The following is a 57671-nucleotide window of genomic DNA, read 5'->3' on the forward strand; positions in this document are numbered from 1 at the left end:
CTACACTATTAAAATTAATATTAAAAGCTTTAAATTCACAAGAGGGCAGTGAAGATTATGTATTAGATAGAGGAACTTTACAAATTGGTGCCTCTTTAGAAGTAGGATATCTACCTCAAAGTGTGGTGTTTAGGAACGAAGAATTCTCAATAGTAGAATGTTTTAGAGAGGATATAGAGTTATCTGAAGGGAAAGCTAGAGAGTACCTTGCAAAGTTCTTGTTTTATGGTGAAAATGTATTTAAAAAAGTTAAGAATCTTTCAGGTGGAGAGAGAAGTCGCCTTTTACTTTCAAAACTTATGTTTAAAGAAGTTAATACACTGATTTTAGATGAGCCAACTAATCATTTAGATATTACATCCAGAGAGGCTCTTGAAGATACATTGAAAGAATTTAAAGGTAATATTTTGTTTGTTTCCCACGATAGATATTTCATCAACGAAATATGCAGCAGAATTGTTGAACTTAATGAAGGGGTATTGACTTCATACGAAGGAAACTATGAATATTACAAGTTAAAAAGTAATACTGTATCAGAAAATAAAAAGTTAATTGTAAAAAAGTCTGAAGATAAGCCAATATATAATAAAAGAATAGGGAACAATGAAAAAATTAATGAAAAAAGAGCTGTTGTTATTGAAAGGAGAATTCAGGAGCTGGAAAGTAAAATTAATTTAATCGAAGAAGAAATGGAAAGTTGTAATGAATATTCTAGACTTAATGAACTTTATACCTTAAAAGAAGTTCTTAATTTAGAAATTGAAGATCTAATGAAACAGTGGCTGCAAATTTTATAAAAACTAAGAAATTAATTAGTTCAATACAATCAACATATCAATTAGAATTGGTATGTTGATTGTTGAAATCTAATAAAAAGTTATTTTTATCCTTAAAATTAAAATCTTATAACGAAATTAGCACTTTCTTAATAAATCTTAAGATTTATTTATACGGATATTTAAGAATTCACCTTTACAATAGTAATTAGAAATTACATGTGAGGTGAGTTTGATATGAAAAAAGTTAACAAATTTTTAGTAATAGCAGTTTGGACAACATTGATATATATTTTTCATAAATTAAATCTACTAAATGGGGATATGGATAACTTAAACAAATTTCTCGATGGTTTTGGTAACTATAAAATAATACTATTTATTACACTGTCAACTCTAAGGGTAGCAGCTTTAATTCCTAGTGTAGCATTTATGATTTTAGGTGGCATAATGTTTAATCCATTAGAAGCTTTTGTTCTAACGTTAACTTCAGTTATACTTAGTGAAAGTATCATATATGCAGTATCAAAAATTTTAATTAGCTCAAGTATTCAAAGTTATATGGTTAATAAATATCCTAAACTATATAACTTGCTGCTTAAAAATAATACGAGAGTTTTAGCAATAGGTATATTGTGTCCAGTAGCTCCGTCTGATGTAGCCTGTTTTTTAGCTAGTTCTACAGGGATAAGTTATAAAAAGTTCATTTTTACAGTGATACTGGCTAATACTCCGTTGATGCTATTGTATAGTTTTCTTGGAGATACTATTTTATCACCTAACAATAATACTATGGTAATTGGGATAGTTATTTTAGTTATTACTATATATTCAATACGCTTATGGAACAAAGAACAAAAAAATATAAATCAGTTTAGATAAAGGGCCCAAGCTTTGGGCCCTTTACGTATTATTGGTCATATTGGAAAACTTTAGAGAAAGTTAAGAATTCTTAAGGAATTTTCTAAGGGAATTTTAATATCTGTACTTTATACTAAGCCTGTAAGTCAGTTTTAGAGAGATGAGTGCTCATAAACAGAGTTCTTAGAATCAGATTGAGTTTTAACTTCACCTGATTCTTAGAAATCGTTATCCAGGGACGTAGCCGATCTTTACTCCCACTTTGAGAAAAGTAGAGAGCCCAAATCTTTGATTTGGTGCGAATCACTTTCACAGAGTGCGTGGGGGTATTAGAGCGGGTAGTCATCGGATAAATTACTAATCTTTTAAGAATACAGGAGGGGTACTATGATGTGGATAAAGTTTTTGATAGAGTATATTAAATCACCAAGGACTGTTGGAGCGGTAGCTCCTAGTTCAGAAAAACTTGCGGATAGAATGATTAATGATATAGACTTTAAAAATGCAAAATATATTGTTGAATATGGTCCAGGGACTGGAGTTTTTACGGACAAGCTTGTAAGGAGTAAAAGAAAAGATACAATATTAATATTAATTGAATATAACCAAGAGTTTTGTAAAGAACTAAAAGATAAGTATAATAAAAATGATAATGTATTAATAATAAATGATTCGGCACAAAATATAGATAAATATCTGGCAAAATATAATATTGAAAAAGTGGACTATGTAGTCTCAGGATTACCCTTTGCTAGCCTACCTAAAAAGGCTTCTAGTGAAATATTGATGAAAACGAGAAATATATTAAAGAATAGTGGACTATTTATTACATTTCAATATACCATGTTAAAGAAAGAGTATATTTCTAGTTACTTTGGAGACATAGATTGTGAAAGAGTTTTACTTAATGTGCCACCAGCATATGTCTTAAAGTGTCGAAATGTTTAATTTGAAAGGAGTATGATTATGCCTAATAAAATACTTATAGTAGATGATGATGCAGAAATAAGAAAAGTTATAAGTATATATTTGGAAAATGATGGGTTTGAGGTGTATAAAGCGGAAAATGGACAGGAAGGGCTAAAAATAATTGAAGAAAATGAAGTGGATTTAGTGCTTCTAGATATAATGATGCCTGGAATGAATGGACTTGAAGTATGCATGAAAATTAGAGAAAGTAGTGTAATACCAATAATATTTTTATCAGCCAAATCTGAAGATATGGATAAAATCCAAGGGCTGACTTCTGGTGCAGATGATTACATTACAAAACCCTTTAGTGCAATGGAACTTATAGCTAGAATTAAGTCTAATCTTAGACGGTATAAGAAATACACTGCTGCCACACAAGTGCTTAAGAATAGTATCGAAATTGGTAATTTGACTATAAATGCAGATTTTAGGCAAGTATTCATTGGAGATAAAGAAATTAGGCTTACTCCTAAAGAGTTCGATATTTTAGAACTTTTAGCGAGAAATAAGGGAGTAGTTTTTAGTATAGAAAAGATTTATGAAAGAGTATGGGGAGAGGAGTTTTATAAGTCTGATGGTACGGTTATGGTTCATATAACAAAGATAAGAGAAAAAATAGAGGAAGACCCCAAAAAGCCTATTTATATTAAAACGGTTTGGGGTGTCGGATATAAGATATGAAAAGATTAACAGTGACAAAAAGCTTAAGTATTAATCTTTTAATTAAAATAGCATTTTGTTTTTTACTCTCATTTGCTGCTGTAATTATGGTTGCTAGTTCTATTTCTAATACTTATATATATAATAACAGAAATAATTTGAATCCTTTTATGTATAATATGATAGTTCTCGGAGTTTTCATGACAGGTATTATAGTGTTTATTGTAAGTTTTCTAATAGTCACAAAGAAAGAAATAAAATATATCAAATATATTTCAGAAAATGTTGAAATAATTGCCAATAAGGAATTAGGTTCTACTCTAAAGGTTGCAGGCAATGACGATCTAGCGGAACTTAGTAGAAATATAAACTCTATGTCTAGACAATTAAAAGAGAAATTTGAACGTGAAAGAGAAATAGAAAATACTAAGACGGAATTAATAACCAATGTTTCTCACGATTTACGAACGCCTCTTACTGCTATTATAGGTTATTTAGACTTTTTGAAAAACGAAAAATTTAAAAGTGAGGAAGAGGAAAAAGAGTATTTAAACTCTGCTTATAATTTATCTGCTAAGCTAAAAAGGCTTATAGATGAACTATTTGAATATACAAAGTTATCAAGTAGTGAAGTTCAATTAGAATTTGTGAATGCAAATATATGCGCTATTTTAAATCAACTTTTAGGTGAATATGGCACTATATTAGAAAAAAAAGATTTAAGAATTATAAATAATGTGCCTGATAGTAATATAAATGTAAAAATAGATATTGAGAAGATTGTTAGGGTATTTGAAAATATATTAAATAACGCAGAAAAATATAGTTATAAGCCTTCAGATATTGTGGTAAATGTAGAGAAGGAAGAAAGATATGTTATAATATCTTTTTCTAATAGAGGTGAGCATATTCCCAAGGAGAAGATAGATAGAATGTTTGAAAGATTTTATAGAATTGACCCTTCACGATCAAATAACATGCCTGGATCTGGATTAGGATTAGCTATCTGTAAAAAAATAGTTGAATTGCATAGTGGACAGATATGGGCTGTGAGTAATGAAAATATAATTACCTTTAAAATTAAATTAGAACTAAGCAAATAATCTAATGGAAGATAACAATCTATACAAAATATAGTTTATTTACTTTAAAGGGATGTTATAATAAATTTGTGTAATTTTTCATAAAAATCAAGAAGGTGGATTTTGTGATACCCTTTCAACATGAAATAGATGAAATAAAAAAACAATTAATAGGGAAATACAATATATCAGAAATATATTTATTTGGTTCATGCGCAAAAGGATGTGCAAGACTAGATAGTGATATAGATTTATGTATTATTATGGAGTATATGGACAAAAGAAAGATAAGAATAGACATGGAAATGGAGATACAAAGTAATAAAGAATTAGATTTTATCTTATACACACCAGAACTGTGGAAAGAAAGTATTAAGGATAGTGCAAGTTTTGCAAGTTTGATTTTGAGAACTGGGGTGAAAATACATGGTTGATACATTAAGAATTTTTAAGCATCAGGTGGAGTTAAAACTCAACCTGATGCTTAGAGATTTTTTATGTTAAAATATAAATAAATTGCATAAATCAACTAATTATGATATATTTTTAACATAAGACATTTTAGTAAGTTTTTTACAAAATCAGTTTATCAGAATGTGAAGGTGTATGTTATGGAAGATTGGCTTTATAAGAAGGATAACTACATACCTCGGAATGATAAAGATAGATTTATAGACAAAAGTATAGTGTCTATTATACACATGCTATCTTTAATAAAAAGAAATAATAAGGTTAGTACTGCTTTTATGTACAAGCTAAATCCAGTAATTAAACTTATATTCACAGTACTAAGCATAATTTTAATATCTACTTCAAGAAGCTTTACATATGTACTAGCTATGGATGTATATTTACTATTATTTATAGCTTTATTAGAGGTAGAAGATATAAAAAAGGTATTGGCTTTAAGCTTTTTAGTTCCTTTATTTACTGTTGTAATGCTTATACCCTCTATGCTTATGGGTAATATTACAAATAGTATTTTATTACTTATGAAAGTTACAGGAACTGTAGTTTCAGTAAATATATTGTCATACACTACAAAATGGCATGATATTACTAAAGCACTGAAGCTTTTTTTTATACCTGATATATTCATATTAGTATTTGATATTACGATAAAGTACATTTATATTCTAGGAGAATTTTCACTAGAGATGTTTTATGCTTTAAAGCTAAGATCAGTGGGAAAAAACAGTAATAAGTACTCCTCGCTTTCTAAGATAATGGGTAATCTTTTTCTAAAGTCAAAGGAAATGGGAGATGAAATGTATTCTGCAATGGAATGTAGAGGTTTCACAGGAGAGTATAAAGCTTACTCAAAGTTTAAATTTACTTCTAAAGATTTTATATATTGTTTAGTAAATATATTAATAATAATAATGTACTTTTACTTTAATTAGGATGTGAGTGAAATGATTCAAGTTAAAGATGTTCATTTTAGATATAAAGATACAGAGGTGCTAAGAGATATTAATGTAACTATCAAAGAAGGTGAAGCAGTAGCACTAATAGGACCTAATGGTAGTGGTAAATCTACATTTCTAAAATTAATTAATGGTATAGTTTTTCCAACTAAAGGGGAATATCATTTTAATAAAGAGGAAATAAGTAGCAAGAAATTAAATGACAATAGGTTTTCTAAACTTTTTCATAAAAAAGTTGGATTTGTATTTCAAAATTCAGATGCACAGCTTTTTTCTTCTAATGTATATGAAGAAGTTGCCTTTGGATTAAGACAAATGGATATGGATGAAAGAGAAGTAGAAAGAAGAGTTTCTGATTGTTTAAGACTTTTAGATATTGAAGATCTTAAAGATAGAGAGCCTTATAATTTAAGTGGCGGAGAAAAGAAAAGAGTAGCTATTGCAAGTGTGCTTGCCATGAATCCAGAAGTTTTAGTTTTGGACGAGCCTATGAATGGAATCGATCCAAAAGGCAAAAAATTTTTAAGAGAACTATTAATTAAGTTGAATAACAGTGGAAAAACTATAATTTGCTCTACTCATGATTTTCAATATGTAGAGGATGTTTTCCAGAGAGCATTAGTTTTTTCAGAAGAGCATAATATTATAAGAGACGATGCTTATAAAACTGTAATAAATGACGATGATTTTCTAATAAAATATAATATTAAATAAGTTGGAGATATTTAGTTTGTAAGGAACTAGTTCAATGATTTGGCTTTAAAGAGTATTGATATCCATTTACATTTACATGGAAGTCATTGACATGTTTGTATAGTTGTAATAAACTTAAATAGTAGAATTAAATAATATGTTTAGGTGCCTTTTAAGAAAAAGGTGAAAAGGGAATGTGGTGAGAGTCCACAACAGCCCCCGTTACTGTATTTGAGGACGAACCTTTATTAAGCCACTCTGCTAGGAGGAAGGCGAAGGTGAGGATGAATCATAAGTCAGGAGACCTGCCTAGATGTGTTCTGTAGACTTTCGGAGGGAAGGTACTTTTAATGTGAATGCTGACCGTTTGACCGGTTTTTATAGTAGTGTTAAAAGCAGTAAACTTTCAAAGTTTACTGCTTTTATTTCGTTTACAGGCGAGTATATGTAAGTAATTTTTGAATACTTTTAACAGCCTTTAAGAATTTAAATTTTTAATTTAAAAGTTCTATGAAGGCAATTAAATGCATCATCAGGGATACTTATATATCTTCACAAAGCCTAGTTACGAAATAAGATAGATATAAAAAATTAGGGATAATAGATAAGAACGAGGGGGATATATATGGCTAAAATAATGATTCAAGGAACGGGGTCATCTGTTGGGAAAAGTATATTAGTGACTGCACTTTGCAGAATTTTTAAACAAGATGGATATTCAGTTTGCCCTTTTAAGTCACAAAATATGTCTTTAAATTCGTACATAACATTGGATGGTAAAGAGATGGGACGTGCTCAAGTACTTCAGGCTTATGCAGCTGGTCTTCAGCCAGAGGCTTATATGAATCCTATACTTTTAAAACCAACTTCTGATAAGAAATGTCAGATTATAGTTAATGGTAAGGTATATGGAAATAGCACAGCAATGGATTATCATAATATGAAGCTTGAATTTAGAGATATGCTTAAAGAGCATTTTGAAAACATGGAAGAACAGTTTGATATAGTAGTGATGGAAGGTGCCGGAAGTCCAGCGGAGATAAACCTAAGGGATAGAGATATTGTAAACATGGGAATGGCTGAACTTGTGGACGCACCTGTGCTAATTGCAGGTGATATCGATAAAGGGGGAGTTTTCGCCTCTCTTGCAGGAACTATGCTCCTTTTCACTGAAGAAGAAAGAGAAAGAGTTAAAGGTACAATAATCAATAAATTCAGAGGAGATGTAGAAATATTAAAGCCAGGACTTAATATGCTTGAGGATATTATAAAGGTGCCATGTCTTGGAGTGGTTCCTCATTTTACTTTAGCACTTGAAGACGAAGATGGTGCAGTAGAGTTTAATACAAAGGTAACAGCACCTATAGATATAGCAGTTATAAAGCTTCCGCGTATATCTAATTTTACGGATTTAGATGCTCTAAAAAGTGAAGAAGATGTTTCAGTAAGATTTATAAACTCTGTAGAAGAGTTTGGAAACCCAGATTTACTTATAATACCTGGAAGTAAAAATACCATTGAAGACTTATTAAAACTAAAAGAATGTGGACTTGAAAGCTGTATAAAGGAATATAGCAAAACAGGCTTGGTAATGGGCATTTGTGGTGGTTATCAGATACTTGGAAAAATTATAAAAGATCCATATGGTGTAGAAACAGATGTAAAAGAAGTTGAAGCTATGGGGCTTTTAGATGTAGAAACAGTTTTTGAAGAAGAAAAGATAACTACAAGAGTAAATGCAGAAACTATAGAAAACTTTGATGTTTATAAAAATGAAAGTACTATGGAGAATAGAAAGTTAAAGGCTTATGGATATGAAATCCACATGGGAATAGGTACTTATGGAGAATGTGCAAAACCTTTATTTAGGATTGTGGATAAAAGTGGAGAAAAGGTTGAACTTCTTGACGGAGCAATAAATTCAGAGGGTAACATATTAGGAACTTACATACATGGAGTTTTTGATGGAGTAGATTTTAGAGAGTTTATACTAAATAAGATTAGAGTAAAAAAGGAAATGAAAACAATACAATCAAAGACTTATGAAAGTCTTCGTGAAGCAGAATTAGATAAGCTTGCAGATATTGTTAGAGAGAGTTTAGATATGAATAAGATATATGAGATTATGGGAATTAAAAAATAGGCTGAAAAAAGATTGGGGGAAACGTTTTGATTACATCTTTTCTAATAAGTAACGTTATAGCAATAGTCATTGCAGTTATTCTTGATTGGATAATTGGAGACCCATACTGGTTCCCTCATCCTGTTATATATATAGGAAAGCTCATATCTTTCTTAGAAAAAAAGGGAAGAAAATTATGCAAGACTGATAGAGGCATTAAGGCTTTTGGAGGGCTTATAGTAATTATAGTAGCATTTGTAAGTTTTATTGTTCCGTTTATAATATTGAAGTTAACTGAGTTTAACTTTTGGATATATACTATTTTAAATGTAATAATAATGTGGACAACTATAGCAGCTAAATGTTTAGGTGGAGAAGCTAAGAAAGTTTATTATGCTTTAAAGGGTGAAGATTTAGAAGATGCAAGAGTTAAGCTTTCATATATAGTTGGAAGGGATACAAAAGAACTTAATGATAAAGAGATAATAAGAGCAGATGTAGAAACTGTAGCTGAAAATACTGCTGATGGAGTTATAGCGCCTCTTCTTTATGGGATTATTGGAGGTACACCACTAGCTATGATGTACAAGGGAATAAATACTATGGATTCAATGCTTGGATATATGAATGAGAAGTATAGGTATATAGGATTTTTTCCAGCAAAGGTAGATGATGTGTTTAATTTTATACCTGCAAGAATTACTGGTTTTCTTATATGCATAGTTGCCTTCGTAGTAAAGGGAAGTCCAATTGAGAGTTTTAAAATAATGATTAGAGATAGAAAAAATCACAAGAGCCCAAATTGCGCATACCCAGAAGGAGCAGCAGCTGGAGCGATGAGAGTGCAGCTAGGCGGTACCAATGTGTATTTTGGAGAAGTAGTTTATAAGCCTACGATTGGAGATAAGATACGAGAGCTTAACTTTGAGCACATAAATGATAGTATAAAGCTTATGTATGCAGCGGAAGTTCTTTTGATAGCTATATATTCAGCTGTAGCCTTAGTGATTAATAACTTGCAAACTAGCTGTTGTTAGAACATAAAATCAAGAATAATATTACAGGAAGTGATGACATTGAAGCATGGTGGAGATGTGTATACAGAAGGGCTTTTAAAAGGGAGAGAACTTCTAGATTTTAGTTCAAACATTAACCCCTTAGGTGTACCAGATAGTTTTAAAAATAATATAAATGAAGCAATAGATAATATGGTGAGATATCCTGATGCTAAGTATAGAGAACTTAAGAATTATTTAAAAGATTATATTGGATTCAGTGTGAGATATTTTATGACTCAAGATCAATCATCTATAGAACATAAAGGAATAGACTTTGCCAGCACTGCTATAAATGAAGGTAACATCGTACTTGGAAATGGTGCAGCTGAGATTATAGATTTAGTATTAAGTTGTTTTAAAAGAGTGTGTATTCCAGTTCCATCCTTTGTAGAGTATGAGGAGAATGCATCCAAGTGGAACTGTGAGATTGAATACTCCTACCTAAAAGAAGATATGACTTATGACTATGAAGATATAGTTTTAAAGATGAAAGAAGTAGATGCATTAATTATAGGAAATCCCAATAATCCCAATGGTATGGTAATAGATAAGAAAAAGTTTAAATCTATATTAGATTATTGCCAGGAAAATAATAAGGTAATTATTATTGATGAAGCGTTTATTGAGTTTACTGGTAAAAAAGGATTTTCATTATTAAGTGAGTTAGAAAATTACAGTTGTCTATTTATAATAAAAGCTTTAACTAAATTTTATGCTATGCCAGGAATAAGAATGGGTTACGGCATAAGCAAAAATAAGATTCTAATAGAAAAAATAGAAGGCAAACAAAATCCTTGGAATATAAATTGTTTTGCAGAAATTGCAGTAAAGTATGTTTTAAAGGATGAGGATTATATTGAAAAATCCGTAAAGTGGATTGATAAGGAACGAGAGTTTATGGTATCAGAACTTAAAAGAATAACCATTATTGAAGAGGTCTATGAAACCTATAGTAACTTTGTACTTTGTAAACTTAGAGATATGAACTGTGATGAAATTTATAGGATATGTTTAGAAAAAGGGATTGTCATGAGAAAGTGTGATAACTTTAAAGGATTAGATGAAAAGTACATAAGACTAGCAATTAAGGATAGAGACAGTAATGAAAGAGTTATAAAAGCCTTAAGTTTAATATAAAATTTTGCTTATGTAGAGTAGTGAAATTTAATCATAATGTTGTATATTGATAAAATATAAGGGTTTGTCAAATATTTATAATAAAATAAAAATGTTGACGGGGGAATAAAAATGAAGAAAAAATACAATCTGCTCATGGTACTTGCATTAGTATTGACTATCTCACCTAGTGTTTATGCAATGCATATTTCAGAGGGTTTTCTACCACCGTTATGGTGTGGTGTATATTTAGTGTTATCAGCACCTTTTGTGATAATAGGATTAAAGCACATAAAGGAGAAAACCCATAAAAATAAAGATTTAAAAATGTTATTAGGTCTTGTAGCTGCATATGTATTTGTACTATCTGCTACTAAGTTACCATCAGTTACGGGAAGTTCATCACATCCAACTGGTACTGGTTTCGGTGCAATATTATTTGGGCCTTTTGTTATGGCTGTTATATCCGTAGTTGTATTGTTATTTCAAGCTTTATTTTTAGCACATGGTGGTATAACAACATTAGGAGCAAATGTATTTTCTATGGGGATAGTTGGACCTATAGTATCTTACCTAACTTTCAAGCTTGTTAAGGAGAGAAATAAAAAATTAGCAATTTTTTTAGCAGCGATGCTTGGTGATTTAACCACCTACTTAGTTACAGCTGTACAATTGGCATTGTCCTTTCCGGCTAAAGATGGAGGCGTCTTGGCAGCCTTTATAAAGTTCATATCCATATTTGGAATAACACAGGTACCCCTTGCTATAATTGAAGGTGTCCTAACAGTTATAATATTTGGGTTTATTGAAAGTTACTCATCTAAGGAAATTAGAGAATTAAGTGAGGTGTAGTAGATTGAAGAGAAGAAATATGTGGCTTGGTGTTTTATGTGTATTTTTAATGATATCCTTATTTACAATAGGCTCCATAAGAAGTAAAAGTTTAGAAGGAACAGATGACCAAGCGCAGGCCGCTATAAGCCAGCTGCAGGAAGATTATAAACCATGGTTTAACAGTCTATGGGAGCCAGGATCAGACAAGGTTGAAGGTGCTATTTTTACACTTCAAGCTGGGGCTGGTATAGCATTCATAATATATTATATAGGAAGAAAAAAACATGCTAAAGCTAGTAATGGCACTGTCAAGAATTAGTAAAGTATCAAATGTGCATCCTGTTGAGAAGACAATATTAAGTATGTTTCCTATTATAGCTATAGGATTCTGCCAAAAACCTATTCCAATAATTTTAAATATAGTCCTTTTTATAGTGCTTCACTTAATATGCGGGAATAATAAAAAGGTGGTTTTAAAATTTACCTTAGGGATAACGGCCTTTGCTGCTTTTTCTTCTATAACCTTTGTATTTGATTATGGTTTAGCATATTGTGGAGTTATCTTATTAAAAAGCCTATCTGCTGGATTATGTTTATCTTTCTTTTCATTGACAACCCCAGTAGACGATGCATTGCTTATTCTTTCAAAAAATACTTGGTTAAAAGATGTGTGTGATATAGCAAAGAGTATGGAACGGTTTTTACTACTTATAGATGATGAATGTCACATTATATATAATTCAATTAAATCAAGAGGCGGGTTTGATGGATTTAAGTTGAAAATAGTAAACACCGGAAAGATGGCTGGTCTATTGTTTATAAATACTATGTATAGGTGGAAAAGTATAAAAGAAGGTTTGGATAGTAGAGGATATAGAGGCTATATGCCTTATTTAGACAAGAATTTTAATTTTTCATATGCAAGGCTTGGTAGTATATGTATTTATGTATTTTGTCTCGCTATACTTATATATATTGGAGTATAATTAGTTAGTAAAAAGCTTTATTAATAAAGTGAAACTTGAATCATATGAGATTATATCTTAATCTGATTCTTAGTTGAACGAATCCAGAGACATAGCTGATTGATAATAGAGAGTATTAGAACGTTTTATGATTGGAAAATTTAAAGCTTTAATTTGGAGTGAAATTGGGAGTTGATAATATGATACAGCTTTTAGCGCTAAAGGATGATGTAGGAGTCGAGATAAGAGAAAAATTTTCTGTAATACAAAAGCGTTGTGAAAATTCCTTGAAGAACTTGTCCGAAATATGTGAGGAAGTAGTTATAATAAGCACTTGCAATAGAACAGAAATATACTTTAACTCAACATCAGAAGATTCAAATATATTAGAAGATATATTTAATAGATTAAACTGGGATAAGAAATTAATGAACTATGTTTTTCATTATAAAGGAAAAGAGGTTTCCAAACACCTTATGAAGGTAGTTTGTGGGTTTGAGTCCTTAATACTTGGAGAAGATCAAATACTAGCACAGGTAAAAGAAGCTTATGAAACTGCAATAAAAGCAAAAACAATACATAAGGAGCTGCGAAAGCTTTTTCAGCTTGCAGTAACCTGTGGAAAGGAATTTAGAACTGAGTCTAAACTATATAAAATACCAGTATCCTCCTCTTCTATTGCAGTAAACGAAAGTAGAAAAAAAGGTATGAATAGATTTATGATTCTTGGATTTGGAGAAGTTGGAAAGTTAACTACAAAATATATAATGTCAGGAAGCTTTGAAGTATTATATATAGTAGTGAGAAATCCTAAAGTGGTGGATATAGAAGATCCTAGAGTTAGGATAATACCTTTTGAGGAAAGAGTAAAGTATTATGGGGAAGTAAATTGTATGATATCTTGTACCTCTGCACCCCATACTGTAATAAAGAAAGAAGATCTGCCTAATAATACTAATATAATTTTGTTTGATTTGGCGGTTCCAAGAGATATAGAGGAAGATGTATCAACCTTAGACAATGTTCAGGTATATGATATTGATACTGTTAGTCTTATAGATGATAACAATAGAAAATTAAGAAAGAGTATAATGAAAGAAAATAAGTTTATATTAGATAAATATATGAGAGAATTTGAAGAATGGAAGAGTTTGCAGAAAATCTCTCAGGAAATAATAAAGCTAAAGCAGTCTGGCGAAAGAGTTTATAAAGACAGGTACAATACCTTTAAAAATAAAAAGGATACAAAAGATAGTAATAAACTTGCAGAGACATTATTAAAAAGCACAGCTGATGCTTTCATAAATAGAGCCATAGAGGTATTAAAAGAGGAGCAATTGAAGGGACGTGCAGACGATTGTATAAGAATAATACAGAAGATATTTTATACAGCGGAATAGAGTACACTATGCTTTCTCTCATATCTGAAAAGATAGATATACTTGTTATAGGAGGCGGAAAAGCCTCGTTAACAAAGGTGCGTACTTTTGCAGATAGAGGCTGTAGAGTGTCCGTTGTTTCAAAAGAGTTTTTGGAAGAGTTCAACGAACTAAAAAACTATGAAAATATTAATCTTATATGTGATGAGTATAGTAGAAACTATATATATGATAAGCACGTAGTTATAATTGCTACTAATTCTGAATCGGCAAATAAGGAGATTAGGGAAGATTGTAATGAGCTGTATAAATTATTTATAGATTGCAGCAATCCAAAAGAGGGAACCTGTATTACACCATGTCAAAGAAATAGTAAAAATATGTTTTTTGGTTTACATACTAAAAGTGTAAGTCCTAAAACCTCTGTTTATATAGCTAATAAGGTGAAAAATCAATTGGAGAAATATGATGAGTTTGTAAGCTTTACATCATCAATTAGAAATGGAATTAGTGATTGGGATAGAAAGCAGGAAATAATGAATTTTATATGCTCAGATGACTTTTATTTTTTCTATGAAAAAGAAAGAGAAGTTAATATATTAAAAATGTTTTATCCAGATCATCTATTTTAATATCTATACTATTATAAATTAGGATTAATAAGGTGATATGTTGTTGGACTATTAAAATTTAATAATCAGATGAATTTGAAAGTTCATCCAAGTTAAAGTTTTAATTTATCTGATGCTCTGTTTATGAAGAATATTTTTAAACCTAAACTGAATGATTAGGATGGTGATATATTTTGACGTTAAAGATAGCAACCCGTAGAAGCAAATTAGCTCAGGTTCAAGCAGATACTGTAATAAGTATGTTAAAAGAACATCATGGCTTAGAAGCGGAAAAACTCCTTATAGAAACAACTGGAGACTTAAGATTAGATGTAACCTTAGACAAAATAGGTGGAAAAGGACTTTTTGTTAAAGAGATTGAGATGGCACTTTTTGAAGAAGAGGCTGATGCAGCTGTACATAGCATGAAGGATGTACCTTTTGAAGTTCCTGAAATGTTTGAGATAGTAGCAATTCCTGTAAGAGAAGATGTGAGAGATGCATTTGTATCTATGAACGGCCTCCAGTTTACGGAATTAAGAAAGGGAGCTAGAATTGGTACAAGTAGTAACAGGAGAGCAGATCAACTAAAATTATTAAGACCTGATTTAGAAATAGTTCCTATCAGGGGTAATGTCCAAACCCGAATTGATAAAATAGAACGAGAAAATTTAGATGGTATAATACTTGCTGCAGCTGGACTTAAGAGGCTTAACATGGAAAACATTATAACAGATTATTTTTCTGTAGATGGAATAATACCGGCAGTAGGACAAGGTGCCTTAGGAATAGAAGTTAAAAGGAATAGTTTAAACGGGGAGCTGTTTAAAAAGCTTGATTGTGAAGAAGCTAGAATATGTGTTGAGGCTGAAAGAAGCTTTATGAGGTCACTAAATGGTGATTGTCATTCAACTATAGGAGCCTATGCAGAATTAGAAGGAAACATGATGAATATTATAGGAATATTCCAGGTTGGATCTAAATTAGTGAAGAAGGATATAAGCGGGAAAAAAGAAGATTATTTAGAACTAGGCAAGAAGCTAGCTGAAAAAATATTAGGTGCATAGGGAGGGCTTGAAATGGGAAAAGTTTATCTTATTGGGGCAGGTCCTGGAGATGAAGAACTTATTACACTAAAAGCTATAAGAAAGCTTAAAGAATGTACAGCTGTAATGTATGATAGGTTATCAGGAACAGGGGTTTTAAAGTATCTAAATGAAAATTGTAAGATATACTACTGTGGTAAAGAACCGGGATGTCACTATAAAACACAAGATGAAATAAATGATATGCTTGTGGAATTAGCAAAAGAAGGGCACATAGTTGGAAGAATTAAAGGTGGCGATCCTTATATCTTTGGAAGAGGTGGGGAAGAAGCTTTAAGACTTATAGATGAAGGAATAGAGTTTGAAGTTATTCCAGGCATTACTTCGCCAATTTCAGTATTAAACTATGGTGGAATACCTGTGACTCATAGAAAAATTGCTCAGAGTTTTCATGTATTCACAGGAATGAGTGCTGAAAAGTTGAATATGAACTGGAAGGCAACAGCTACAGTAGGTGGAACACTTATATTCTTGATGGGATTTGAAAACTTAGGGTTTATATCAGGAAAATTGATTGAAAACAGTATGAGTGAAGACACTCCTTGTGCTGTAGTAATGAGGGGAACTACTGCTAAACAGAGAAAGGTAGTAGGTACTTTAAAGGATATAAAAGAAAAAGCTACAGAAGCAGGACTACATTCACCATGTATTATAGTAGTTGGCGAGGTAGTTAAGTTTAATGATAAGTTAAACTGGTTTGAGAAAAAATCACTATTCGGAAGAAACGTATGTATTACTCGTACAAAGGAACAATCAAAAGAAATAAGAGAGACGTTAATAGATTTAGGAGCACAGGTTACAGAAATAAATTCAATAGCAATAAAGAACACTTCTGAAAACCTAGATAACTTTATAGATAAACTAAATGATTATGATTACATAGTTTGTACTAGCGTAAATGGAGTAAATATCCTATTTGATTATCTAAGTGATAAGAACTATGATGTAAGAAAGATAAAGGCAACTTTCGCAGCTATAGGTCCAGCTACAAAAGATGCGATTAAGGCTAGAGGAATTATTCCAGAGATTATTGCGGAAAAGTTTGTAGCTGAAAGTTTATTCGACAGCATGAAGAAGGTTGTAAAACAAGGAGATAAGGTATTTATACCAAGAGCTAAAAATGCAAGGCCTTACTTAGTAGAGGTATTAAAGGAAGCAGGATGTATAGTTGATGAGTGTCACGCTTATGAAACTGTAACTGGCAGCTCACACAATAAGGACTCCTTTGCTGAGGTAGATACAGTTATCTTTACAAGTCCCAGTACAGTGGAAAACATGATAAAAATAGTAGGACTAGAGTCAATAAAGCGAAAAAGAGTTATATCTATAGGACCTATAACAGGTAAAGCTTTAGACCGATGTGGAGTAAACTATAAAATCTGTGAGGAATACACTACAAAGGGTGTTATAGATAAGTTACTTGAATGAAAAAAATGAATTCATTAATAGATTAAATTTTATGATAAAAAAAGAAAAGAGGTAAATTATTATGTTTAGAAGACACAGAAGACTTAGACAAAACGAAGTTGTAAGAGCTATGGTAAGGGAGACTATACTTGATCCATCAGATTTTATATATCCTTTATTTGCAGTAGAAGGAACAGATATCAAAAGAGAGATATCATCATTGCCAGGAAACTATCACCTTTCTGTAGATAGATTACAAGAAGTTGTTGAAGAACTTACAGAAGTAGGAGTTAAGAGTGTAATATTATTTGGAATTCCAGATCATAAAGATGCATGTGGTAGTGGAGCTTATGATGAAAATGGAATAATACAAAAGGCTATAAGAAAAATAAAAGAAGTAAACAAGAATATCTATGTTATTACAGACGTTTGTATGTGTGAATACACAAGTCATGGACATTGTGGAATAATTCATGGTGAAGATGTAGATAACGATGAGACTTTAGAATACATAGCTAAGATATCCTTATCTCATGCTAAAGCAGGAGCAGACATGATAGCTCCATCTGATATGATGGATGGAAGAATAGATGCTATAAGAGAAATTCTAGATGAAAATGGCTATAAAAATATCCCCATTATGGCTTACAGTGCTAAGTATTGCTCAGCTTTTTATGGTCCTTTTAGAGAAGCAGCTGATTCAGCTCCTCAATTTGGAGATAGAAAAACTTATCAAATGGACCCAGCTAACGCAAGAGAAGCTATGCTTGAAATTGAAGATGATATAGATGAGGGAGCAGATATTATAATGATTAAGCCAGCTATGCCTTATCTAGATATTATAAGAGCGGCTAGAGATAGATTTGATGTGCCAATATGTGCTTATAACGTAAGTGGTGAATATGCTATGGTTAAAGCTGCAGCTAAAGCAGGACTTATAGATGAAAAGAGAGTTGCTTTGGAAATGTTGACATCAATAAAGAGAGCAGGAGCAAAGATGATTATAACTTATTATTCTATAGAAGCAGCTAGATGGATTAGAGAAAAATAATAAACTCTTGGGAGATGAAAATAATGAGAAATACAGATATATTTAATGAATCTAGTATCTACATGCCAGGAGGAGTAAACAGCCCTGTTAGGGCATATGTAGGATTAGATACAAAACCACCTGTAATAAAAAAAGGAATAGGCGCTCATATATTCGATGAAGATGAAAAAGAGTATGTAGATTTTATTGGTGCATGGGGTCCTATGATACTTGGACACTGTGATGAAGATGTAGTAAAAGCAATAAAAGATACAGCAGAAAATGCAATAGCTTTTGGAGCACCTACAGAGCTTGAATTAAGATTAGCAAAACATATCTGTACAACAATAGATAATGTAGATATGATCAGAATGGTAAACTCTGGTACAGAGGCTACTATGAGTGCTATAAAGCTTGCAAGAGGATGCACTAAAAGAGATAGAATTATAAAATTCGCAGGTTGTTACCATGGTCATTTTGATGGCTTCCTAGTAGAAGCTGGTTCAGGAGTACTTACATCAAACATACCAGGTTCACCAGGAGTACCAAAGGGTAGTATAGAAAATACACTAATTGCTCAATACAATGACATAGAAACTGTAAAAGTACTTTTTGAAAAGTATGGTGAAGATATAGCCGCAGTTATCATAGAGCCTATAGCAGGAAATATGGGTGTTATACCAGCACATAAGAAATTCTTAGAAGACCTAAGAGAAATCTGTACAAAACATGGAGCTATCTTAATATTTGATGAAGTTATGACTGGTTTTAGAGTAGCGTATAAAGGTGCACAAAGCCTTTATGGAGTAAAACCTGACTTATCAACTTTTGCTAAAATAATGGGTGGTGGACTTCCATCCGGTGCTTATGGCGGAAGAAGAGATTTAATGGAACAGTTATCTCCTATGGGACCAGTTTATCAGGCAGGAACTATGTCTGGAAACCCTCTAGTTATGGCAGCTGGATATACAACGCTTACTAAACTTCATAGTAATCCTCATTACTATGAGTACATGGATAAAATAGCAGAAAAGCTTCAAAATGGAGCAGAAGAAGTAGCTAAGGAAAAAGGTCTTCCTTTGGTTATAAACAGACGTGTAAACATGATGACAATGTTCTTCAACGAAGGTGGAGAAGTTGCTAACTACAAGCAAGCAAAAGCTTGTGACACTAAATTATACGGAAGATTCTTTGAACATATGCTAGCAGGTGGAATATTTATGTCACCAGCGCAATTTGAAGCTATGTTCGTAGGAGTAAAACATACAGAAGAAGACATAGAAAAGTTCTTAGACTTAATGAGAAAGTTTTAACTTAGAACCTGACATGCACTGGTGTTCATATGAGCACTTCTTCCATACTGTTAACAATCTTAGGTTATCTCTAAGGCTTACAACCCAAGAAAATTAATGAACCTAAATAAACTCGCTTTGCTCAGACATATTTAGATTCACTAATTTTCTAAGGTAGTTTCGCCAAGAACTAACGTAAGATTGTTAAATGTACTATCAGCGATACTCATATCAACACCTATATATCAAGTAATTAAGTTGTAGATACTGCAATTCGTAAAAGTAGAATTATATGAAGAAAAGATTATTTATATAACTTCATTTATTGAATAAAAAAGTTAGCATCTCATCATATTAATACTATAAACAATTGGAAAGGATGATAACTATGAATGAAGATACAATTAATCTTTTAAAGGAATGCAATGCGGGATGTAAATCAGGTACAAATAGTATGGAGCAGGTGCAGCCTTATATTGAAAACGAGAAGCTTAAGTCTATTATTGCTGAATACAATGATAAGCATATTAAGATTGGTGATGAATTCCATCAAATGTTAAATGTATACCATGAGGAAGAGAAGGATCCGCAAGTTAGTGCGAAGGCTTTTTCATGGATTAGTACGGAAATGAAATTGATTATGAATAATGATACCCATAAAATTGCTGACATAATGATTGATGGCTGTAACATGGGGATTAAATCAGTTAGTGAGTATATCAATAAATATAAGACTGCATCTAAAGAAAGTGTGGATTTAGCAAAGAAGCTTGTTAAGACGGAGCAGGAATTTATGAATGAGCTACTTGGGTATTTGTAAAAGTTATGAAATGGCGTTTTGAATTAGTACTTTTATATTTACTTGTAGCAATACAAGTTGAATAAACAAAAACCAGCCGCTAGGCGGAAAAGTGGTGAAGTAGTTGAAGGGATTAGTTATATCTTCAAATAGTAGTGGTGGTGGAAAGACTACTATAACTTTAGGAATTATGAAGGCTTTAATGAAAAAGGGATTTGATGTACAAGGATACAAGGTTGGACCTGATTATATAGATCCTGCCTTTCATAGTTACATAACAGGTAAAGCTTCAAGAAATTTAGATTTGTTTCTTATGGGAGAAGAAGGGGTAAAAGCTTCTTTTTCAAGAGGAAAAGGTGATTTAGGTGTTGTAGAAGGAGTTATGGGACTTTACGATGGTAAAGGTATAGACTCACAGTACTCTACGGCTCATGTAGCTAGAGTTTTAAAGCTTCCAATACTGTTAGTTATATCACCAAAGGCACAATGTGCTACATTATGTGCTGAAATTAATGGTTTAATGAATTTTGAAAATGCAAACATAGTTGGAGTAATATTTAACAACATAAGTGAAAATTATTATAAATTATTAAAAGCTGCAGTAGAAAAGAACTGCAACATTAAAGTATTTGGGTACGTGTCTAAGAATGAAAAGCTTTCTTTAAAAAGCAGACATTTAGGATTAGTACAAAGCAGCGAAGTTGATGACTTAAATGAAAAGATAGATTTATGCAGTGAGCTGATATTACAGAACGTAAATATAGAAGAACTTTTAGCTTGTTTTAAAGAAACTGAAAATTATAATGATAAATATCATTTAGAGAATAGAGAGATAAAAATAGCTATTGCTTATGACAAGGCATTTAGCTTTTACTATAAAGAAAACTTAGAATTTTTAAACGAAGTGGGTGAGGTAACTTATTTTAGCCCCTTAGAGGATGAAAAAGTGCCAGAAAATACAGACTTCTTATATATTGGCGGTGGATATCCAGAGGTATTTATAAAAGAATTAAGCAAAAATAAATCAATGCTTAAAAGTATTAAGGATAACTTAGAAAAAGGATTAAGATGTTATGCTGAATGCGGAGGCTTAATGTACCTTACTGAGTCTATTCACGATATAGAAGATAAAGAAAGCTTTGAAACAGTAGGCTTTTTTAAAGGAACTACTCGCATGACAAAGAATCTCCAAAACTTTGGATATGCTAGATTAAAAGTGGAAAAAAATAATGATATTTTACCTATGGGGATGGAAATAAATTGCCATGAGTTCCATAAATCTTATGTAGATTTAGAAGAAGAAAAGATACATCTTCTTACAAAGGAAGTATATGATGGCACAATAAAACAATGGAATTGTGGATATTTGAAAAATAATACTTTAGCAGCGTATGGACATGTTCATTTCTTTGGAAATATAGAAATGTTAAAAAGCTTATTATGTAGGTAAGATTAAATTTAAAACAGATTAGTTTAACAGTCCAGAACTCTGTTTATTTTCAATTTAAGAATATGAGAATGTTAGTGTAAGCGTTATTGGATTAATTTACATTTAACAAACAAAAAGGGGATAGATTAAATGAATTTATTAGAAAAGACATTAGAAAGCATAAAACCAGCAAATGAAGATGCAATGAAAAAAGCATGGCTTAGAATAGATAATCTTACAAAACCAATAGGAAGCTTAGGGGAAATGGAAGAAATAATTGCTAAAATGGCTGGAATTACAGGAGAAATACATAATAAGGTAGATAAGAAGAATGTAATTGTTATGTGTGCAGATAATGGAGTTTTGGAAGAAGGAGTAAGTAATTGTCCGCAGGAATTTACTGTAATTATTAGTGATAACTGTGCTAAAGGAATAACTGGAGTAGGAGTTATGTCTAGGTTTGCCAATTCAGATGTAACTGTTGTAGATATAGGGGTAAATGGAGAATTTAATAATCCTAAGATAATAAATGAAAAGGTTGCCTATGGAACAAAGAATATGGTTAAAGAGTCTGCTATGACAAGAGATGAAGCTGTAAAGGCAATTGAAGTAGGTATAGAAATAGTAGACAAGCTAGTTAAAGAGGGTTATAACCTATTTGGGACAGGTGAAGTTGGAATAGGCAATACAACAACAAGTGCAGCAGTTTTATGTGCTTTATCAGGACTAAGTGTTGAAACTGTAGTAGGAAAAGGTTCAGGACTTACTGAAGAACAGTTTCAGAATAAAAAAGAAGTAGTACAAAGAGCCTTGGATATAAACAAGCCTAATAAAGAAGATGTTTTAGATGTTTTATGTAAAGTTGGAGGTTTTGATATAGCTGGACTTTGTGGATGTTTTTTAGGTGCTGCTAAAAATAGAGTTCCTATTGTTATTGACGGATTTATATCTTCGGCAGCTGCATTATGTGCATATAAGCTTAGTAATTATGTGAGAGACTTTATGTTCCCTTCCCATTTATCAGCAGAGCCAGGTGCTGTTTATATGGCTAAAGAATTAGGGCTTAACCCAATGATTAGTTTAAGAATGAGACTAGGTGAAGGAACTGGATGTCCATTGGCATTTAATATAATAGAATCATCATTATATACAATGGACAACATGGCTACATTTGGAGAAGCGACAATAGATGAAAGCTGTCTTATAGACATAAGGGAGAACTAGATTATATAGATAAGAAAATAATATGAGGGAGAAAGAGAAATGGACTACATAAAAATTCCTATGGATATAGAAAAAAGAAGCTTTGAAATAATAGGAGAAGAGATGGGTGATCATAATTTCTCAGAAAGAGAGCTTCAAATAATAAAAAGAGTTATACATACTACAGCTGACTTTCAATTAAAGGATATAACATATATCAGAGAAGGATCAATAGAGGCGGCTTTAGAGTTATTCAAAAAAGGAGTAACTATATACACAGATACCAATATGGCGGCTTCTGGGATAAGCAAAGCAACATTAGAAAAACTAAATTGTAAAGTAGAATGTTATGTTGGAAGAAAAGATATTGCTGAAATAGCTAAGAAAAGAGGAATAACTCGTTCTATGGCTGCAGTTGAAAAAGCCGTAGAAGAGGGAGTAGAATTTTTCGTTTTTGGTAATGCACCTACAGCTTTATTTAAGCTGAAAGAGCTTACTTTAGAGGGAAAGGCAAACCCTAAATTCATAATAGGAGCACCTGTGGGATTTGTAGGGGCAGCGGAATCTAAGGAGGAAATTGAAAAGTTAGACATTCCTATGATAACTATAAGAGGAAGAAAAGGCGGGAGTAATATTGCAGCTGCAATAGTAAATGCACTGCTATATATGATAACAAGGTGATATTATGCTAGATATGTATGTGAATTGTGATGGAAAAAGACTTAGATGTGGATATACTACTGGTTCTTGTGCGGCTGCGGCAGCTAAGGCGGCAACTAGAATGCTTTATTATGGAGAAGATTTAAAAGAGATAAAAATAGATACTCCAAAGGGAATAGTACTAAACCTTCCTATAGAAAAGATAAATAAGGGTGATAACTTTGTTGAGTGTTGTGTAATAAAGGATGGCGGAGATGATCCTGATGCAACACATGGACTAGAGATATGGGCAAGAGCTGAAAAGAAAAGTGAAGGATATAGCTTGAAAGGCGGCACGGGAGTGGGTGTAGTTTGTAGTGAGGGACTTTATGTAAAAAAGGGTGAGCCTGCTATAAATCCTGTTCCTCGTAAGATGATAGAGAAGGAAGTTAAAGAAGTTCTTCCTAAGAGCAAAGGTATAGAGATAACTATATTCGTGCCTAAAGGAGAAGAAGTTGCAAAAAAAACTTTCAACCCAAGACTTAATATACTAGGTGGAATATCTATTCTTGGTACTACAGGAATAGTAATGCCAATGTCAGAAGAAGCTCTTATGCAGTCAGTTGAACTTGAGATGAATCAGAAGATAGCTCAAGGCCAGAAGGATCTTATACTTATCTTTGGTCATATGGGAGAAAGTTTTGGAGAGAAAATAGGACTAGATACTAATAAAATGGTTGTGATGTCCAATTATGTTGGTTTTGCACTAAACTGTTGTATGGGTAGGGATATCAAAAAAATACTTATGGTAGGCCACATAGGAAAGCTCTGCAAGATCGCTTCAGGATGTTTTAATACTCACAGCAGAGTTTGTGATGTTAGATTAGAAACCTTAGCACTAGAGCTTGCTTTAATGGGGGCAGATAAAGAACTTGTTCAGAAGGTTTACAGCGAAGAGACTACAGAAGGAGCAGTAAGACTTCTTGGATATGGATACGAAGAGTTATACAAGAATATAGGTTTAAAAGTGAAGAAGAGAATAGAGCAGTATACTTACGACACTATCGAAGCTGATGTCATTATGTATTCAATGGATAAAGGAATATTATATAGCAGTGTAGAATAGATAAGTATTCAAGCAACTTAAGTAAATCGGTTATTTATTACAAGAAACTTGTTTAATAGGAGTTAAGAAATGAGCAATAAGGTATACGTTGTAGGGATAGGGCCTGGACATAAAGATTATATATTACCCAAAGCAGTTGATATCTTACAAAAATCTGATTTGATTATTGGATTTGATAGGGCTATCGAGAGTTTAAACTTTACTAATGGGAACAAAGTTATTGTTAAAAAGCTTTCAGAAATAATAAGTATTATAAATTCAGAGGAATATGAAAATGTATCGATTGCAGCTTCAGGAGACCCTCTTTTTTATGGTATAACAGATTATCTTAAAAAGAATTATCTTAGAAATATAGAAGTAATCCCCGGACTGAGTTCTTTCCAATATATGATGGGGAAGATAGGAAAAAGCTGGCAAGGAGCTTTTCTTGGAAGTCTTCATGGAAGAGAGGGAGATTTTCATCAAATAGTAAAGGAAAACCTTCTTTCAATATGGCTTACAGACAGTAAACATTCTCCATCTCAACTATGTGGGGTTTTGGAAGAAAATAAGATTAATGCTAGAATTTATGTTGGAGAAAATCTATCTTATGAAGACGAAAAGATCACCGAGGGAACTGTAAGTGAAGTAAAAAACCTTGAATTTAGCAATTTGTGTGTTTTAGCAGTAGAAAACTTAGATATAAGTTAGGAGAACGGTCAAATGATTTATATAAAAGACGAAGAATTTGTACGTGGAAATTGCCCTATGACTAAAGAAGAAGTTAGGATTTTAAGCACGGCAAAATTAGAATTAAAAGAGAACTATAGAGTGCTTGATATAGGGGCTGGTACAGGATCTGTAAGTATACAAATATCTAAAATTTGTACAAATGGTGATGTAATAGCTATAGAAAAAGACGAAGAAGCACTTGAAATTATAAAGATTAATAGAGAAAAGTTTAATGCCACCAACTTAACAATAGTTGAAGGAGAAGCGCTTAGTGTAGAAGAAGATATGGACGCAATATTCGATGCTATATTTATTGGTGGAAGTGGAGGAAATATAGAAGAAATTATAAGAAGATATGATCAAAAGCTAAGGTCAGGTCACAATATGGTTTTAAATTTCATTACTATAGATAATCTTTATAAAGCTATGAATACGTTAAAAGAGTTAAATTATGAAGTTGAATGTATGCAGATTTCTATAAGCAAAACTCGAGGAAAGAGCTATATGATGACTGCTAGTAATAGCATATTTATTCTAACAGGAAGAAAGGCTTGATGTTCACCTCCATCGGTAGTTACTTATTAATATCTTCTGTATTGTTAACTATTAGATATTAATAAGCAACTACCTATGATAAGTTAATTATTGAGTCTGGTTATTAAAAATAGTGAAAAGTATGGAGGATAATATTCATGGAAAAGGATAATAAAGTATTAGGAACCCTATACGGCATAGGTGTTGGGCCAGGCGATGAAGAATTGTTAACTCTTAAAGCTGTAAATGTTTTAAAGAAGTGCCAAGTAGTAGTAGCACCTTCTGCTAAGGACGGTGGAAATAGCATAGCTCTGGATACTGCTAAAAATTTCATAAGCGAAGATAAGGAAGTTTTGATAAAACATTTTCCAATGGGTGGAGAAGAGCAAGAAGGTAAGATATATGAAGCTTTTAAAAGTATAGAGGAAAAATTGAAGGAAGGAAAAGATGTTGCTTTCTTAACTATAGGAGACCCTTTTGTATATAGTACATATATATATCTTTTAAGGTACATAAAGGAGCGAGGATATAATACAGAAACGGTTCCTGGAATTACCTCCTTTTGTGCCGCTGCAAGTATAGCAGGTGAGACAATTGTAATAGGTGATGAAAGAGTTTTAATTCTTCCTGCAACTCAAGTAGATAAAATAACGGATGAAAAGTTCGTAGTAATAATGAAGGTTTATAAGCTGGAGGAAAAGGTCTTAAATGTTCTTGAAGAGAAAGGCTTTAGATACACTTTTGTAAAGAGAGCTTATAGAGAAGGCCAAGAGGTTCTTAGGGATAGAGAAGAAATATTAAATAGCAGGGATTATATGTCACTTGTGATAGCACAGAGGGATTAGTAGATATAATTCTAGATTTAATTGATTAAAAAGGAGATATTTACGATGGAGAATACATTATATTTTATCGGAGCAGGTCCAGGGGACCCAGATTTAATAACTGTTAAGGGTAGAAAAATACTGTCAGAAGCTGATGTAATAATTTATGCTGGTTCTTTAGTTAGTAAGGAGCATTTTGAGTATTGTAAGGAAGGAGTAGAGATTCATAATTCTGCCTCTATGACTTTAAATGAAGTTATTGATGTAATAAATAACTCTTATAAAGAAAATAAAAAGATTGTAAGATTACATACTGGTGACCCTGCAATATATGGAGCTATAAAAGAGCAGATGGATGAGTTAGAAAAACTAAATATACCTTATAAGGTTATACCAGGAGTAAGCTCATTTACAGCGGCTGCATCAGCTATAAGTAAGGAATTCACACTTCCAAATGTAAGTCAGACAGTTATACTTACAAGAGTTGAAGGAAGGACCCCAGTACCAGAGAAAGAGGATTTAGAAAAATTAGCAGGCATAGGTGCATCAATGGCTCTTTTCTTATCAGTAAATATGATAGATAAAGTTGTAGAAAGATTAAGAAAAGGATACGGAAGAAATGTTCCTGTGGCGGTTATTCAAAGAGCTACTTGGGAAGATCAAAAGTGTGTTATAGGAACTTTAGATGATATTGCAGAAAAAGTTAAAGCAGAAAATATAACCAAAACAGCTCAAATACTTGTAGGAGATTTTATAAACTGTGAGTATGATAAGAGTCTTTTATATGATGAAAGCTTTACTCATATGTTTAGAACTGCTAAAGATGAAAATAGCAGTAATTAATGTAACAAAATCAGGAGAAATCATTGCAGAAAAGCTAAAAGATACCTTAGATATAAACTTATTCTCTAAAGATGCTGTAAAAGAATTTGGTATTAAAGAAGTTACTAAAACAGCTATGAAAGAACATAAAGCGGTGATATTTATTAGCTCAACAGGAATAGCTGTACGAGCAATTGCGGAGTATATTAAAGGAAAAGACGAAGACCCAGCAGTGCTAGTAATAGATAGCTGTGGTAAGTTCGTGATTAGCCTTTTAAGTGGACATTTAGGAGGGGCCAACGAACTTACATTAAAAGTGTCTGAAATACTTAATAATATTCCTGTAATTACAACCGCAACAGATAACTTAGGGGTTGTTGCTCCTGACATGATTGCTAAAGATAATGGGTTAGTAATAGATAATCTTAAAAGTGCCAAGGAAATTGCTGCTTTATTAGTGGAAAAGAAAGATGTAGGCTTTGTAGATTTAAAAGATAAAATATCTATACCAATAGGCTATACTGATGGACTGAAAAATGTAGGAGGACTTGTTTATGTCACTCATAATTTACAGGATCATATTCTAGAGAAATTACCAAATGAAATTAAAAATAATCAATGTAAACTATATAGAGATAATCTAATGAATGAATATAAGAGAATACCAGTTCTAAAACTTGTAAGAAGAGATATAGTACTCGGAATTGGATGTAGAAAAGACTTCAATCCAGAGGAAATGAAACATAATATAAAAAATCTTTTAAAAGAAAAGAATCTGGATGAACGATCTGTTAGAACTATAGCAACCGTTGAAGTTAAAATGAATGAGCAAGCAATACTAAAATTAGTAGAATACTTTAGATGTGAACTGAAAATATATTCAATAGATGAAATAAGGAAAGTACATAACAGGTATGAAGGTAGTGACTTTGTTGAAAAGACAATAGGTGTACGAGCTGTATCGGAGCCATGTGTAGAACTAACAGGGGCTAGGTTGATTACCGATAAGATTAAAATCAATGGAATGACAATATGTTTAGGAGAGCTTTATTAGTTGTTAGTGATAAACAATAGTAAAGTAGATGACTAATTTTCGAACTATACAGAAAAGGATGTGTTAAAATGGGAAAACTATACGTGGTAGGTATCGGTCCAGGAGGACTTGATCATATGACTTTAAAGTCAGTAAAAGCAATTGAAGAAAGTGAAGTTATTGTAGGATATACAAAATACATTGAAATGATAAAACCATTAATAAAGGATAAGATTGTAGTCTCTACTGGAATGCGTGGAGAAGTAGAGAGATGTAAGGAAGCTTTAGAGTTATCTAAAGATAAAATAGTTTCAATAGTAAGTACAGGAGATGCTGGGATTTATGGTATGGCAGGACTTATTTTGGAGATGAGAGTAGATGAAGTTGTCGAAGTAATCCCTGGAGTAACAGCATCCTCAGCAGCAGCATCAAGGGTTGGAGCGCCACTTATGCATGATAATTGCAACATAAGTTTAAGCGATCTTATGACGCCTTATGATTTAATAAAAAAGAGGGTTGAACTTGCTTCAGAGGGAGATTTTATTATTTCGCTATACAACCCTAAAAGTCACGGCAGACCTCTTTATTTAGGAGAATGTATTGGCATAATTAAAAAGTATAGAAAAGGAAATACACCAATAGCAGTAGTTAAAAATGCTTTAAGAGAAGGAGAAGAAATAACATTATTCACTTTGGATACCTTTGATGATAGCATAGTTGATATGTTTTCTATAGTAATTATAGGAAATAGTAAGAGTTTTACTAAAGATGGTCAGTTTATAACTCCTAGAGGATATCAAGTATAGCATAATTATTAATCGTCTGTTAATAATTTAGGTTTTAGAGTTGCAAATTCAAACAAAAACAAGAGGTGATACGAATGAGTAAAAAAGGTATATTAGTAGTAAGTTTTGGAACAAGTGTTATGGAAACATTTAGAACATGTATTGAAAGTACAGAGAATAGAATTAAGGAATGCTTTGATGGATATGATGTAAGAAGAGCCTTTACTTCATACATGATAATCAAAAAGTTAAAGGAAGAAAGCAATATTTTCATAGATAAAACAGAAGAAGCATTGGAAAAAATGAAAGCAGATGGATTCACAGAAGTTTACGTTCAACCTCTTCATATAATGCCAGGAGATGAATATGACAAGATAATTAACGCTGTTAACTTATATAAGAATTTTTTTGATAAATTAGTTTTAGGAAGACCTATACTATATAGGGAAAAGGATTACTTAATAGCAGCAGAAGCATTAAAAACTCAGCTACCAGAACTTGTTGAAAACTCTGGTGTAGTGCTTATGGGGCATGGCTCAACACATCCGGCTAATGCAAGCTATACATTACTTCAGTCTATAATACATGATAATGTATCAGATAAGATTTATGTAGGAACTGTAGAAGGATATCCTATGCTGGAGCATATTATTCCTAAGCTTAAAAAGGATAATATAAAAGAAGTAACATTAATGCCGTTTATGCTAGTAGCTGGAGACCATGCTATAAACGATATGGCAAGCGATGAAGAAGATTCTTGGAAAAGTATATTAGAGAAAGAAGAGTTTAAGGTCAATGTATTTCTTCATGGTTTGGGCGAAAATGGAGCATATCAGCAGATATATGTTCAGCATATAAAAGATTGTATAGAGGGTAATCCTCTAATGATAGGGTAAAATTATCTATAGATAGGAGTTTATCAATGATAGGATTAATTCTTGGAACTTCAGAAGGAAGAAAAATATTATCATTTTTAAATAATTATACAGAGGATATATTCGTATCTACTGCTACCGAGTATGGTGGTGAAATTCTAAAAGGTTATAAATATGCTTACCTGAATACAAGACCTTTACCATTAGAAGAGTTGATTAATACTCTTAGAGAAAAAGGCGTGAATCAATTAGTTGATGCAACACATCCTTATGCCTTAGAGGTTACTAAGAATGCTATTAAAGCATGTGAAGCTTTAAATATTGAATATATAAGATATGAAAGACCCTCTTCAATTCAAAAATTTAGTAATGAAAAGTATATTATAGAAGTTAATGATTATGATGAGCTTTATTATGAACTGAAAAATATAGATGGAACCATACTTAATACTACAGGAAGCAGAAATTTAGACAAGATGCTGTCAATGAACCTACAAAATAGAATAATTCATAGAGTACTACCTTCTATGAAAGTTATTCAAGAGTGCTTTGATAAAGGAGTAAGGCTTGATGACTTAATTGCAATAAAAGGTCCTATAGGGTATGAACTTAATTGTGCCTTTATTAACGAATATAATGCTAAGGCTATGATTCTTAAAGATAGCGGTATTGAAGGTGGTACAGAAGAAAAGCTTAGGGCTTGCATAGATACTAAAATATTTGCATTTGTTATAGGTAGGAAAGAGCTTGAATACAGGAATGTTTTTCATGATGTAGAAGGATTAGTTAAATACTTAATGAGGTTAAGAGGATAGTCATCGGAAAAATAAAGTGTAAAGGGTGTAGCTTATGGAGTTTACAGTAAATTACCCGGGGAGCTTTGGAGAGGTGTTGCAGGGAAGAATAAATAGTAAAGATTTATTGCTCTCTTGTCCTGTAGACATCTATACAAATGTTAGGGTTTTTGAATGTAATAATGCTGATAAAAAATTTAGTAATAAAAAGTCAGCTGATTTCCTTTATAATATTTTAAAACTTTGGGGATACGAGAGTTATTATAAAAATATAGATATAGAGATAAATTCTCAAATACCATATGGTAAGGGATTGGCAAGTAGCACAGCAGATTTATGCGGATTATATTATTGTCTGCTTAAAATGTTTCATAGAGAGGTTAACGAACAAGAGCTTATAGAACAGTGCATAAGAATAGAGCCAACAGATAGCATTATATTTAATGAAATGACTATATTCGATTATAAAAAAGGTATGGTTAAGGAATCTATAGGTGATTATTTTAAGTATAATATTCTAGCTTTTGAAGGTAGCAAAATAGTAGATACTGTAGAATTTAATAATAAAAACTTACCATCGTTAAGTGACGTAGATGATTTAGTGTCCACATTAAAAGAAGCTGCAAAGGAAAAGAACTTGGAAAAGCTTGCATATGTAGCTACAGAAAGTATACTAAGAAATCAGAAAAGGCTTCCTTATGATTTCTTGGAAGAAGTGATGAATATAAAGAGTAGAACTTCTGGTTTAGGCATAATAGGTGCTCATAGCGGTAGTGTTTTGGGTATCTTATATGAGGATCTTCAAGCTCTTAAATTTGCTGAAAGACTAGCTAATGGATTAGGCATTTGCAGGGTATATCCAGTAAAGACTTTAGAGAAGATAGATATATGATAGATAACTGATCAGAATTCTAAATATATATGAAAGAAGGAGATATCATGGATAATAAAGGATACATTCAAATTTATACAGGAAATGGAAAAGGAAAAACTACTGCGGCTTTAGGTTTATCACTTAGAGCAGTATGTGCTGGCAAGAAGGTTTTCTTTGGACAGTTTGTAAAGGGAATGAAGTACAGTGAGCTAAATGCAGTAAATTATTTACCAAACTTCACATTAGAACAGTTTGGAAGAAATACTTTTATATTTGGTAATCCAACGAAAGCAGATATAGAGGTAGCTAAAGAAGGATTAAAGAAAGCAGAAGAGGCTTTAACTTCAGGGCAATATGATGTTGTAGTCCTAGATGAAATAAATATAGCTATCTTCTATGAGCTTTTCAAAGTAGAGGAAGTTATAGAAATGTTAGACAAGAAAACTGAAAATGTGGAAGTAATTCTTACAGGAAGATATGCAAATGATAAGTTAATAGAGAAGGCTGATTTGGTTACAGAGATGAGAGAAATAAAACACTATTACACACAAGGCGTTCCGGCAAGAAAAGGTATAGAGGATTAATCCATAACCCCGTATTTATAGTACGGGGTTATATTATTTTATAATATAAGCTAAATAAAGGTTAACTATTTCAATAAATTAATTAAAGTTGAAAAGTTAACCTTTTTAACTTTAATTTTGAGAAGATGAAATCTTTTATTGGATTCTGCTTATTGCAATATAAATATATCAACATCTAGATTACTAAACCTCTAGGTAATTATAATTTCTATCATAAAGTAATAGTCATATTAAAAATCTATTAAGATTAAGTAACACTATAAATACCCTGTCATATTATATAGTAACGGAAGATTAATTAAAGTTTAAATGAGAATACCTCTGACTAAATTGACAAAAGAACTTACTATCACTTAAATAAATTACAAAACAATTTTTGAAGCAAAAGATCTCAAAGTATCAATATTTATAAAAAGATGTTGATATTAATGGTGATTAGTATGAAATAAGATGAGGAAAACAAATGAAGGATTTACTAGTAAAGCTAACAAGAGCTACTGTAGATATTTGCTTTAAATCAGGAGAAAAAATAGACAATGTGGTCATAGAACGTATAGTTGGAAACACAATAATCGCTAATTTTGATAGAAAAGTAACATTTGTTGATGTAGGACACATTGCCTATGTAACAGCAGAAAAAGGGATTATGGAAATTATGAAAACTGTGGTTGACAACAGAAAAGATACGGAAGAAGAAAGTAAAGAGAGTAAAAAAGAAAATTAATAATTTATATTATAGGAGGAAAAAAATGAAAGATTTGTTGGAAAAGATAACCAGAAGTACTGTGACAATTACTTTTAAATCAGGAGAAAAATTGGAGAATGTTATTATAGAAGCTGTACTTGGAAATACAGTTGTAGCTAATCATGAAGGAAAACTAACACTTATTGAAATACCACACATTGGCTATATTTCAATAGGAACAGGTATAATGGAAGTTATGGAAACTATATTAAAGAGCCAAAACCAAAATCAAAATGGTGAGCAAAAACAAGAAAATAAAGATAGTAAAAAATAATTAAATTAAAGGAGGAAAGCAAATGAAAGACTTACTGGCAAAGTTGACAAGAAGTAATGTAAGCATTTGCTTTAAATCAGGAGAAAAAATAAAAAATGTAGTTATAGAAGCTGTAATGGATAAGTCTATTATTTCCAATGTTAATGGAGAAATTACTATAATTGAAATACCACATATTGCCTATGTTTCTGCTGAAGCAGGATTGATGGAACTAATGGAAACTATATTAAAAGAGACAAGTACACAAGAAGAAAGTAATAATAGTAACAGCAGCAATAGTAACAGTAGTCAAGATAGTGAAGAAAGAAATAATGAAAAAGACAGTGAAAAGAATAATAAAGATGAGAAGAAAGATGATAGTAAAAATGAAAGAAATGATGACAGAAAAGAATACAGAAATAATGACAGGAGAAATGAAAGCAGATACGATAAAAAAGAAGACAAACGCTCATTTGGATATTAGTAGAAAAGTAATTTGATAGACTTAATTTTATCTCCAGAGCAGATAGTAAGGGGCTAGGCAAATAAATATAAGGTGTTTGTGTATTAGTCTATTTTTAGTTAAATTATATATACGATTTCAATATATATTAAGGTGATAAATCTAGAGTGTTATATTTTAGGAAAAATTCCTTTGTTTAGAATATGTGCAAAGGAATTTTTTCTTTTCATATATTAGAAAAGAAGTTATTAAAATTTCAGATAACTAGAGTTTTATTATATTAATTAATGTTTAAATTTTCTACCATATGAAGAATGAGAATTCATCAGTAATTTAGATGATAAAAGGAGAAATAGTGGTATTCCTTTATGATTACAACTAAATGGACTCATAATTGGACTGATATATGGATTAATCCATGTGTCAGTCCTTTGACTTGGATGAAAAGCTGTAATAAAATTTAATTAATGATTTAAACGAGCAAAATTGAAAACAAGCTCTTGTTTAAAATGATAGGCTGAAATTTAGGTATGTTTTAATAATATAAGGAGGCATAGCAGTAAATGTTTAGTAAGAAAGAAAATTTGTTAAGGGTCCTAATGATAATAATAGGCAGTTTAATTTATTCAGTTGGAGTTAACACCTTTATCATACCTCATAAGTTTTTAAGTGGAGGGGTTGCTGGAATAGCAATAATACTTCAATACATTATGGGTATATCTTCAGGTTATTTTGTAATACTTATCAATATTCCAATCTTTTTGATTGGTATAAAAGCTGTTGATAAGGAGTTTGGTATTTTTAGTTTTATAGGTATGATTGCTATGTCACTTTCTCTAATATTAACAAGGCAGTTGCAAAACTTTTATTATATGCCAGACCCATTACTTTCGTCTTTATGTGGTGGAATTATAATGGGACTTGGATGTGGAATAATATTTAAGAATAGAGCATCGCAAGGCGGTACAGATATTATAGCCGTAGTAGTTAAGAAAAAGTATGGGATATCAATAGGAAATATAGGATTCATGATAAATGCTGTGATTGTCGCTATCGGTATGTTTATTGGGAACTTAGAAACTGCGGTTTATACTTTAATAGCGATGTATTTGAGCTCAGCAGTGCTCGACAGAGCTATTCAAGGTTTTGATAAGGAAAAAGTGGTTCTCATTGTCACTGGAGAGTGTGATGGAGTTAAGCAAGCCATTTTACAGAAGTTAGGTAGAGGAGTAACTTACCTTTATGGAGAAGGTGCTTATACTGGTGATAAAAAGAAGATTATATACTGTATTTTAACTTCAAGAGAACTTGAACAAGCAAAAAACCTAATTGAAAATATAGATTCATCTGCTGTAGTATCTATAATGGATACAGCTGAAGTTCGTGGAAAAGGCTTCAAAGCAGCTGCTTTTTAGATGACTTAATTATGAAATTCTTCCATCTACTAAATAAACCTAATAGATGCTTTTATATAGTTAAAGCTAGTCCGATGACTAATTAAAATAAAGACCTCCTTTAGTAACAGGTACTAAAGGAGGTCTTTATTTTAATTTATTTTAGTTATATATCAGGACTATAATAAAATTATCATTTAAAGAATAAGTAAAAGGTAATTTTCTAACTATAATTAATAGTGCATTATTAGTGAATTATTTACAAAGTGTATATTTTATGACCAAAATTGTCAAAAAATGTTGACAATATATGATTGATTTTGTAAAATTTTAGATGTAAGCAAGTGATAACTAACATAGGAGTTTATTATGAGAAGAGATTATTTAAGCAGAAAAGAAAGTATCATTTTAACCACTATTGAAATAATTAATGAATTAGGTATAGAAGAATTATCAACCAGGGAAATTGCAAAAAGACAGGGAGTTACTGATGCCTCGTTATATAGACATTTCAATAGTAAACAGAGCATACTGCTAGGGGTATTAGAATATTATTCTCAATACGATACCATGATTAACAATACAATAACTAATAACAAATTAAAATCAAAAGAAAGTATAATCTTTTTTTATAAATCCTTTGCGGAATACTATGAAAACTTTCCAGCAATAACTGCTATTTCACATTTGTATACAACCTTTCTTTACGATGATGTATTAGGGCATAAAATAAGGGAGGTGTACGAAAATAGACGTAATTGCATAATTGGAATGGTGCGAGATGGACAAATAAATGGCGAAATAAGTAAAAGCTTTGCAGAGGATGAACTTGCAGATATAATTATTGGACTGTTTAGTTCTATAACCCTTAGATGGCGAATGAGTGAATATAGTTTTAAACTTAAGGATAAGGTGTTATCTAGCTTAGTTTCATTATTAAATATTTGTTAAAAACACAAAAATACAGGAGATGATTATTTTGAAAAATGTACTTATAGTTGATGATTCGTTATTTATGAGGTTATCGTTAAAAACAATGTTAGAGAGAAATGGTTATAATGTTATAGGAGAAGCTGAGAATGGCAGAATTGGTGTCGAAAAATATAAAGAACTTCATCCTGATATTGTTACAATGGATATAACTATGCCAGAAATGGATGGACTAGAGGCACTTAAGAAAATTAGAGAATTTGATGCTAATAGTAGAGTTATAATGGTATCAGCTGTTGGGCAGGAGACAAATGTACGGAACGCTATTATATATGGTGCCAAGAGTTTTATTGTTAAACCATATAAAGAAGAGCATATTTTAAAGATGCTTGAAAAACTGTAAGTATCTAAAAACAGGTTTGGAGGAGATGGGGTTGGTGAGTAATAATTCTAATAGAGAACCAATGCTGGATATGTTTATCTTTGAAACCTTCCAGTTAATAGAACAACTTGAAGTAGCAATATTAAATAGTGAAAAGATATCTGAATTTTCTAAGTCTACTATAAATGAAATCTTTAGGATTATGCATACAATCAAAGGATCATCCGCTATGATGCTATTTAATAATATTTCCGCTTTAGCACATTCAATTGAAGACTTGTTTTTTTACATCAGAGAAGAAAAAGAAATATCCGTAGGTTACTCGGAGCTCGCAGATATAGTATTAAAGTGTGTTGATTTTATCAGATGTGAAGCTGGTAAACTTGATAGTGGGCTTGAATCTGATGGAGATTCGTCTCAACTTATATCGGAAATAAGTAACTTACTTAATAATATAAAACCTTCAAAAGAAATTGAAAGGGATTTAACTGTTTCTAATTATGAGGTTAATGAGGTGGAAGAACAGCAAAAATACTATATTCCACAGGTAAAGCCACAGATAGATCCACAAAAAAATATTTACCATGCATTGATACGATTTGAGATAGGGTGTGAGATGGAAAATATAAGGGCATTTACAGTCATACACAACCTTAAGCAAATGGCAAGCTCAATAGAATACTATCCAGAAGACATAGTTGAAAATGATGACAGCGACAAGATAATTCGAGAAGAGGGATTCAACATTATATTCGAATCGAATAACAATATTAATGAGATAAGAACTTTTTTTGAAAACACGATTTTCTTAAGGGAATTGGAAGTTGAGATAATCGATGATAATGAGAAAATTGAGATGTTACGTAATAAATTAAGTTCTAAAGTACCTCAAAGCGAACAACTTGCTATAGATGCAATTGGAGTAGGCACCAGTTCAATTGATAAAGATACACCTAACAAAGATGCTATAAATATAATTGAAACAGATAAGCAGGAGGCATTTAATCACGTAAGTCAAAGTATGATTAATGTCAGTGTGGAGAAATTAGACAAACTTCTGAATCTAGTAGGTGAATTGGTAATTTCAGAAGCTATGGTAACTCAAAACCCGGAATTAAAAAATCTTCAATTAGATAACTTCTACAAGGCTGCAAGGCAATTAAACAAAATTACAAGTGAGCTTCAGGATATAGTTATGTCAATAAGAATGATACCTCTTTCTAATACATTTCAGAAGATGAATAGAATTGTAAGGGATATGACAAAGAAGCTTGGCAAACAGGTAGAACTTCAATTATTGGGGGAAGAAACGGAAGTTGATAAAAACATTATTGAACAAATATCTGATCCTTTAATGCACTTAGTAAGAAACGCCATAGACCACGGTATTGAGTCTCAAGAAGAAAGGATAGCATCAGGTAAAAGTGAAAAATCACAAATAATATTAGAAGCAAAAAATGCTGGTGGAGATGTATGGATAACCGTCAAGGATGATGGTAGAGGCCTAGACAAGTTAAAAATCTATAGTAAAGCAAAAGAACATGGTCTTGTAACTAAGTCATTAGAGGAATTGAAGGATAAAGACATCTACTCACTTATATTGCTACCTGGTTTTTCAACAAATGATTCAGTTACTGAATATTCAGGTCGTGGTGTTGGGATGGATGTGGTGGCCAAGAATATTAAAAATATTGGAGGCAGCATACTGATTGACAGTATACAAGGAAAAGGGACTACTATATCTCTTAAGATACCGTTAACTATGGCTATTATTGATGGTATTAACATATCTGTCGGCAATGCTAGATATACTGTACCTACTCCATCAATAAAGGAGTTTTTCAGAATCAAAGAAAATGAGATAATTATTAATCCTGAGAGTAATGAAATGATTATGATAAGAGGAGAATGTTATCCCATTTTAAGATTACACGAATATTTTAGGGTGCAAACGCATATAACGAAGTTGCAAGATGGGATTATAGTTATGATGGAGTCGGAGTCAGGAACTTTATGTTTATTCTGTGATTCTTTGCTAGGAGAGCAGGAAGTTGTTGTAAAACCACTGCCCAAATACATTAAAAAAGTAAAGGGAGTGGCAGGCTGTACACTGCTAGGAGATGGTAGTATTAGCCTCATACTGGATATTGCAGCATTAATCAACCCATAGTTTTGATAAGCATAAGTGGCTGCAATATGAATTATGCCACAGTGATTGGAGGGGAAAGTGTAATGGAAAAGTTGGTAGAGGAAGATTTACTAGAGCAGGAGGAGGATACCCAAAAGGGGAAGTTTCTTACTTTTTCACTTGGAAATGAGTTTTATGGAATAGAGATTAAATATGTTACAGAAATTATAGGAATCCAGCCTATAACGGAAGTTCCACAATTGCCAGAGTATGTAAAAGGAATTATTAATTTAAGAGGCAAAATTATTCCAGTAATGGATGTAAGACTTCGATTTAAAAAAGAGCAAAGAGAGTACAATGACAGAACCTGTGTAATTGTGATTGATATTAAAGATATATCTATAGGACTAATTATTGATAGTGTTTCAGAGGTGCTCTCCATACAAGAGCAAAATATAGTTCCACCACCTACAGTAAGCAAAGGTTTTCAAAACAGATATATAAAAGGGATAGGTAAAGTTGGGAGTGACGTGAAACTTATTCTTGATTGTGAAAAGCTGCTTACGGAAAATGAAATTGTAGATTTAAGCAATACATTTTAGAAAAAGTGATTAGAGGGGGAATATTAAAATGAAATGGTTTTATAATATGAAAATTGCCACAAAGCTTTTAATTGGTTTTATAACTGTTGCAATAATTGCTGGTATAGTAGGCGCTATAGGAATTATAAATGTTAGCAAAATTAATAACTTAGATACAGATATGTATGAGCGACATACTGCCACAATGCCTGATTTAGCAAATATAATCGGTGACTATCAGATGGAAAGAACAATATTGAGAGATTTATTAATATTAAAAGATCCTGGTAAAAGACAGGATAACATAAATAAATTTAAAGATTTAGATAAATCTATAGATAATAGTATAGCGCACTTTGAAAATGGAGCAAAGGATGCCCAGGTACTTAAAAATCTTAATGATTTAAAAAAATCAACTGACTCATTTAGACAATTTAGAGATAAGCAAGTAACTCTTGTGTTAGCAAATCAAGAACAGCAGGTGACAGATAGCATATATAGTGATGGAGTACCAATAGCTAATAATATGCAAACGGCTATTGACAACCTAACAAAATTAAAGACGGACTTAGCAAAAGCAGCTTCAGATAGTAATACATCAGTGGCAAAGTCAACTGAAATAATAATGCTAATTATAATCGCAATAGGTGTAGCTATTGCAATTGCTCTTGGTATTTTCATATCAAGGATTATTAGTAATCCAGTTAAAAAAATGGTCGATGTGGCAGAAAAGCTTGCCTTAGGTGATTTAAATGTAAATGTAGAGTCTAATACAAAAGATGAAATTGGGGAACTTATGGCATCCTTTAGCAAGATGACTAAGGTTTTACATGACTTGGTGGCTGAACAAGGAGAATTAATAAAGGCATCTTCCGAAGGAAATTTAAGTGTTCGTGGAAATGAAAATAGGTTTGAAGGTGGCTACCGTGAAATTCTGGCAGGAATAAACAGTATATTAGATGCTGTAACAGAACCTATAAAGGAATCAGCAGCTGTTCTTGAAAAAGTAGCAAAGGGAGATCTAAAGGTTAGCGTAAAAGGAAATTATAAAGGTGATCATGCGCAGATTAAGCATGCTGTTAATGATACTGTTACTAGTCTTGCTGGTTATGTAAGTGAAATCTCTGAAGTATTGACTGAAATGGCAGGAGGTAACCTAAATGTAAGTATAACAAAGGATTATATGGGAGACTTTGTGGAGATAAAGGATTCACTAAATCAGATAATACAGGCTTTAAATGAAGTTTTAAGTGATATTAATAATGCTGCACAGCAAGTGGCTTCAGGTGCAAATCAGGTTTCAGATTCTGCCCAATCATTATCACAAGGTTCAACAGAACAGGCAAGTTCAATCGAAGAGTTAACTGCTTCTATAGAAGAAATTGCAGCTCAAACGAAACAGAATGCAGTAAATGCAAATCAAGCAAATGAATTATCATTGAGCGCAAAAGATGATGCGGTACTTGGTAATAATCAGATGAAAGAAATGTTAAATGCCATGGATGATATTAACGAATCTGCAGGAAGTATATCAAAAATAATAAAAGTAATTGATGAAATAGCATTCCAAACTAATATTCTTGCTTTAAATGCTGCAGTTGAAGCTGCAAGGGCAGGTCAGCATGGTAAAGGCTTTGCAGTGGTAGCAGAGGAAGTAAGAAATCTTGCGGCACGTTCAGCAGATGCTGCAAAAGAAACTACAGCACTTATTGAAAGTTCTATAAAAAAAGCAGAAGGTGGTACAAAAATAGCTAATGAAACTGCAAATTCTTTAAATGGAATTGTTCAGACTGCTTCGAAGGTAGCAACATTAGTTGGTGAAATTGCATCTGCTTCTAATGAACAGGCTTCTGGAATAGCACAGATTAATCAGGGGATTACTCAAGTATCACAAGTTGTACAGGCTAATTCTGCTACTTCTGAAGAAAGTGCTGCAGCTAGTGAGGAATTATCTGGACAAGCTAAAACTTTAAAACAAATGGTTGGAAGGTTCAAGTTAAAAAGAGGTAATTCAAATATTAATAAACTTGAAGAGTTAAATCCTAATGTACTCAGAATGTTAGAAAACATGGCAGAAAGAAAAAGGAATAATACAAGGGATGTTAATGAAGCTATAGCAGAAGCTGCTGTTACCAAAACTAGAATTGCATTAAGTGATGAAGAATTCGGAAAATATTAAGATAGATATTGGAATAAGGAGAGTCTTAAAAAGGCTCTCCTTGATACTAAAAATATGCAGGTGATTTAGATGATAGATATTTCAGAGAAAGAGTATGTTCAATTAGCAGACTTTATTAAAATTCACTACGGTATCAATTTAGGAAATCATAAGAAGGCACTTGTAACGGGAAGACTTCAGAGTGTTCTTGCTCAAAAGAATTTTAATAATTTTTCGGAATACTATAATTATATGATTTCTGATAAAACTGGTGATGCTATTATAAATTTGATTGACAAAATTACAACTAATCATACCTTTTTTATGAGAGAAGTCGATCATTTTTATTTCTTTAGAGATAAGGTTTTACCATATCTTGAAAGTACCGTAAAAGATAAGGATCTCCGCATCTGGAGTGCAGGGTGTTCCACTGGTGAGGAGGCATATACCCTTACAATGATTATAGATGAGTTTTTCGGTCCTGATAAAAAGTGGTGGGACTCAAAAGTACTGGCAACTGATATTTCAAGCAAGGTTTTAAACATGGCAGTTAAGGGTGAATATAGTAATGTAGAGATTGCAACACTCCCTGTAAACTGGAGATTAAATTATTTTAAAAAATTTGATAGTGAAAATAGCATTCTTGTTGATAGGATAAGAGATGAGGTTATATATAGAAGATTTAATTTAATGGATAAAGTTTTTCCATTTAAAAAGAAATTTCATGTGATATTTTGTAGAAACGTAATGATATACTTTGATAATAAAACAAAATTAGATCTAGTGAATAAATTCTATGATTCCTTGGAGTATGGAGGATATCTCTTTATTGGACATTCGGAGTCACTTAATAGTGATAGAACAAGGTTTAAATACATTATGCCATCCGTCTACAGAAAGGAATAAAAGTTATGATTACAGGCAGAAAAATTAAGGTTTTAGTTGTAGACGACAGTCTTGTCTTTAGAGAAGTTTTGTCAAGAGGGGTGTCCACAGACCCTATAATTGAGGTTGTGGCAAAAGCTGTAGACCCATTCGATGCAAGAGACAAGATTTTAAAATATGAGCCTGATGTTATGCTATGTGATGTTGAAATGCCTAAGATGAACGGCATAGAGTTTATAAGAAGGTTATTACCGCAATATTCTCTACCGGTGGTTGTTGTAAGCACTGTAAGTGAAGCTGTATTTGATGCGATTAATGCAGGAGCTGTTGACTTTGTTGCAAAACCTGATGTACAGTCGGTAAAAAGCGTAGAGACATTTATAGATGAACTAATTCTTAAAATTAAAATTGTATCAATGGCTAATATGTCTCTTAAAAGACATGTTGGTGAAGTTCAAAGAATCGTGGGTGAAAAAAGTGATGCAATTGACAATAAGATAATCGCAATTGGGTCATCTACTGGAGGAACAGAGGCTATTTACAAGATATTGAAGTCATTTTCTGAAAATATACCAGGTATTGTAATAGTACAGCATATACCCCCTATATTCTCTCGTATGTTTGCAGAAAGACTCAATAATACTACCTCCCTTAAGGTAAAAGAAGCTCAAACAGGAGATATAGTTACTCCAGGACATGTTCTAATAGCACCTGGAGATCAACATATGAAGCTTAGAAAAATAGGGGGTATGTATCGAATTGAATGTTTTCATGGAGATAAAGTAAATGGGCACTGCCCTTCTGTTGATATGCTTTTTGAATCTGTTGCAAAGGAAGTTGGTAGTAATGCTATAGGTGTCATTTTGACAGGAATGGGATATGATGGTGCTAAAGGATTACTTTCTATGAGGAAAAAGGGTGCAAGAACAATTGGGCAGGATGAAAAATCTTCCGTCGTTTATGGTATGCCGAGAATGGCGTTTAGTATTGGTGCAGTTGAAAAACAGACATCTCTTGAAAGAATACCCCAATTAATATATTCGATGTTAAAGATAAGATGAATTTATAAATAGAAATTAAGAAGTTAAAAAAATTAATACAAATATTTGATTTAATAAGGAGGTTAGTGCATAAATGAGAAAGGTCCTAAGGGTATTATTTGTAGGTAGCCTAGATTTAACTATTAAATTAGTAACTGAATATCTTGAAAGTCTTGATTATGAACTAGCAACCGACTGGATTACAAATGAGACAGAAATGAGAAGAAAGCTTGAAGAAAGTGAATGGGATATTATAATATCAAATTATTGCTGCTATGGGTTCACGTCGTTAGCTGCGTTACAAGTTATGAATGAATACAAACTTAATCTTCCTTTTATAGTAGTGACAGATAAAGAGTTTGATGACTCAGCTGTGGAATTAATGCAAAATGGGTGTCATGATTATATTGAAATAGATAATATCGGAAAGCTAGAATTTGTTATTAAACGTGAACTTAAGGAAACAAAGATTAGATTAGAAAATAAACTAGTAAGACAGAGATTAGTGGAAGAAAATAATCAGATTGCAGTTACACTTTCAAGTATAGGAGATGGTGTAATTTCTTTAGATTTGGAAGGTAGAATCATCATCTTTAACACAGCAGCTGAAAAACTTACAGGATACACAAGTAAGGAGGTTATAGGAAAACACTTGGATAGCATATTTGTCCTCATGGGTAAGAATGGACAAATATTAGAAAGCCCATTTAATATGACATTAGACTTAGACACTTCTATTGGATTAAAAGATTACACTAGGATGATTTGTAAGGACGGTTTAAAAAAATATGTATCTGCAAGTAGTGCTCCCATTAAAAATAATAATGTTACTATTGGAGTTGTCATAGTATTTCGTGATATTACGAGAATTCGTCAACTTCAGGAAGACATAAAGAAATCTGCAAGTTTTTATACAACGCTATTTGAAAACTTTCCTACGTTTATATGGATGTTAAACGTTGATGGTAAGCTTGGTTATTTTAACAAGACATTCTTGAAATACACAGGTATTGTGTCGGTTGAGGAGATTCAGAATGTCTTTTGGAATATAATTCATCCAGAGGACAGAGACTATTGCTGGGTGACTTATTTAAAAAAATCCAATGATAGAGATCCGTTTGAATTACAATGTCGAATTAGAAGGTATAATGGAACATATCATTGGATTTTGATGAAGAGTAATCCTTACTATAATGAAGATGGTGTATTTGAAGGCTATATAGGAACAGGCTATGATGTAAATGATAAAAAAAAGGCTGAAGAAGCACTAATACTTAGCGAAGGAAAGTATAGAAATCTCTTTAATAATGCAAATGACGCAATATTTGTTTACCAGTTACTGGACGGTCATAAAGCTAATAGTGCCAAGTTTATAGAGGTAAACGATATAGCAATGGAAAGGTTTCAGTACAGTCGAGAGGAACTTTTGGGGATGTCCGTTGCTAACATTTATAATTCAAATGATATTGAGGAATTTGAAAATAATATTAAACTATTAATTGAAAAAAAGCACTTAACATTTGAAATTTCTCAGATAAGGAAGGATGGTAAGAGTATACCTGCAGAGGTTAGTGCTCATTGTTTCGTAATGGGTGGAAAAGAGGTAATATTATCTATATCAAGAGATATTACAATACGGAAAGAAGCGGAAATACGGATAGAGGAAAATGAGAAAAAATACAAATCACTATTTATGAATATGATAGATCCATTCTTATACGGCAAAATTATAGTTGACGATTATAAAAAGCCTATAGATTTTACTTTAATCAAAGTAAATAGTGCATATGAAGGCTACTCTAGAATTATGAAGGAGGCACTGATAGGGAAGAACTATTCAGAAATATGTGAAAAAGACGATGTATTATTATCCATGATTGAATTTTGTGGTAAATCAGCACTAAACGGAGAAAGTTTTAAATTTGAAAATGTATATTCCCCAAGAAAAGATAAGTGGTTTTCAATTACAATCTACAGCCCTAAGGAGGGGTATTTTGCCACTATATTAAGAGATGTAACTGAACAAAGAGAGTTTGAAGAGGAGTTAAGAAAGACTAAGCATGCAGCAGAAGTTGCAAATCAGGCTAAAAGTGAATTTCTTGCAAATATGAGTCATGAAATTCGAACTCCGCTAAACGGAATTTTAGGAATGACAAACCTAACTCTAATGACAGATTTGAATGTTGAGCAACAGGAAAACTTAAATATAGTCAAGTCATCTGCCAATTCTCTATTGAAAGTAATAAATGACATATTAGATTTTTCTAAAATAGAAGCTGGTAAAATGGAGCTATATAATAGAGAGTTTAAAATAGATGATCTCCTGGAAGAAACTGTAAAGCCTTATGCAAAACTGGCACATAAAAAAGGGCTTTCAATTTATTATAATATACTTGACGATGTTCCAAAGGTTGTGTTAGGTGATGAAGGTAAATTACAACAAATACTTAATAATTTAATCAGTAATTCGGTTAAATTCACAGAGAAAGGTAAAGTTGCTGTTCTTGTTAAGTGTAGGAAATATACTGATGAATCAGTTGAATTGGAATTTAACGTCGAGGATACTGGAATTGGTATTGATAGTGATAAGATAGGACTTCTATTCAAAAGTTTTAGTCAGGTCGATGGTTCTTATACGAGAAAGTATGGAGGAACAGGTCTAGGGCTAGCTATCAGCAAACAACTTGTGGAAATGATGGGAGGCAATATTTGGGTTGAAAGCGAGAAAGGAATAGGCAGTAGATTTTTATTTACGGTTAAGTTTAATATCAGTGATAAATTTACACAGGTGCATAATATGACATCTGAACTACAAAATGAGAATAAGACTTTACGGATATTGTTAGTTGAAGACGATGATGTGAATCAGCTTGTTATAAGTCGTATGTTGAAAAGTTTAGGATATGAATTTATTGTTGTTGGCAATGGTAAGGAAGCTGTTGACCTATATAAAAAAGAGAGATTTCATACTATACTAATGGATGTGCAGATGCCAGAAATGGATGGTATTGAAGCAACTAAATTAATACGCAAGTTTGAAGACGAATTAAATTGCCATGTGCCTATCATTATACTTTCTGCTCATGCTTTAAAAGGTGATAGAGAGAAGTTTATGGCAGTTGGTGTAGATGAATATCTTTCAAAACCTTTTGATTTGGAGAATTTGCAAGAAGCAATAGAAAAGGTTGTAGGCGACAGGATATATGAAGCAAAGATACATGAAAGTGACGACCCTAAACAGGATACCAATATATATCAATTTATAATGAATGGAGAGGAAGAGGTAGCTTTAGATGACGGGCAGTTGATAGTTAACGAATTATTCAATGATATGACACAGCTAGAGTATCTATTTAGTAACGGTAAATTGTTAAATAGTAAGGATTTTGGTGTGGTGGAACAATTAGCTCATCGTATAAAAATCTCATCTTCACAGCTTGGTCAAAAGGGAATTAAAAATACATCCTTTAAAATTGAGATGGCTACAAGAACAGTGGACATTGATAGTGTAGAAAAATTATTTAGAGAACTTCGCAAACAAATTGAAGAGTTCAAATTAAATAAAATATAAAGTTTAACGAAATTGTACAAGTAAGATAGCAGTAATAATGTAACTTAATAATGAATTTCAGAATATCGCTAGACTGAAAGATTCACTAAGTAGTAAAGGAGAAATTTTATGAGAATACTTATTGCAGAGGATGATTATGCAAGCAGAAAATACCTTCTAAAATTGCTTTCAAAGTTAGGACAATGCGATTTAACCTTAGATGGAATTGAAGCTCTAGATGCATTTTTGATGGCACTGGATGAAGATAAACCTTATGACCTTTTGTGTCTTGATATTATGATGCCAAAAGTTGATGGAATTAAGGTATTAAAAACAATAAGGGAAATAGAGAAACAAAGAAATATCAGTAAAGATAACGGAGTTAAGGTTATTATGACAACAGCTCTTAATGACGTTGAGACTGTAAAAAGATCATTTAATTTGGGATGTGAGGCATATGCAGCAAAACCTATTGATGAAGAAAAACTTATGGAAGTTATTAATAAATTGGGGTTACTTCCAAATTTATAGTAACTTTTTAAAATATATAGCGCAAGGAAGTAAAGAAATATGCAAGTACGTACCATCTTTATAAGTAATTGTGAAGATAATATAGAATTTATATACAATGAAATAAAAAAGTCTGGTAGCAATATGGTTATTCAGCATGTCAGTTCTAAAAAATTGGCTGCTGAATTACTTCTAAAATTTAATTTAGATTTAATTCTATTTGATTATGAATCTAAAAGCTTAAGTTATTCTGATATTATTGATTTAAGAGAAGAACTTTGCCCTCATATTCCTGTGATTCTTATTTATAAGAAAATTGAAATGGCTGAAGTTGTAAAGGCTTTTCGCGTTGGAGTTAATAATTTTATGTCAATTTTCAACTTACCTAATATAAATGAATCAATGAAGTTTGCCATAAGCGATCTTAGTAGTATGGTCCAGCTGAAAGAATTAGGAGGGAAAGTAAGAGAGCTAAACCTAGATAAGAAGCTTAGAAGTGCTATAAAAAATAATGAATTTACAGTATTTTATCAACCTCAGATTAGTATTGAAACAGGGAAAATAGTAAGTATGGAGGCATTAATACGATGGATGCATCCCATTGATGGGATGATATCACCGACGGAGTTTATTCCACTTGCAGAGGAAACTGGATTGATTATACCAATTGGAGAATTTGTGTTACTAACCGCCTGCAAGCAAAATAAGTTATGGCAGGAAAAGGGATATGGATGTAAACGCATTGCTGTTAATATTTCTGCAAAACAGTTGATGGATAAGGATTTTATATTTACTATTAAACGAGTACTTATGGAAGCAAGATTAGAACCAAGATGGTTAGAAATTGAGATTACCGAAAGTATCATAATGAATAACCTTGACTTGGTAGTTGACAAACTTAGAGAATTAAGGAATATGGGAATTAGAATTGCACTAGATGACTTTGGTACGGGGTATTCTTCCTTAAACTATTTAAAACGGCTGCCAATAGATACTATCAAGATAGATAAATCCTTCGTTGATGAAATTCATTTTGGAAAAAATGATCAGTCAATTACAAAAGCAATAATAGGTCTTGCACATGATATTAATCTGGATATAGTAGCTGAAGGTGTTGAAAATAATGATCAATTATTATTTCTTAGAGAACAGGCTTGTGATAGGGTACAGGGATATCTATTTAGTAAGCCTCTACCTGCCGAGGAATTTGAAATGATGCTTGGCTCTGAAAAGGAACAGATTAAAAACTAAAAAATTATATATTTTGTAAACGAAACAGGTAACCATTAATTTAATAAAAATCTCTCTTAGTAATAAAGCTGACTAAGGGAGATTTTTATTTTAATTAAAGCAAATAACTTAACTATAATATAAATAATTTGCTTAGTTAGTACAGAAAATAGACTTATTCAAAGTAAAGGATGGTGATTATAATAAAATCTTTATTAGAGAAATATATGGATAAAATAAAAGTTATGGATGAAAAAGAATATTTATTTGGAGTGATATTATATAGTATAGCGCCTACACTAGCAGGGCACAAACCATCTTCAATAATTACATTGAGTATAAATAACGGAGATTTATGTTCCTTATGGGAAAAGTATGAAGGAGCATTTTTATTGGAATGGGATATAGAATTTTATGAAGTAAAAAAAAGAGATAAGGCGATAACTTTGTTATTTTATAATAGAAAAAAACTTATAGAAGTAATTTATGAAGAAGCGAATATGGAATTTTTATATCAGTTTGGATATAGATTAGATTTTAGTTTGGAGGAAAATTTAGAAGTTCTTAGGCTAAGATTTGAAGAGGGTTTTCCACATGAAATAGGAATATTTTTAGGGATTCCGCTAGAAGAAGTTATGTGTTTTATGGAAGGGCCTGATAGAGAATGTTTACTTTGTGGCTACTGGAAAGTATATAATAATCTTGAGTATGCTAAGGAAAGTTTTTCAAAGTATGACAGTGATAAAAATAGTGTAATTAGATGTATATTAGAAGGGGTGAGACCTTCATTAGTAATGAGGCTTTAAAAGTTATACTGGTGTCACTTATATAAGAATAGATAATTACTACATTTGAACCATGGGTGACACTGGTAAGTTAGGAATATATATCATATTGAAATTAGGCATCTTAATACATTACACTTATAGTATAAGTACAAGCTTTAACTATGGAGGTACGTATTATTGAAAAGGAGAAATAAGTTTATTTCGTTTATAGCGACATTAGCACTAACTACCATGTGTTTATCATACAATACCTATGCAGCGTCATCTACACCGTCATATATAACAAGGCAAGAAGCGCAAAATAGAGGTTATAATATGGCATATGTGGTATGGAATTATGTAAAAGGTTTAAATGGAAATGTGATAAGCGGGACTGAATTGCCTGATCAACTAAAGGATAAAGAGTCTTCCGAGGAATTTGGTATACCTTATAACTGGGGGGGATTAGATGGTAATGATACAGGCTCTGTAACCAGATGGGGCAGTTTTCTAGACGCAATGGATAAAGGGGCTATGGCTGGAAACGTAGAAACAGAAGGTGGGTATAAACTTGGAACTGCAGGTTTAGATTGTTCTGGATTTGTCCAAAGTTCTTATAAAATTCCTGGATGGAAACAGTCAACTAGTACTTTAGGACAATATTTAACATCAATATCCTTTGATGAACTTAAAAATATGGATGTGCTTTTAGATAAGGGAAGTCATGTGGCTTTCTTTCAGTCATGGGTTTATGATGATTATGGTGAAAAAATAGGAGCTACTACACTAGAGGCAACAGTAGGAAATAGAGATAGTAGTGGTGAGAAAGTTAAGGAATATTATAGGTCTTTAGAAGAGTTGACCTCTACATTTGTTCCTGGAAGGTATAAGTATATAGGCAGTGATTTTATAGAAAATAATTCTGCTGAACCCATTGTAGAGAGTCCTTTATATAGACAAGCTATTGGTAAAAATAATAATAGTCTATATTTTAACTGGACTTTTGATGATACTGTAAGTGGCGGTTACCAAACAGCTTATAGAATTAGATTATACGAAGGAGATATTGACGGAAAATCAAAATTTGTTACTCAAGTTTCTGAGAATACTTCTAATACTGAGAAAACCATAGAGTTAAAAGATATGGTAGAAGGAAATTATTATTTTGCTTTGGAGACTAGAAATAATAGAGGGTACTGGTCTAATCCCGTGATAACTCCCTTTAAAATAGTAAGTGATGAAAGTAGTGCCCATAACAAGATAAATGAAGTTACAAGGTTTGGAGGAGTAAATAGGTATGAAACTTCTAAAGTAATAGCTGAAAAAAACTTTGGAAATAGTTTAGATGCAGTAGTTATTGCCAGCGGTAATGATTTTCCAGATGGATTATCAGGAGTTACATTGGCTAAAAAATTTAATGCGCCTTTACTTCTTGTGGACAAGAGCCCAGAGGATAATGGAAGTAAAATAGTTCTAGAATATATATTAAGTAGTCTTAATAAAAATGGAAAAGTATATATATTAGGTGGAGAAGGTGCTGTTAGCAGCTCATATGATGACTATTTAAAGAAAAATGGATACTTATCTGATAATATTACAAGAGTAGGCGGATTAAACAGAAATCAAACTAGTGTGAAAATTGCAGAAAGTTTAGGCGTTAAAAAAGGAACCCCTGTTGTAATATCAAATGATTCTGCATTTGCTGATGCTTTAAGTATTTCTCCTAAGGCAGGATTTAGTGGGTGGCCAGTGCTTTTAACATCTTCAAGTAAATTAAATGAAGATATAGAAAAATATATAAAAGAAATAGAGCCATCAGCTGTTTATATAGTAGGAGGTACCGGTGTAATATCTGAAAATGTTAAGAATAGAATTAAAGAAATTACAGCACTTGATGATGGAAGTATTGTAAGATTAGGCGGAGATAGTAGATATGAAACAGTGAAGGCTATTAATAATTATTTTTACAAAGAAAATGTGGACAAGGTCTTTATAGCATCTGGTACTAATTTCCCAGACTCATTAAGTGGAAGTGCTGCAGCAGCAAAAGAAGGAAAGCCTTTGGTGCTTGTATCAGATTCAGCTTTTGTGACAGCAGCCAAGTCTATCAGCGATGTGACAGGAGAGAACAGTATCAATGTTAGTATTTTTGGTGGAGATAGGATTATAACTAATTATTTAATTTCTAAAATTAATAATTTGAGTTCAAATGTGAATTAGATATTTTAGATGTATTTGAAAGAGGTGTTTCTGAAAAGAACATCTCTTATATTTTTGCAACTTAATGGAAAAATTTGGTGATATCAAGATAAAATTTTAAGTTTATTAATTGGAATTAATACTATTATAATCATAAAGTATTATCTGTATTTTTGCGCAAACTAAAAGCAACTCTTAAATTATTAATTAAAAAATATATACAAGGAGGGACAAATATGAAAAATTTTATCGCCTCTCTCTTGTTAGCTACATTTATTGCAAATTGTAGCGGCATAGTTATTAATAATAGAGAAAAAACAGAAAAAAAGCATAGGTATGGAGAAAAAATATTAGTTTTGCAAAATGATTCAAGGATACATTAAGATATGAGGGTATAAGATTAGTTAATACTTATACCCTCAGTAAGTTTCTAAAGTGATATGAAGGTTTAAAGATAACATGTTAATATATACTAAGAACTAATGATTAGTTCTCTCCTTAATAGCATCTTGGATTATCTTACCAGCAGTTGTTAAGTTTTCATCATGAAAAAATATACCTGAAGGTTGGTTCTTTTTTCCTCCATTACTTACTATTTTCTCGTTTGAAACTCTTTTCATAAAATTACCTCCTACATTTCTATTATACTCAGTATAATTGTTAGCTATATTTCATTATGAGATATAGTTAACATAATTATAATGACTCCATGATTAATAATTTATATTATTATTAATCATGGAGTCATTAAATATTCACTCTGTAAATATAATTTTATAGTTAAATGATATTTCAGTAACTGAGTAGTTCATAAGTATTATTTTTTAATTTTATTAAACATAAGTACAATAAGTAGTAGAATTACTGATGTTATAGCAATGGTTCCACCAGGAGCGCTATTGATATAATAAGATAAAAACAGTCCTAAAATTATATCTATAAATCCAAATATTATAGAAAATGCAAATGTTGTTTTAAAGCCTTTTCTTAGTTGAAGGGCTGCAGCTACTGGCATTGCTATCATGGAAGAAATAACAAGAATCCCCATAATTCTAATAGAAACAGAAATAGTTGCACCTACTAATAAAGCAAATAAGTAGTTTATGAGTTTAACCTTTATACCTGCGACTTTAGCGCCACTTTCATCAAAAGTTATGTAAAGTAATTGATTATAAAGTACTGAAAGAGTAATAACAGATATGATACTCAAAATAAACATTGTATAAAGTTCATTTTTTGATACTGTTAAGATACTTCCAAATAAATAGGAGTTCACGTTTGCTCCTGCTCGCCCTGTGCTTATAAGTGTAATGCCTATTCCAATTGATAAAGTCATTACAATTACGAGAATAATTTCTGCAAACTTTTTATAATAGCCTCTTAAAAATTCAATTAAAAGCCCAGATACAGAGGTAAATAGAAAGGCACATATTATAGGGTTGTAACCCAGAATAAGACCTAAAGCAACTCCAGCAAAGGACGCGTGTGATAAGGCATCCCCCATCATAGAATACCTTCTAAGAACAAGAAATACACCTACGGCAGGACATAAAATAGAAATAAATAATCCTGCAATAATTGCATTCTGCATAAAACCGTATTGTAGCATTGTTTTCCTCCAGAATAAGTTTTTATTTTAATAGTTGTTTGTAGGGCAAAATTTTTATCCATATATCACCCTAAATCATTGTGGCAGCTAGATATTTTATTCATTAAAGTTAATATTGAAATATAATTATAAACTTTAGTGAATAAATTAATTAGCTTATAGGTTTAAGAAACTCTTATGATTTTTCTATATTCATCTATGGTATATAATGTTGCAGTTCCACTTTCCATCATACATATATGGGTGGAGTTATCTAGTGCAGCTTTTAGATTATGCTCTACAGCTATGACAGTAATTCCAAGATGAAGATTTAGATGCTTGATTATACTATATATCTCCCTTTGACTTTGTACGTCAATACCAGTTGAGGGTTCATCTAGTACAACAAGTTTAGGATTTCCCATTAGTGCACGAGCGATAAAAACTTTTTGTTGTTGACCTCCTGACATATCACCAATAAGAGTGTTTTTAAAACTCTCCATACCAACAGAGTCAAGACTATTAAGAATTGACTTAGGACTTTTTAGCTTTAATACTTTCATATGGCACTTTAGCATTTCTGAAACAGTAATTGGAAACTGTGAGTTGAAGCTTTCAACTCTTTGGGGCACGTAACCAATTCTATTGGTATCTAAAGTGATTGTTCCACTACTTGGTTTAAGTAGATTTAATAAAAGTTTTAAAAGAGTAGTTTTAGCACTGCCATTTTCACCCAAAATAGATACATAGCTGCCTTCTGAAATACTTAAGTTTATTTTATTCAATACAAAAGGAGAACTTCCTGTATATGAAAAAGTTAAATCTTTAATTTGTATCATGAAAAATTTTCCTCCGAACTTATATAATTTTAGCAATATTGTCAATAATAATAGATAAATTATATCCGTAATATAATTTTAAAACAATACTTCTATATAAATATCATTGACAAAAAAAAACTAAAGTATAATAATATTATATATCTAGTTGCGAATTATTTGCAATAACTTACTGTTAAATTAAAAAATAGCATACATTAAAGAATAACGTAAGTATTCCAAATTACTTAGGATGATTTTAGTAAATTACTTTGTTGAGATATAGTAATCTAATATATTCTATAGTAAAGATTACGAGAGTATGCAAAACAAACAATTTTTGGAGGGAAAATATTATGTGGAAAAAAATGATGTTGTCATTAATAAGCATACTTTTATTAATGACCCTTTCTGCTTGTGGAAACAAAAATGTAAATACTTCTGCAGAAGGTAGTAATAATGTAGAAACTAAGGATGGAAAGATAAAGGTAGTTGTGAGCTTCAATGCTCTTGCACAGTTTGCAAAAGAAGTTGGTAAAGATAAGGTTGATGTTAAAACTATAATACCAAGTGGCACAGAGGCTCATGATTTTGAACCTAAACCAAAGGATTTAGCAGATGTTAGTAAGGCTAAGATTTTTGTATATAATGGTCTTGGAATGGAATCTTGGATAGATAAAACTATTAAAGCTGCAGATAATAAGGAATTAGTAGTTGTTGAAGCATCAAGAGGAGTTAGCCCTATAAAAAATACAGAAGAAGAGGCTTCACAAGAGCATGGACAATATGATCCGCATGTGTGGATAAGTTTAAGTGGTGCCAAAATAGAAGCAAGAAACATAAAGGATGCATTAGTTAAGGCAGATCCTTCAAATAAGGATTACTATGAGAGCAACTATAATGAATTTGCAAACAAATTAGATAGTATGTTAAATGAATATAAAGCAAAGTTTGATGAATCTAAAAATAAAAACTTCGTCACTGGTCACGCAGCATTTGCCTATTTCTGTAGGGATTTTGGACTTGAGCAAAACAGTGTAGAGAACGTATTTGCTGAAGGAGAACCAACTCCTAAAAGAATGCAAGAACTCATAGATTACTGCAAGAAAAATGAAGTTAAGGTTATATTCATGGAAGATATGGCAAGTCCTAAAGTTTCAGAAACCTTAGCTAAGGAAGTAAATGCAAAGGTAGAAAAAATATATACTACAGAAAGTGAAGAGGATGGAAAGAATTACATTCAAAGCATGAAGGAAAACTTAGATAAAGTTTACGAAAGTATTAAATAGTGCATGAAATAGCCTTATGAGACTAGGGTATTCTTATAAGGCTTATTAAGATGATGTTAGGAAGGAGTGCAAAAGAAGAATGAGTTCAAAGGGAAAAGTTATAGTAGGGATGTCTGGGGGGGTAGATTCCTCGGTATCTGCACTTCTTTTAAAAGAGCAGGGGTATGAAGTAATAGGAATCTTCATGAAAAACTGGGATGAAAAAAATGATGAAGACTATTGTACTGCTGTTGATGATTATGAAGATGTAAGAATGGTATGTGACCAAATAGGAATTCCTTATTATAGTGTGAATTTTGTGAAAGAATATTGGGATAGGGTTTTCAGCTACTTCTTGGAAGAATACAAAAGTGGACGTACGCCGAATCCAGATGTTCTTTGCAATAAAGAGATAAAATTTAAGGCGTTCCTAGATTATGCCTTAAAACTTGGAGCAGATTATATTGCGACTGGTCATTATGCACAAGTAGGATTTGAAAATGGTAAGTATCAACTTTTAAGGGGATTAGATACCAACAAAGATCAAACCTATTTTTTATGCCAATTAGGACAATATCAACTATCCAAAACGATATTTCCGGTAGGCAATATGCCTAAAGATAAGGTAAGAGAGATTGCTCTTAAATCGGGGCTACAGACCGCTAAGAAAAAAGATAGTACGGGAATATGCTTTATTGGGGAAAGAAACTTCAGAGAATTTTTAAGTAATTATATACCTGCTAAACCAGGTCCGATTAAAACCTTTAGAGGAGAAATTAAAGGTACTCATGATGGTCTTATGTACTATACTTTAGGCCAGAGAAAAGGATTAGGTATTGGAGGAGAAGGTACAGGTGAGCCTTGGTTTGTGGCTGAAAAAGATCTAGAGAATAATATACTCTATGTAGTTCAAGGAGAAGATAGTCCAGAATTATACTCTTATGAATTAGAGGCTACAAAATTAAATTGGGTTAGCGGAGAAGAATTACAAGGTGAACTTAAATGTACTGCAAAGTTTAGATATAGACAGCAGGACCAAGGTGTAACTGTAACACCAATAAGTAATGAAAGAGTATTAGTACGTTTTGATGAGCCTCAAAAGGCCGTGACGCCTGGTCAGGAGGTTGTATTTTACAAGGGAGAGGTATGCCTTGGAGGAGGCACAATTGACTCTATAGATAAATCAAACCTCTAATTGGCTTATCTATGCAAGGAAAAAGAGAATATTATAGAAATAAGCTTAAGAATAGCAGAGTACTAATCTGTTATTCTTAAGTTTAATTTTTTGTAAAATTAAATAATTTTGCAAAAACAATACATTTATGGAAAATAATGAATATAATATATTAATGGAAGAGGGGGGGAATGGTTTTGAAAAAGACCTATGTTTTAGATACCAATGTTATTCTGTACTCGCCAGGAGCAATATTTACTTTTGCGGATAATGATGTAGTTATTCCAGAGGTGGTACTTGAAGAGTTAGATACCTTCAAAAAGGATAAATCAGATCTTGGCGCCAATGCAAGATACGCAGCAAGGTTGATTGATAAATTAAGGAGGGAAGGGAAGCTAAACAAAGGGGTTGTACTTCCTGGAGGTGGGAAACTTAGAGTAGAAATGAACCACTACGATACCGAAATTCCTCCTTCATGGGATAAAAGTAAACCAGATAACAGGATAATACAGGTATGTAAGGGTCTGAAAGAGCAAGGAGAAAATGTTTGCTTGATTACAAAGGACACCTTTGAGAGAATTAAGGCAGATACAGTTGATATAGAAGTAGAAGACTTTCATGAGAAAGTTGTACCAGAAAATGAAAGTCAATATACTGGAAGGATTGAACTTTATGCAACTACTGAAAAGATAGCTGAATTTTATCGTAATAAATCCATTGAGCTAAATGATGTGTCATGTTATTCTGAAGAGACCAATGAATATACAAAACCAACTCTGTATATTAATCAATTTGTTATAATACATTGTCTTCAAAATCCGAAACAAACGGCATTAGGAAGATTTGACGGCAAAAAAGTTGTCCAGTTATTTTATAAAGATACAGTTCCTTTAGGTATAAATGCTAGAAATGTAGGACAAAAGTTTATGATGGAATCACTATTTATTGATGCGGATAAAGCACCACTAGTGATAGTTAAGGGGCCTGCTGGTACTGCCAAAACTTTATTTTCTTTAGCAGTAGGACTTCATAAAATAATAGAAGATGGAACTGAACAGTATAGAAGAATTCTTGTTTGTAGACCTAATGTTACTATGGATGAAGATATAGGATTTTTACCTGGAACAGAACAGGAGAAGATATCACCTTTCATGAGACCTGTAATGGATAACTTAGAGATACTAG

At 31.9% G+C, this 57671-nt stretch carries 58 protein-coding genes and 1 riboswitch (2 of these 59 running past the window's edge); of the genes, 55 read left to right on the forward strand and 3 right to left on the reverse strand.

Features of this window, described 5'->3' with window-relative positions; genetic code table 11:
• From abc-f to AC0N0V_RS04620, 52 genes are all read left to right on the forward strand, one after another.
• Positions 1–797, forward strand: partial view of a ribosomal protection-like ABC-F family protein gene (gene abc-f / locus AC0N0V_RS04365; RefSeq protein WP_474462336.1) — the end only. Its footprint begins 1114 nt before the window's first position; the window shows 797 of its 1911 coding nt (coding positions 1115–1911); its start codon lies off the left edge, out of view; the stop codon is at positions 795–797.
• A gap of 216 nt (positions 798–1013) precedes the next feature.
• Entirely contained in the window at positions 1014–1658 is a 645-nt protein-coding gene (locus AC0N0V_RS04370; protein WP_474462338.1) for a TVP38/TMEM64 family protein, read from the forward strand.
• 369 nt (positions 1659–2027) lie between these two features.
• Positions 2028–2585: a class I SAM-dependent methyltransferase gene (locus AC0N0V_RS04375; protein WP_474464440.1), complete on the forward strand. Its 558-nt coding sequence runs from the start codon at positions 2028–2030 to the stop codon at positions 2583–2585.
• Between the two features lie 18 nt (positions 2586–2603).
• The gene (locus AC0N0V_RS04380) at positions 2604–3290 is read left to right on the forward strand and encodes a response regulator transcription factor (protein ID WP_474462340.1); all 687 of its coding nucleotides are present in this window, start codon (positions 2604–2606) and stop codon (positions 3288–3290) included.
• Entirely contained in the window at positions 3287–4372 is a 1086-nt protein-coding gene (locus tag AC0N0V_RS04385) for a sensor histidine kinase (protein ID WP_474462342.1), read from the forward strand. The genes AC0N0V_RS04380 and AC0N0V_RS04385 overlap by 4 nt, the downstream gene beginning before the upstream one ends.
• A 104-nt stretch (positions 4373–4476) precedes the next feature.
• Entirely contained in the window at positions 4477–4785 is a 309-nt protein-coding gene (locus AC0N0V_RS04390; RefSeq protein WP_474462345.1) for a nucleotidyltransferase domain-containing protein, read from the forward strand.
• A gap of 177 nt (positions 4786–4962) precedes the next feature.
• Positions 4963–5754: an energy-coupling factor transporter transmembrane component T family protein gene (locus AC0N0V_RS04395; protein WP_474462347.1), complete on the forward strand. Its 792-nt coding sequence runs from the start codon at positions 4963–4965 to the stop codon at positions 5752–5754.
• A 12-nt stretch (positions 5755–5766) separates the two neighbouring features.
• Positions 5767–6492 (forward strand): energy-coupling factor ABC transporter ATP-binding protein, encoded by a 726-nt coding sequence (locus AC0N0V_RS04400; protein ID WP_474462349.1) that lies wholly within the window; start codon positions 5767–5769, stop codon positions 6490–6492.
• A gap of 125 nt (positions 6493–6617) precedes the next feature.
• Positions 6618–6798, forward strand: a riboswitch (cobalamin riboswitch).
• A 298-nt stretch (positions 6799–7096) separates the two neighbouring features.
• Positions 7097–8614 (forward strand): cobyric acid synthase, encoded by a 1518-nt coding sequence (locus AC0N0V_RS04405; protein ID WP_474462351.1) that lies wholly within the window; start codon positions 7097–7099, stop codon positions 8612–8614.
• Between the two features lie 26 nt (positions 8615–8640).
• On the forward strand, positions 8641–9630 hold the full coding sequence (gene cbiB / locus AC0N0V_RS04410) for an adenosylcobinamide-phosphate synthase CbiB (protein ID WP_474462353.1): 990 nt from the start codon (positions 8641–8643) through the stop codon (positions 9628–9630).
• A gap of 33 nt (positions 9631–9663) precedes the next feature.
• Positions 9664–10788, forward strand: coding sequence for a pyridoxal phosphate-dependent aminotransferase (locus tag AC0N0V_RS04415; RefSeq protein ID WP_474464441.1), 1125 nt, complete (start codon positions 9664–9666; stop codon positions 10786–10788).
• Between the two features lie 111 nt (positions 10789–10899).
• Complete coding sequence (locus AC0N0V_RS04420; RefSeq protein WP_474462355.1) at positions 10900–11619, forward strand: energy-coupling factor ABC transporter permease; 720 nt, start codon at positions 10900–10902, stop codon at positions 11617–11619.
• A 4-nt stretch (positions 11620–11623) separates the two neighbouring features.
• Positions 11624–11920, forward strand: a complete 297-nt coding sequence (locus AC0N0V_RS04425) for an energy-coupling factor ABC transporter substrate-binding protein (protein ID WP_474462357.1) — start codon at positions 11624–11626, stop codon at positions 11918–11920.
• Positions 11886–12587: a CbiQ family ECF transporter T component gene (locus AC0N0V_RS04430; RefSeq protein ID WP_474462359.1), complete on the forward strand. Its 702-nt coding sequence runs from the start codon at positions 11886–11888 to the stop codon at positions 12585–12587. The genes AC0N0V_RS04425 and AC0N0V_RS04430 overlap by 35 nt, the downstream gene beginning before the upstream one ends.
• Positions 12588–12766: 179 nt before the next feature.
• Positions 12767–13966, forward strand: a complete 1200-nt coding sequence (gene hemA, locus AC0N0V_RS04435; RefSeq protein WP_474462361.1) for a glutamyl-tRNA reductase — start codon at positions 12767–12769, stop codon at positions 13964–13966.
• Positions 13924–14577 (forward strand): NAD(P)-dependent oxidoreductase, encoded by a 654-nt coding sequence (locus AC0N0V_RS04440; RefSeq protein ID WP_474462363.1) that lies wholly within the window; start codon positions 13924–13926, stop codon positions 14575–14577. Before hemA ends, AC0N0V_RS04440 begins: the two co-directional genes overlap by 43 nt.
• 173 nt (positions 14578–14750) lie before the next feature.
• A complete protein-coding gene (gene hemC, locus AC0N0V_RS04445; RefSeq protein WP_474462365.1) occupies positions 14751–15623 on the forward strand; it encodes a hydroxymethylbilane synthase in 873 nt (290 codons plus the stop codon).
• Positions 15624–15635: 12 nt separating this feature from the next.
• A complete protein-coding gene (gene cobA, locus AC0N0V_RS04450) occupies positions 15636–17090 on the forward strand; it encodes a uroporphyrinogen-III C-methyltransferase (RefSeq protein ID WP_474462367.1) in 1455 nt (484 codons plus the stop codon).
• Between the two features lie 61 nt (positions 17091–17151).
• On the forward strand, positions 17152–18120 hold the full coding sequence (gene hemB / locus AC0N0V_RS04455) for a porphobilinogen synthase (protein ID WP_474462369.1): 969 nt from the start codon (positions 17152–17154) through the stop codon (positions 18118–18120).
• A gap of 23 nt (positions 18121–18143) precedes the next feature.
• Positions 18144–19412, forward strand: coding sequence for a glutamate-1-semialdehyde 2,1-aminomutase (hemL, locus tag AC0N0V_RS04460; RefSeq protein ID WP_474462371.1), 1269 nt, complete (start codon positions 18144–18146; stop codon positions 19410–19412).
• Between the two features lie 367 nt (positions 19413–19779).
• Positions 19780–20211, forward strand: a complete 432-nt coding sequence (locus tag AC0N0V_RS04465) for a hypothetical protein (RefSeq protein ID WP_474462373.1) — start codon at positions 19780–19782, stop codon at positions 20209–20211.
• A gap of 103 nt (positions 20212–20314) precedes the next feature.
• Positions 20315–21640: a cobyrinate a,c-diamide synthase gene (locus AC0N0V_RS04470; protein WP_474462375.1), complete on the forward strand. Its 1326-nt coding sequence runs from the start codon at positions 20315–20317 to the stop codon at positions 21638–21640.
• A gap of 129 nt (positions 21641–21769) precedes the next feature.
• The gene (cobT, locus tag AC0N0V_RS04475; protein ID WP_474462377.1) at positions 21770–22843 is read left to right on the forward strand and encodes a nicotinate-nucleotide--dimethylbenzimidazole phosphoribosyltransferase; all 1074 of its coding nucleotides are present in this window, start codon (positions 21770–21772) and stop codon (positions 22841–22843) included.
• A 39-nt stretch (positions 22844–22882) separates the two neighbouring features.
• Positions 22883–23503, forward strand: coding sequence for a precorrin-8X methylmutase (locus AC0N0V_RS04480; protein WP_474462379.1), 621 nt, complete (start codon positions 22883–22885; stop codon positions 23501–23503).
• A 4-nt stretch (positions 23504–23507) separates the two neighbouring features.
• On the forward strand, positions 23508–24587 hold the full coding sequence (gene cbiD / locus AC0N0V_RS04485) for a cobalt-precorrin-5B (C(1))-methyltransferase CbiD (protein WP_474462380.1): 1080 nt from the start codon (positions 23508–23510) through the stop codon (positions 24585–24587).
• Positions 24588–24656: 69 nt separating this feature from the next.
• A complete protein-coding gene (gene cbiE, locus AC0N0V_RS04490) occupies positions 24657–25277 on the forward strand; it encodes a precorrin-6y C5,15-methyltransferase (decarboxylating) subunit CbiE (RefSeq protein WP_474462382.1) in 621 nt (206 codons plus the stop codon).
• Positions 25278–25289: 12 nt separating this feature from the next.
• A complete protein-coding gene (cbiT, locus tag AC0N0V_RS04495) occupies positions 25290–25853 on the forward strand; it encodes a precorrin-6Y C5,15-methyltransferase (decarboxylating) subunit CbiT (RefSeq protein ID WP_474462383.1) in 564 nt (187 codons plus the stop codon).
• Positions 25854–25990: 137 nt separating this feature from the next.
• On the forward strand, positions 25991–26677 hold the full coding sequence (locus tag AC0N0V_RS04500; protein WP_474462384.1) for a cobalt-factor II C(20)-methyltransferase: 687 nt from the start codon (positions 25991–25993) through the stop codon (positions 26675–26677).
• 45 nt (positions 26678–26722) lie between these two features.
• Positions 26723–27499, forward strand: coding sequence for a precorrin-4 C(11)-methyltransferase (gene cobM / locus AC0N0V_RS04505; RefSeq protein WP_474462385.1), 777 nt, complete (start codon positions 26723–26725; stop codon positions 27497–27499).
• Positions 27441–28532, forward strand: a complete 1092-nt coding sequence (gene cbiG, locus AC0N0V_RS04510; protein ID WP_474462386.1) for a cobalt-precorrin 5A hydrolase — start codon at positions 27441–27443, stop codon at positions 28530–28532. The genes cobM and cbiG overlap by 59 nt, the downstream gene beginning before the upstream one ends.
• Before the next feature lie 68 nt (positions 28533–28600).
• Complete coding sequence (gene cobJ / locus AC0N0V_RS04515; protein WP_474462387.1) at positions 28601–29317, forward strand: precorrin-3B C(17)-methyltransferase; 717 nt, start codon at positions 28601–28603, stop codon at positions 29315–29317.
• A 74-nt stretch (positions 29318–29391) separates the two neighbouring features.
• Positions 29392–30192: a sirohydrochlorin cobaltochelatase gene (locus AC0N0V_RS04520; RefSeq protein ID WP_474462388.1), complete on the forward strand. Its 801-nt coding sequence runs from the start codon at positions 29392–29394 to the stop codon at positions 30190–30192.
• 26 nt (positions 30193–30218) lie between these two features.
• The gene (locus AC0N0V_RS04525) at positions 30219–30986 is read left to right on the forward strand and encodes a cobalt-precorrin-6A reductase (protein WP_474462390.1); all 768 of its coding nucleotides are present in this window, start codon (positions 30219–30221) and stop codon (positions 30984–30986) included.
• 34 nt (positions 30987–31020) lie between these two features.
• Entirely contained in the window at positions 31021–31857 is an 837-nt protein-coding gene (locus AC0N0V_RS04530; RefSeq protein ID WP_474462391.1) for a GHMP family kinase ATP-binding protein, read from the forward strand.
• Between the two features lie 44 nt (positions 31858–31901).
• Positions 31902–32423 carry a cob(I)yrinic acid a,c-diamide adenosyltransferase gene (gene cobO, locus AC0N0V_RS04535; RefSeq protein ID WP_474464443.1) on the forward strand — a complete coding sequence of 174 codons (522 nt, stop codon included), beginning with the start codon at positions 31902–31904 and terminating at the stop codon, positions 32421–32423.
• A gap of 463 nt (positions 32424–32886) precedes the next feature.
• Complete coding sequence (locus AC0N0V_RS04540) at positions 32887–33147, forward strand: hypothetical protein (RefSeq protein ID WP_474462392.1); 261 nt, start codon at positions 32887–32889, stop codon at positions 33145–33147.
• Positions 33148–33172: 25 nt separating this feature from the next.
• Positions 33173–33442 (forward strand): hypothetical protein, encoded by a 270-nt coding sequence (locus AC0N0V_RS04545; RefSeq protein WP_474462393.1) that lies wholly within the window; start codon positions 33173–33175, stop codon positions 33440–33442.
• A gap of 22 nt (positions 33443–33464) precedes the next feature.
• Complete coding sequence (locus AC0N0V_RS04550) at positions 33465–33905, forward strand: hypothetical protein (RefSeq protein ID WP_474462394.1); 441 nt, start codon at positions 33465–33467, stop codon at positions 33903–33905.
• 542 nt (positions 33906–34447) lie between these two features.
• Positions 34448–35299, forward strand: a complete 852-nt coding sequence (locus tag AC0N0V_RS04555) for a YitT family protein (protein WP_474462395.1) — start codon at positions 34448–34450, stop codon at positions 35297–35299.
• A gap of 348 nt (positions 35300–35647) precedes the next feature.
• A complete protein-coding gene (locus tag AC0N0V_RS04560) occupies positions 35648–36229 on the forward strand; it encodes a TetR/AcrR family transcriptional regulator (RefSeq protein ID WP_474462396.1) in 582 nt (193 codons plus the stop codon).
• Positions 36230–36257: 28 nt separating this feature from the next.
• Positions 36258–36611 carry a response regulator gene (locus tag AC0N0V_RS04565; protein WP_474462397.1) on the forward strand — a complete coding sequence of 118 codons (354 nt, stop codon included), beginning with the start codon at positions 36258–36260 and terminating at the stop codon, positions 36609–36611.
• Positions 36612–36645: 34 nt separating this feature from the next.
• A complete protein-coding gene (locus AC0N0V_RS04570) occupies positions 36646–38760 on the forward strand; it encodes a chemotaxis protein CheW (RefSeq protein WP_474464444.1) in 2115 nt (704 codons plus the stop codon).
• Positions 38761–38822: 62 nt separating this feature from the next.
• Positions 38823–39320: a chemotaxis protein CheW gene (locus AC0N0V_RS04575; RefSeq protein ID WP_474462399.1), complete on the forward strand. Its 498-nt coding sequence runs from the start codon at positions 38823–38825 to the stop codon at positions 39318–39320.
• Between the two features lie 28 nt (positions 39321–39348).
• Positions 39349–41478: a HAMP domain-containing methyl-accepting chemotaxis protein gene (locus AC0N0V_RS04580; RefSeq protein ID WP_474462400.1), complete on the forward strand. Its 2130-nt coding sequence runs from the start codon at positions 39349–39351 to the stop codon at positions 41476–41478.
• 69 nt (positions 41479–41547) lie between these two features.
• Positions 41548–42363, forward strand: coding sequence for a CheR family methyltransferase (locus AC0N0V_RS04585; protein ID WP_474462401.1), 816 nt, complete (start codon positions 41548–41550; stop codon positions 42361–42363).
• Between the two features lie 5 nt (positions 42364–42368).
• Positions 42369–43403: a protein-glutamate methylesterase/protein-glutamine glutaminase gene (locus AC0N0V_RS04590; protein WP_474462402.1), complete on the forward strand. Its 1035-nt coding sequence runs from the start codon at positions 42369–42371 to the stop codon at positions 43401–43403.
• A 73-nt stretch (positions 43404–43476) separates the two neighbouring features.
• Entirely contained in the window at positions 43477–46953 is a 3477-nt protein-coding gene (locus AC0N0V_RS04595; RefSeq protein WP_474462403.1) for a PAS domain S-box protein, read from the forward strand.
• A 108-nt stretch (positions 46954–47061) separates the two neighbouring features.
• Complete coding sequence (locus AC0N0V_RS04600; RefSeq protein WP_474462405.1) at positions 47062–47463, forward strand: response regulator; 402 nt, start codon at positions 47062–47064, stop codon at positions 47461–47463.
• 39 nt (positions 47464–47502) lie between these two features.
• A complete protein-coding gene (locus AC0N0V_RS04605) occupies positions 47503–48693 on the forward strand; it encodes a GGDEF/EAL domain-containing response regulator (RefSeq protein ID WP_474462407.1) in 1191 nt (396 codons plus the stop codon).
• A gap of 206 nt (positions 48694–48899) precedes the next feature.
• A complete protein-coding gene (locus tag AC0N0V_RS04610; protein ID WP_474462408.1) occupies positions 48900–49478 on the forward strand; it encodes a DUF3793 family protein in 579 nt (192 codons plus the stop codon).
• Between the two features lie 159 nt (positions 49479–49637).
• Positions 49638–51659, forward strand: coding sequence for a cell wall-binding repeat-containing protein (locus AC0N0V_RS04615; protein ID WP_474462410.1), 2022 nt, complete (start codon positions 49638–49640; stop codon positions 51657–51659).
• A 215-nt stretch (positions 51660–51874) separates the two neighbouring features.
• A complete protein-coding gene (locus tag AC0N0V_RS04620; protein ID WP_474462411.1) occupies positions 51875–52021 on the forward strand; it encodes a hypothetical protein in 147 nt (48 codons plus the stop codon).
• A gap of 96 nt (positions 52022–52117) precedes the next feature.
• On the opposite strand, the gene AC0N0V_RS04625 is transcribed toward AC0N0V_RS04620, so the two are convergent.
• From AC0N0V_RS04625 to AC0N0V_RS04635, 3 genes are all read right to left on the reverse strand, one after another.
• Positions 52118–52258: a hypothetical protein gene (locus tag AC0N0V_RS04625; RefSeq protein WP_474462412.1), complete on the reverse strand. Its 141-nt coding sequence runs from the start codon at positions 52256–52258 to the stop codon at positions 52118–52120.
• 197 nt (positions 52259–52455) lie between these two features.
• Positions 52456–53247, reverse strand: coding sequence for a metal ABC transporter permease (locus AC0N0V_RS04630; protein WP_474462413.1), 792 nt, complete (start codon positions 53245–53247; stop codon positions 52456–52458).
• Between the two features lie 164 nt (positions 53248–53411).
• On the reverse strand, positions 53412–54065 hold the full coding sequence (locus AC0N0V_RS04635) for a metal ABC transporter ATP-binding protein (protein WP_474462414.1): 654 nt from the start codon (positions 54063–54065) through the stop codon (positions 53412–53414).
• A 335-nt stretch (positions 54066–54400) separates the two neighbouring features.
• On the opposite strand from AC0N0V_RS04635, the gene AC0N0V_RS04640 reads away from it, so the two are divergent.
• From AC0N0V_RS04640 to AC0N0V_RS04650, 3 genes are all read left to right on the forward strand, one after another.
• Positions 54401–55333, forward strand: coding sequence for a metal ABC transporter substrate-binding protein (locus AC0N0V_RS04640; protein WP_474462415.1), 933 nt, complete (start codon positions 54401–54403; stop codon positions 55331–55333).
• Positions 55334–55412: 79 nt separating this feature from the next.
• Complete coding sequence (mnmA, locus tag AC0N0V_RS04645; protein ID WP_474462416.1) at positions 55413–56507, forward strand: tRNA 2-thiouridine(34) synthase MnmA; 1095 nt, start codon at positions 55413–55415, stop codon at positions 56505–56507.
• A 176-nt stretch (positions 56508–56683) separates the two neighbouring features.
• Positions 56684–57671, forward strand: the 5' portion of a protein-coding gene (locus AC0N0V_RS04650; protein ID WP_474462418.1) for a PhoH family protein. It continues 389 nt past the right edge of the window; the window shows 988 of its 1377 coding nt (coding positions 1–988); it begins with the start codon at positions 56684–56686; the stop codon falls past the right edge of the window.

The sequence above is a fragment of the Clostridium sp. CS1-1 genome, from assembly GCF_056135525.1.

Bases quoted from the DNA above. Each gene is read 5' to 3' on its own strand.
- AC0N0V_RS04530 (WP_474462391.1), top strand. From the start codon at position 31,021: ATGGAGTTTACAGTAAATTACCCGGGGAGCTTTGGAGAGGTGTTGCAG.
- AC0N0V_RS04415 (WP_474464441.1), top strand. From the start codon at position 9,664: ATGACATTGAAGCATGGTGGAGATGTGTATACAGAAGGGCTTTTAAAA.
- mnmA (WP_474462416.1), top strand. From the start codon at position 55,413: ATGAGTTCAAAGGGAAAAGTTATAGTAGGGATGTCTGGGGGGGTAGAT.
- AC0N0V_RS04625 (WP_474462412.1), bottom strand. From the start codon at position 52,258: ATGAAAAGAGTTTCAAACGAGAAAATAGTAAGTAATGGAGGAAAAAAG.
- AC0N0V_RS04380 (WP_474462340.1), top strand. From the start codon at position 2,604: ATGCCTAATAAAATACTTATAGTAGATGATGATGCAGAAATAAGAAAA.
- hemA (WP_474462361.1), top strand. From the start codon at position 12,767: ATGATACAGCTTTTAGCGCTAAAGGATGATGTAGGAGTCGAGATAAGA.
- cobT (WP_474462377.1), top strand. From the start codon at position 21,770: ATGAATTTATTAGAAAAGACATTAGAAAGCATAAAACCAGCAAATGAA.
- AC0N0V_RS04595 (WP_474462403.1), top strand. From the start codon at position 43,477: ATGAGAAAGGTCCTAAGGGTATTATTTGTAGGTAGCCTAGATTTAACT.
- AC0N0V_RS04550 (WP_474462394.1), top strand. From the start codon at position 33,465: ATGAAAGACTTACTGGCAAAGTTGACAAGAAGTAATGTAAGCATTTGC.
- cobJ (WP_474462387.1), top strand. From the start codon at position 28,601: ATGGGAAAACTATACGTGGTAGGTATCGGTCCAGGAGGACTTGATCAT.
- AC0N0V_RS04480 (WP_474462379.1), top strand. From the start codon at position 22,883: ATGGACTACATAAAAATTCCTATGGATATAGAAAAAAGAAGCTTTGAA.
- AC0N0V_RS04525 (WP_474462390.1), top strand. From the start codon at position 30,219: ATGATAGGATTAATTCTTGGAACTTCAGAAGGAAGAAAAATATTATCA.
- AC0N0V_RS04500 (WP_474462384.1), top strand. From the start codon at position 25,991: ATGGAAAAGGATAATAAAGTATTAGGAACCCTATACGGCATAGGTGTT.
- AC0N0V_RS04605 (WP_474462407.1), top strand. From the start codon at position 47,503: ATGCAAGTACGTACCATCTTTATAAGTAATTGTGAAGATAATATAGAA.
- hemB (WP_474462369.1), top strand. From the start codon at position 17,152: ATGTTTAGAAGACACAGAAGACTTAGACAAAACGAAGTTGTAAGAGCT.
- cbiE (WP_474462382.1), top strand. From the start codon at position 24,657: ATGAGCAATAAGGTATACGTTGTAGGGATAGGGCCTGGACATAAAGAT.
- AC0N0V_RS04420 (WP_474462355.1), top strand. From the start codon at position 10,900: ATGAAGAAAAAATACAATCTGCTCATGGTACTTGCATTAGTATTGACT.
- cbiT (WP_474462383.1), top strand. From the start codon at position 25,290: ATGATTTATATAAAAGACGAAGAATTTGTACGTGGAAATTGCCCTATG.
- AC0N0V_RS04370 (WP_474462338.1), top strand. From the start codon at position 1,014: ATGAAAAAAGTTAACAAATTTTTAGTAATAGCAGTTTGGACAACATTG.
- AC0N0V_RS04560 (WP_474462396.1), top strand. From the start codon at position 35,648: ATGAGAAGAGATTATTTAAGCAGAAAAGAAAGTATCATTTTAACCACT.
- AC0N0V_RS04640 (WP_474462415.1), top strand. From the start codon at position 54,401: ATGTGGAAAAAAATGATGTTGTCATTAATAAGCATACTTTTATTAATG.
- cbiG (WP_474462386.1), top strand. From the start codon at position 27,441: ATGATGAAAGCTTTACTCATATGTTTAGAACTGCTAAAGATGAAAATA.
- AC0N0V_RS04555 (WP_474462395.1), top strand. From the start codon at position 34,448: ATGTTTAGTAAGAAAGAAAATTTGTTAAGGGTCCTAATGATAATAATA.
- cobM (WP_474462385.1), top strand. From the start codon at position 26,723: ATGGAGAATACATTATATTTTATCGGAGCAGGTCCAGGGGACCCAGAT.
- AC0N0V_RS04610 (WP_474462408.1), top strand. From the start codon at position 48,900: ATGGATAAAATAAAAGTTATGGATGAAAAAGAATATTTATTTGGAGTG.
- AC0N0V_RS04520 (WP_474462388.1), top strand. From the start codon at position 29,392: ATGAGTAAAAAAGGTATATTAGTAGTAAGTTTTGGAACAAGTGTTATG.
- AC0N0V_RS04630 (WP_474462413.1), bottom strand. From the start codon at position 53,247: ATGCTACAATACGGTTTTATGCAGAATGCAATTATTGCAGGATTATTT.
- AC0N0V_RS04600 (WP_474462405.1), top strand. From the start codon at position 47,062: ATGAGAATACTTATTGCAGAGGATGATTATGCAAGCAGAAAATACCTT.
- AC0N0V_RS04635 (WP_474462414.1), bottom strand. From the start codon at position 54,065: ATGATACAAATTAAAGATTTAACTTTTTCATATACAGGAAGTTCTCCT.
- AC0N0V_RS04430 (WP_474462359.1), top strand. From the start codon at position 11,886: ATGCTAAAGCTAGTAATGGCACTGTCAAGAATTAGTAAAGTATCAAAT.
- AC0N0V_RS04395 (WP_474462347.1), top strand. From the start codon at position 4,963: ATGGAAGATTGGCTTTATAAGAAGGATAACTACATACCTCGGAATGAT.
- hemL (WP_474462371.1), top strand. From the start codon at position 18,144: ATGAGAAATACAGATATATTTAATGAATCTAGTATCTACATGCCAGGA.
- AC0N0V_RS04590 (WP_474462402.1), top strand. From the start codon at position 42,369: ATGATTACAGGCAGAAAAATTAAGGTTTTAGTTGTAGACGACAGTCTT.
- AC0N0V_RS04620 (WP_474462411.1), top strand. From the start codon at position 51,875: ATGAAAAATTTTATCGCCTCTCTCTTGTTAGCTACATTTATTGCAAAT.
- AC0N0V_RS04400 (WP_474462349.1), top strand. From the start codon at position 5,767: ATGATTCAAGTTAAAGATGTTCATTTTAGATATAAAGATACAGAGGTG.
- AC0N0V_RS04405 (WP_474462351.1), top strand. From the start codon at position 7,097: ATGGCTAAAATAATGATTCAAGGAACGGGGTCATCTGTTGGGAAAAGT.
- AC0N0V_RS04465 (WP_474462373.1), top strand. From the start codon at position 19,780: ATGAATGAAGATACAATTAATCTTTTAAAGGAATGCAATGCGGGATGT.
- AC0N0V_RS04375 (WP_474464440.1), top strand. From the start codon at position 2,028: ATGTGGATAAAGTTTTTGATAGAGTATATTAAATCACCAAGGACTGTT.
- AC0N0V_RS04545 (WP_474462393.1), top strand. From the start codon at position 33,173: ATGAAAGATTTGTTGGAAAAGATAACCAGAAGTACTGTGACAATTACT.
- AC0N0V_RS04580 (WP_474462400.1), top strand. From the start codon at position 39,349: ATGAAATGGTTTTATAATATGAAAATTGCCACAAAGCTTTTAATTGGT.
- AC0N0V_RS04385 (WP_474462342.1), top strand. From the start codon at position 3,287: ATGAAAAGATTAACAGTGACAAAAAGCTTAAGTATTAATCTTTTAATT.
- AC0N0V_RS04575 (WP_474462399.1), top strand. From the start codon at position 38,823: ATGGAAAAGTTGGTAGAGGAAGATTTACTAGAGCAGGAGGAGGATACC.
- AC0N0V_RS04585 (WP_474462401.1), top strand. From the start codon at position 41,548: ATGATAGATATTTCAGAGAAAGAGTATGTTCAATTAGCAGACTTTATT.
- cobA (WP_474462367.1), top strand. From the start codon at position 15,636: ATGGGAAAAGTTTATCTTATTGGGGCAGGTCCTGGAGATGAAGAACTT.
- cbiD (WP_474462380.1), top strand. From the start codon at position 23,508: ATGCTAGATATGTATGTGAATTGTGATGGAAAAAGACTTAGATGTGGA.
- AC0N0V_RS04540 (WP_474462392.1), top strand. From the start codon at position 32,887: ATGAAGGATTTACTAGTAAAGCTAACAAGAGCTACTGTAGATATTTGC.